The sequence below is a fragment of the Streptomyces sp. NPDC031474 genome (genome assembly GCF_055581185.1).
The window spans coordinates 227719-284911 of record NZ_JBVIJX010000011.1; the positions used below are offsets into that span (position 1 = coordinate 227719).

The 57193-nt window shown below is 71.1% G+C and carries 52 protein-coding genes (2 of these 52 running past the window's edge); 43 read left to right on the forward strand and 9 right to left on the reverse strand.

The features are described 5' to 3' along the window. Both ACZ5SK_RS24570 and thiD read left to right on the forward strand, forming a co-directional pair. On the forward strand, positions 1-713 hold the 3' portion of the coding sequence (locus ACZ5SK_RS24570) for a thiamine-phosphate kinase (protein WP_079659260.1). The gene continues 253 nt to the left of window position 1, outside the view; 713 of the gene's 966 nt are visible here — the last part of the coding sequence; the start codon falls outside the window, past its left edge; it ends in the stop codon at positions 711-713. Next, complete coding sequence (gene thiD / locus ACZ5SK_RS24575; RefSeq protein WP_334576946.1) at positions 710-1525, forward strand: bifunctional hydroxymethylpyrimidine kinase/phosphomethylpyrimidine kinase; 816 nt, start codon at positions 710-712, stop codon at positions 1523-1525. The genes ACZ5SK_RS24570 and thiD overlap by 4 nt, the downstream gene beginning before the upstream one ends. A gap of 184 nt (positions 1526-1709) precedes the next feature. Here the strand turns inward: thiD and rpmB are convergent, their stop codons facing one another. Further along, positions 1710-1895 (reverse strand): 50S ribosomal protein L28, encoded by a 186-nt coding sequence (gene rpmB, locus ACZ5SK_RS24580; RefSeq protein ID WP_003993230.1) that lies wholly within the window; start codon positions 1893-1895, stop codon positions 1710-1712. A gap of 257 nt (positions 1896-2152) precedes the next feature. On the opposite strand from rpmB, the gene ACZ5SK_RS24585 reads away from it, so the two are divergent. Continuing rightward, on the forward strand, positions 2153-3892 hold the full coding sequence (locus ACZ5SK_RS24585; RefSeq protein ID WP_468576601.1) for a DAK2 domain-containing protein: 1740 nt from the start codon (positions 2153-2155) through the stop codon (positions 3890-3892). A gap of 131 nt (positions 3893-4023) precedes the next feature. Here the strand turns inward: ACZ5SK_RS24585 and ACZ5SK_RS24590 are convergent, their stop codons facing one another. Beyond that, entirely contained in the window at positions 4024-6993 is a 2970-nt protein-coding gene (locus ACZ5SK_RS24590) for a tetratricopeptide repeat protein (RefSeq protein ID WP_334576942.1), read from the reverse strand. Beyond that, the gene (locus ACZ5SK_RS24595; RefSeq protein WP_334576940.1) at positions 6993-8849 is read right to left on the reverse strand and encodes an HSP90 family protein; all 1857 of its coding nucleotides are present in this window, start codon (positions 8847-8849) and stop codon (positions 6993-6995) included. The genes ACZ5SK_RS24590 and ACZ5SK_RS24595 overlap by 1 nt, the downstream gene beginning before the upstream one ends. Positions 8850-9015: 166 nt before the next feature. Here ACZ5SK_RS24595 and ACZ5SK_RS24600 point away from each other — a divergent pair, with 166 nt between their 5' ends. The 8 genes from ACZ5SK_RS24600 (at position 9016) to mutM (ending at position 17421) form a co-directional block, all read left to right on the forward strand. Further along, on the forward strand, positions 9016-12252 hold the full coding sequence (locus ACZ5SK_RS24600) for a helicase-related protein (RefSeq protein ID WP_468576602.1): 3237 nt from the start codon (positions 9016-9018) through the stop codon (positions 12250-12252). 122 nt (positions 12253-12374) lie between these two features. Then, positions 12375-12962, forward strand: a complete 588-nt coding sequence (rsmD, locus tag ACZ5SK_RS24605; protein ID WP_334576937.1) for a 16S rRNA (guanine(966)-N(2))-methyltransferase RsmD — start codon at positions 12375-12377, stop codon at positions 12960-12962. Positions 12963-12988: 26 nt separating this feature from the next. Next, on the forward strand, positions 12989-13468 hold the full coding sequence (gene coaD / locus ACZ5SK_RS24610; protein WP_334581156.1) for a pantetheine-phosphate adenylyltransferase: 480 nt from the start codon (positions 12989-12991) through the stop codon (positions 13466-13468). A gap of 58 nt (positions 13469-13526) precedes the next feature. Then, positions 13527-14645: a cell division initiation protein gene (locus ACZ5SK_RS24615; protein ID WP_457494180.1), complete on the forward strand. Its 1119-nt coding sequence runs from the start codon at positions 13527-13529 to the stop codon at positions 14643-14645. 169 nt (positions 14646-14814) lie between these two features. After that, complete coding sequence (locus ACZ5SK_RS24620) at positions 14815-15468, forward strand: YceD family protein (RefSeq protein ID WP_468576603.1); 654 nt, start codon at positions 14815-14817, stop codon at positions 15466-15468. Positions 15469-15470: 2 nt separating this feature from the next. Continuing rightward, positions 15471-15644, forward strand: coding sequence for a 50S ribosomal protein L32 (rpmF, locus tag ACZ5SK_RS24625; RefSeq protein WP_007493396.1), 174 nt, complete (start codon positions 15471-15473; stop codon positions 15642-15644). Positions 15645-15663: 19 nt separating this feature from the next. Next, positions 15664-16479, forward strand: a complete 816-nt coding sequence (rnc, locus tag ACZ5SK_RS24630; protein ID WP_443041223.1) for a ribonuclease III — start codon at positions 15664-15666, stop codon at positions 16477-16479. Positions 16480-16560: 81 nt separating this feature from the next. After that, positions 16561-17421, forward strand: coding sequence for a bifunctional DNA-formamidopyrimidine glycosylase/DNA-(apurinic or apyrimidinic site) lyase (mutM, locus tag ACZ5SK_RS24635; protein WP_334576930.1), 861 nt, complete (start codon positions 16561-16563; stop codon positions 17419-17421). On the opposite strand, the gene ACZ5SK_RS24640 is transcribed toward mutM, so the two are convergent. Together ACZ5SK_RS24640 and ACZ5SK_RS24645 are read right to left on the reverse strand one after the other, a co-directional pair. Beyond that, entirely contained in the window at positions 17394-17795 is a 402-nt protein-coding gene (locus ACZ5SK_RS24640; protein WP_334576928.1) for a winged helix-turn-helix transcriptional regulator, read from the reverse strand. The genes mutM and ACZ5SK_RS24640 overlap by 28 nt on opposite strands. Before the next feature lie 165 nt (positions 17796-17960). Beyond that, positions 17961-19133 (reverse strand): CAP domain-containing protein, encoded by a 1173-nt coding sequence (locus tag ACZ5SK_RS24645; RefSeq protein WP_334576926.1) that lies wholly within the window; start codon positions 19131-19133, stop codon positions 17961-17963. 197 nt (positions 19134-19330) lie between these two features. On the opposite strand from ACZ5SK_RS24645, the gene ACZ5SK_RS24650 reads away from it, so the two are divergent. The 4 genes from ACZ5SK_RS24650 (at position 19331) to ACZ5SK_RS24665 (ending at position 25612) form a co-directional block, all read left to right on the forward strand. After that, positions 19331-19612: an acylphosphatase gene (locus ACZ5SK_RS24650; RefSeq protein WP_079659247.1), complete on the forward strand. Its 282-nt coding sequence runs from the start codon at positions 19331-19333 to the stop codon at positions 19610-19612. 380 nt (positions 19613-19992) lie between these two features. Then, positions 19993-20196 (forward strand): hypothetical protein, encoded by a 204-nt coding sequence (locus tag ACZ5SK_RS24655; protein ID WP_079659246.1) that lies wholly within the window; start codon positions 19993-19995, stop codon positions 20194-20196. Positions 20197-20484: 288 nt separating this feature from the next. Next, on the forward strand, positions 20485-24039 hold the full coding sequence (smc, locus tag ACZ5SK_RS24660; RefSeq protein WP_334576922.1) for a chromosome segregation protein SMC: 3555 nt from the start codon (positions 20485-20487) through the stop codon (positions 24037-24039). Positions 24040-24196: 157 nt separating this feature from the next. Then, positions 24197-25612 carry a sugar porter family MFS transporter gene (locus ACZ5SK_RS24665; protein WP_334576920.1) on the forward strand — a complete coding sequence of 472 codons (1416 nt, stop codon included), beginning with the start codon at positions 24197-24199 and terminating at the stop codon, positions 25610-25612. A gap of 91 nt (positions 25613-25703) precedes the next feature. On the opposite strand, the gene ACZ5SK_RS24670 is transcribed toward ACZ5SK_RS24665, so the two are convergent. Then, positions 25704-26675: an LLM class flavin-dependent oxidoreductase gene (locus ACZ5SK_RS24670; RefSeq protein WP_361705104.1), complete on the reverse strand. Its 972-nt coding sequence runs from the start codon at positions 26673-26675 to the stop codon at positions 25704-25706. 133 nt (positions 26676-26808) lie between these two features. Between ACZ5SK_RS24670 and ftsY the strand changes: the two genes are divergently transcribed. Next, positions 26809-28014, forward strand: a complete 1206-nt coding sequence (gene ftsY, locus ACZ5SK_RS24675; RefSeq protein WP_334576916.1) for a signal recognition particle-docking protein FtsY — start codon at positions 26809-26811, stop codon at positions 28012-28014. A gap of 124 nt (positions 28015-28138) precedes the next feature. Here the strand turns inward: ftsY and ACZ5SK_RS24680 are convergent, their stop codons facing one another. After that, positions 28139-28795: a bifunctional DNA primase/polymerase gene (locus ACZ5SK_RS24680; protein WP_334576914.1), complete on the reverse strand. Its 657-nt coding sequence runs from the start codon at positions 28793-28795 to the stop codon at positions 28139-28141. Positions 28796-29243: 448 nt separating this feature from the next. Here ACZ5SK_RS24680 and nsdA point away from each other — a divergent pair, with 448 nt between their 5' ends. The 5 genes from nsdA to ffh all read left to right on the forward strand — a co-directional run bounded on the left by nsdA (position 29244) and on the right by ffh (position 36937). Then, positions 29244-30728 carry a transcriptional repressor NsdA gene (nsdA, locus tag ACZ5SK_RS24685; protein ID WP_334576912.1) on the forward strand — a complete coding sequence of 495 codons (1485 nt, stop codon included), beginning with the start codon at positions 29244-29246 and terminating at the stop codon, positions 30726-30728. 337 nt (positions 30729-31065) lie between these two features. Continuing rightward, positions 31066-32403 (forward strand): ammonium transporter, encoded by a 1338-nt coding sequence (locus ACZ5SK_RS24690; protein ID WP_334576910.1) that lies wholly within the window; start codon positions 31066-31068, stop codon positions 32401-32403. Continuing rightward, positions 32400-32738, forward strand: a complete 339-nt coding sequence (locus tag ACZ5SK_RS24695; protein WP_003997576.1) for a P-II family nitrogen regulator — start codon at positions 32400-32402, stop codon at positions 32736-32738. The genes ACZ5SK_RS24690 and ACZ5SK_RS24695 overlap by 4 nt, the downstream gene beginning before the upstream one ends. 26 nt (positions 32739-32764) lie before the next feature. Beyond that, complete coding sequence (locus tag ACZ5SK_RS24700) at positions 32765-35212, forward strand: [protein-PII] uridylyltransferase (RefSeq protein ID WP_468576604.1); 2448 nt, start codon at positions 32765-32767, stop codon at positions 35210-35212. 174 nt (positions 35213-35386) lie between these two features. Continuing rightward, positions 35387-36937: a signal recognition particle protein gene (gene ffh / locus ACZ5SK_RS24705; protein WP_334576907.1), complete on the forward strand. Its 1551-nt coding sequence runs from the start codon at positions 35387-35389 to the stop codon at positions 36935-36937. A gap of 148 nt (positions 36938-37085) precedes the next feature. On the opposite strand, the gene ACZ5SK_RS24710 is transcribed toward ffh, so the two are convergent. Then, positions 37086-37991 carry an SAM-dependent methyltransferase gene (locus ACZ5SK_RS24710; RefSeq protein WP_361705096.1) on the reverse strand — a complete coding sequence of 302 codons (906 nt, stop codon included), beginning with the start codon at positions 37989-37991 and terminating at the stop codon, positions 37086-37088. A 199-nt stretch (positions 37992-38190) separates the two neighbouring features. Between ACZ5SK_RS24710 and proS the strand changes: the two genes are divergently transcribed. The 18 genes from proS to ACZ5SK_RS24800 all read left to right on the forward strand — a co-directional run bounded on the left by proS (position 38191) and on the right by ACZ5SK_RS24800 (position 53081). Beyond that, positions 38191-39606 carry a proline--tRNA ligase gene (gene proS, locus ACZ5SK_RS24715; protein WP_334576905.1) on the forward strand — a complete coding sequence of 472 codons (1416 nt, stop codon included), beginning with the start codon at positions 38191-38193 and terminating at the stop codon, positions 39604-39606. A 261-nt stretch (positions 39607-39867) separates the two neighbouring features. Beyond that, positions 39868-40464 (forward strand): hypothetical protein, encoded by a 597-nt coding sequence (locus tag ACZ5SK_RS24720; protein WP_079659231.1) that lies wholly within the window; start codon positions 39868-39870, stop codon positions 40462-40464. A gap of 333 nt (positions 40465-40797) precedes the next feature. Beyond that, positions 40798-41220 carry a 30S ribosomal protein S16 gene (gene rpsP / locus ACZ5SK_RS24725; protein WP_079659230.1) on the forward strand — a complete coding sequence of 141 codons (423 nt, stop codon included), beginning with the start codon at positions 40798-40800 and terminating at the stop codon, positions 41218-41220. 5 nt (positions 41221-41225) lie between these two features. Next, positions 41226-41465 (forward strand): RNA-binding protein, encoded by a 240-nt coding sequence (locus ACZ5SK_RS24730; protein WP_003973401.1) that lies wholly within the window; start codon positions 41226-41228, stop codon positions 41463-41465. An 84-nt stretch (positions 41466-41549) separates the two neighbouring features. Next, a complete protein-coding gene (gene rimM / locus ACZ5SK_RS24735) occupies positions 41550-42110 on the forward strand; it encodes a ribosome maturation factor RimM (protein ID WP_361705091.1) in 561 nt (186 codons plus the stop codon). Beyond that, a complete protein-coding gene (gene trmD / locus ACZ5SK_RS24740) occupies positions 42110-42943 on the forward strand; it encodes a tRNA (guanosine(37)-N1)-methyltransferase TrmD (RefSeq protein ID WP_334576900.1) in 834 nt (277 codons plus the stop codon). Before rimM ends, trmD begins: the two co-directional genes overlap by 1 nt. A 137-nt stretch (positions 42944-43080) precedes the next feature. Beyond that, positions 43081-43431, forward strand: coding sequence for a 50S ribosomal protein L19 (rplS, locus tag ACZ5SK_RS24745; protein WP_030943163.1), 351 nt, complete (start codon positions 43081-43083; stop codon positions 43429-43431). Between the two features lie 45 nt (positions 43432-43476). Beyond that, complete coding sequence (lepB, locus tag ACZ5SK_RS24750; RefSeq protein ID WP_334576897.1) at positions 43477-44205, forward strand: signal peptidase I; 729 nt, start codon at positions 43477-43479, stop codon at positions 44203-44205. Then, complete coding sequence (gene lepB, locus ACZ5SK_RS24755; protein ID WP_334576895.1) at positions 44198-45295, forward strand: signal peptidase I; 1098 nt, start codon at positions 44198-44200, stop codon at positions 45293-45295. The genes lepB (ACZ5SK_RS24750) and lepB (ACZ5SK_RS24755) overlap by 8 nt, the downstream gene beginning before the upstream one ends. Further along, positions 45183-46163: a signal peptidase I gene (lepB, locus tag ACZ5SK_RS24760; RefSeq protein ID WP_334576893.1), complete on the forward strand. Its 981-nt coding sequence runs from the start codon at positions 45183-45185 to the stop codon at positions 46161-46163. Before lepB (ACZ5SK_RS24755) ends, lepB (ACZ5SK_RS24760) begins: the two co-directional genes overlap by 113 nt. Positions 46164-46293: 130 nt before the next feature. After that, a complete protein-coding gene (lepB, locus tag ACZ5SK_RS24765) occupies positions 46294-47076 on the forward strand; it encodes a signal peptidase I (protein WP_334576891.1) in 783 nt (260 codons plus the stop codon). Further along, the gene (locus ACZ5SK_RS24770; RefSeq protein WP_334576890.1) at positions 47066-47629 is read left to right on the forward strand and encodes an NUDIX hydrolase; all 564 of its coding nucleotides are present in this window, start codon (positions 47066-47068) and stop codon (positions 47627-47629) included. Before lepB (ACZ5SK_RS24765) ends, ACZ5SK_RS24770 begins: the two co-directional genes overlap by 11 nt. A gap of 56 nt (positions 47630-47685) precedes the next feature. Continuing rightward, a complete protein-coding gene (locus ACZ5SK_RS24775; protein WP_005311352.1) occupies positions 47686-47994 on the forward strand; it encodes a DUF2469 domain-containing protein in 309 nt (102 codons plus the stop codon). A 117-nt stretch (positions 47995-48111) separates the two neighbouring features. Next, on the forward strand, positions 48112-48489 hold the full coding sequence (locus ACZ5SK_RS24780; RefSeq protein WP_079659222.1) for a YraN family protein: 378 nt from the start codon (positions 48112-48114) through the stop codon (positions 48487-48489). 1 nt (position 48490) lies between these two features. Continuing rightward, positions 48491-50116: a YifB family Mg chelatase-like AAA ATPase gene (locus ACZ5SK_RS24785; protein ID WP_334576888.1), complete on the forward strand. Its 1626-nt coding sequence runs from the start codon at positions 48491-48493 to the stop codon at positions 50114-50116. Beyond that, positions 50113-51342 (forward strand): DNA-processing protein DprA, encoded by a 1230-nt coding sequence (gene dprA / locus ACZ5SK_RS24790; RefSeq protein WP_443041222.1) that lies wholly within the window; start codon positions 50113-50115, stop codon positions 51340-51342. The genes ACZ5SK_RS24785 and dprA overlap by 4 nt, the downstream gene beginning before the upstream one ends. A gap of 264 nt (positions 51343-51606) precedes the next feature. Next, positions 51607-52449 carry an RNA polymerase sigma factor WhiG gene (gene whiG, locus ACZ5SK_RS24795; protein WP_334576884.1) on the forward strand — a complete coding sequence of 281 codons (843 nt, stop codon included), beginning with the start codon at positions 51607-51609 and terminating at the stop codon, positions 52447-52449. Positions 52450-52523: 74 nt separating this feature from the next. Then, complete coding sequence (locus tag ACZ5SK_RS24800) at positions 52524-53081, forward strand: TetR/AcrR family transcriptional regulator (protein ID WP_079659219.1); 558 nt, start codon at positions 52524-52526, stop codon at positions 53079-53081. 1 nt (position 53082) lies between these two features. Here ACZ5SK_RS24800 and ACZ5SK_RS24805 read toward each other — a convergent pair whose 3' ends face one another. Then, the gene (locus ACZ5SK_RS24805) at positions 53083-53661 is read right to left on the reverse strand and encodes a M23 family metallopeptidase (RefSeq protein WP_334576882.1); all 579 of its coding nucleotides are present in this window, start codon (positions 53659-53661) and stop codon (positions 53083-53085) included. A gap of 280 nt (positions 53662-53941) precedes the next feature. Between ACZ5SK_RS24805 and rpsB the strand changes: the two genes are divergently transcribed. The 4 genes from rpsB to frr all read left to right on the forward strand — a co-directional run. Beyond that, positions 53942-54904, forward strand: coding sequence for a 30S ribosomal protein S2 (rpsB, locus tag ACZ5SK_RS24810; protein ID WP_468157257.1), 963 nt, complete (start codon positions 53942-53944; stop codon positions 54902-54904). Between the two features lie 156 nt (positions 54905-55060). Next, positions 55061-55897 (forward strand): translation elongation factor Ts, encoded by an 837-nt coding sequence (gene tsf, locus ACZ5SK_RS24815; protein ID WP_334576878.1) that lies wholly within the window; start codon positions 55061-55063, stop codon positions 55895-55897. A gap of 187 nt (positions 55898-56084) precedes the next feature. Beyond that, a complete protein-coding gene (gene pyrH, locus ACZ5SK_RS24820) occupies positions 56085-56843 on the forward strand; it encodes a UMP kinase (RefSeq protein ID WP_079659215.1) in 759 nt (252 codons plus the stop codon). A 207-nt stretch (positions 56844-57050) separates the two neighbouring features. Then, positions 57051-57193, forward strand: the beginning of a protein-coding gene (gene frr, locus ACZ5SK_RS24825; RefSeq protein WP_334576873.1) for a ribosome recycling factor. It continues 415 nt past the right edge of the window; the window shows 143 of its 558 coding nt (coding positions 1-143); the start codon lies at positions 57051-57053; the stop codon falls past the right edge of the window.

Sequence of the window (57193 nt, forward strand, 5' to 3'; positions counted from 1 at the left end):
CGGTGCCCACAGCTCTGCTGCTCGGTCTCGTCGTGCCCGCCGAGCTGCCGGTCACCTGGCCGTCCGAGCTGATGGACGGGTTGCGGGACGAGTGTCAGGTCGCCGGCGCCTCGGTGGTTGGCGGCGACGTCGTACGGGGCGACACGATCATGGTGTCGATCACCGCGCTCGGCGATCTGCGCAACCAGGAGCCGGTCACCCGGGGCGGCGCCCAGCCCGGCGACCTGGTCGCGGTGACCGGCTGGCTGGGCTGGTCCGCGGCCGGGTACGCGGTCCTCTCCCGCGGCTTCCGCTCGCCCCGCGCCTTCGTCGAGGCCCACCGCCGCCCCGAGCCGCCGTACCACGCGGGTCCGGCCGCCGCCTCGCTCGGCGCGACGGCGATGTGCGACGTCAGCGACGGGCTGATCGCCGACCTCGGGCACATCGCCGAGGCCAGCAAGGTCCGCATCGACATCCGCTCCGGCGCCATCGACGTCCCGACGCAGATGCACGACATCGGGCAGGCCGTGGGCGTCGACCCCATCCAGTGGGTGCTGACCGGCGGAGAGGACCACGCGATCGTGGCGACGTTCCCGCCGGACGTGAAGCTGCCCGCCCGCTGGAAGGTGATCGGCGAGGTCCTCAACCCGTCCGCGCTGCCCCAGGTGACGGTCGACGGGGCGCCCTGGACCAGCAAGGGCGGCTGGGACCACTTCGGGGACATGGAGTCGTGAGCGCTTCCGGCGCGCCTCCCCGGGTGCTGACCGTCGCCGGCTCCGACTCCGGCGGCGGGGCCGGGATCCAGGCCGACCTGAAGACGATGCTCGCGCTCGGCGTGCACGGCATGAGCGTGCTCACGGCCGTCACCGCACAGAACTCCCTCGGCGTGCAGGGGGCTTGGGAGCTGCCGGTGGCGGCCGTGCGGGCCCAGTACCGCAGCGTCGTCGACGACATCGGCGTCCAGGCCGTGAAGACGGGCATGCTCGCCTCCGCCGAACTCGTGGAGACTGTCGCCGAGTTGATCGCCGGCACGGACGCCCCCGTCGTCGTCGACCCGGTCGGCGTCTCCAAGCACGGCGACCCGCTGCTGGCGGCCTCCGCGCTGGACTCCGTACGGACGAAGCTGCTGCCGGCCGCGACCGTCGCCACCCCGAACCTCGACGAGGTGGCCCAACTCACGGGCGTACAGGCCGAGTCGGAGGAGCAGCTGCGGGACGCGGCGGCCGCCGTGCTCGCGTACGGGCCGCGCTGGGTGCTGGTCAAGGGCGGCCATCTCCCCGGTGACGCCGTGGACTTGCTGACGGACGGCGCCGAGGAGCACTGGCTGCGGGCGCCGCGCTACGACAACCGGCACACACACGGCACGGGCTGCACCCTCGCGTCCGCGATCGCGGCGCAGCTGGCCAAGGGCTGGTCCGTGCCGGAGGCGGTGACGGCGGCCAAGAGGTACGTCACCGGGGCGATCGCCGCCGGGTTCGCGCTCGGCGCGGGGATCGGCCCCGTGGACCACGGCTGGGCCCTCACATCGGATACACGCGAAGCCTGAGAGCGGCCCGACCCGGCGTGGTCAGGTGTTCGAACCGGTGGGCGTCGACGGCCTCGGGCATGACGGCGAGGGGGTACGTCGATCTTGGGCACGGCAACGGAGCGGACACAGCAAGAAGCCGGTCCACACGAGGTGGACCGGCTCGATGCAGCGAACCAGCAGTGGCCGCGCGCTTAGCTGTGCGTCAGCGCGAGACCTTGCCGGCCTTGATGCACGAGGTGCAAGCGTTCACGCGCTTCGGCGTCCCGCCGACCACGGTACGGACGCGCTGGATGTTCGGGTTCCAGCGACGGGACGTACGGCGGTGCGAGTGCGAGATGTTGTTGCCGAAGCCCGGCCCCTTGCCGCAGACGTCGCAGTTGGCAGCCACGGGTCACTCCAAAGACTTCAGATGCACTTACGGTTGATCCCGGCATGCCGGGATCAGGATCTAGGATCTGAGTGGCGCTGCCGGGGGGAAAGCCCGATGGGATCGGGCAACCGGAGCAGCATACAACGACTGCGCCAGTACAACGAAACTACCATGCCTGCTCAGGGCCTCGCCCCCCTGCCCCACCTCACCTGTTTCCGGTGGACACCGGTCCGGGGTCTACGCTGCGTCCAGTCCGGCAGCTCAAGGAGGCGCAGGTGGCGCAGGTGCCGCAGACATTCTTCGATGCTCTCGCGGTGCGCACCTGGTGCGGCCTCGCGCTCACCGCGTTGGGCCGGGCGCGCGAGGAGATCGACGCGATCAACGTCTACCCGGTCGCGGACGGGGACACCGGCACCAACCTGTACCTGACCGCCGAGTCGGCGGCGACCGCCGTCGAGGCCGTGTTCGCCGGTTACGAGGCCGGTTCCGCGCCCGCCGGGAGGCCCTCCCTCGCCGACGCCGCGCGCGCGATGGCGCACGGCGCGCTCATCGGGGCGCGCGGGAACTCGGGGACGATCCTCGCGCAGCTGCTGCGCGGCATGGCCCAGGTGCTCGCCGCCGAGGGTGAGGCCTCTCACACCGACGCGGACGGGCTGCGCCTGGCCCTTCGGCAGGCCGCCGACTCCGCCCGGCAGGCCGTGGCCCACCCCGTCGAGGGCACGGTCCTGTCGGTCGCCTCGGCCGCCGCCGACGCGGCCGGGGGAGCGGAGGGCGACTGCGGAACGGTCGCCCGGGCGGCCTACCAGGGGGCGTGCGCGGCTCTCGCCGCGACCCCGGGGCAGCTGGCGGTCCTGGAGCGCGCCGGGGTCGTGGACGCGGGCGGGCGGGGGCTGGTGGCGGTGCTCGCGGCGCTGGTGGAGACGTTCACGGGGGAGGCGCCGGGGCTCTCCGGCGGCCTGATCGGGTCGGCGGTCGGGTCCGCGGGCGGGTCGGCGGTCGGGGCGGTGTCGGTGGCGCACGCGCGTGTGGAGGCAGTCCGGGGGACTGTCCCGGCGCAGGACTGCGCCGATGGGCCGGACGACGGCGGGGGCGGCCCCGCCTTCGAGGTGATCTACCTCCTGGAGGCGCAGGACGCGGCCGTGGCGCGACTGCGGCAGCGGCTCGACGCCCTGGGCGACTCGCTCGTCGTGGTCGGCGGCGACGGCCTGTGGAACGTCCATGTGCATGTGGACGACGCGGGCGCCGCGGTCGAGGCGGGCGTCGAGGCCGGCCGGCCCTACCGGATCCGCATCACGCACTTCGGCGCCGACGACGCCCACACGCGCGGGGCTGAGCGTCCGCCCCGGGAACGGGTCCAGCGGGCGGTCGTCGCCGTCGTGCCCGGCGAGGGCCTGGCGGGGCTGTACGCCGAGGCCGGCGCGACCACGGTGCTCGCGCGCCCCGGGGAGCCGCCCGCCAGCGGTGAACTCGTCGAGGCCGTACGACGGGCCCACGCGCGCGAGGTGGTGCTCCTGCCCAACGACGCAGACCTGCGCCACACCGCCGCCGCGGCCGCCGAACAGGCCCGCACGGAGGGCATCCGGGTGGCCCTGATCCCGACCCGCTCCGCGGTCCAGGGGATCGCCGCGCTCGCCGTGCACGAGCCGGAGCGGCGCTTCGACGAGGACGTCGTCTCGATGACCTCGGCGGCCGGCGCCACCCGCCACGCCGAGGTCGTCGTCGCCGAGCGCCAGTCGTGGACCATGGCGGGCATCTGCCAGGCCGGCGACGTCCTCGGGCTCATCGACGGCGACGTGGCCGTCATCGGCTCGGACGTCATCGCCACCGCCGAGGCCGTCCTGAACCGCATGCTGGCGGCGGGCGGCGAACTCGTCACCCTCGTACTCGGCGACGAGGCCCCCGTCGGCCTCTCCGAGCGCCTGGAGACGCGGGTGCGGGAGGCGTATCTCGCCGTGGACACGGTGGTGTACCGGGGTGGACGGCAGGGGGCGTTGCTGTTGATCGGGGTGGAGTAGGGGAGCGGTAGGGGAGCGAGGGGGCAGCGCAAGAGAACGAGGGGGACAGCAAGAGAACGAGGGGATCGTTCAACGATCCCCTCGTTCTCTTGTTTCCTCGCTCCCGGCTTTCCCGCCCCTGTCGGGATCGTTCAACGATCCTTCTGTTCCTCCGCCACCTGCAGCAGCTGCTCCGCCTCGGCCCGCCGCGCGCGCACGGTCTCGTCCTCCCCCTGCTCGCCGCCGTCGGCGTCGGCAGAGGCGTCCGCGTAAGCCCTCAGCACCGCACGCGCGCGTGCCGCCGCCTCCGTGGGGCGGCCCAGGTCGCTCTCCAGCCAGCCCGCGGCCAGCTCGGCGCCCGTCCGGGCCTCCAGAGCACTGTCGCCCAGGGCGACGAACACCGCGACGGCCTCCGCCATCTGGGAGAGCGCCTCGTCCAGGGCGGCCCGGATCGAGTCGTCGTCGGCGTCCTCGGCGGCGGAACGGGCGAGCAGGTCGCCGAACTGTCGGTGAGTGTGACCGAGTTCACCGACCAGCCGCAGCCGCGCCTCCTCGTCGTCCGCCGCGTCGAACGCGTCCGCACACTCCTCCACGGCACGCGTCATCAGGTCGCGTGCCGCGTCCGTCCCGTCCTCGGTGCGCAACGCCAGCCACGCGCGGGCGCGCAGGGAGCGGACCAGCCCGTGGACGTTGCCGAGGTCGCGCCACAGCTCGCCCGCGCGCGCGTAGGCCTGGTCCGCCTCGGCGTGCAGGCCGGCCTGGCCGAGCGACTCGGCCGCCAGGTGGGCGAGAGTCGCGTGGTCGTGCTGCTCGGGCCAGTGCCGGGCGATCTCGGCGGCCTGGAGCCGGCGCTCCGCGGCGTCCCGGTGCTCCCCGAGCTCGCTCAGACAGTCACCGAGCCACCACTGCGTCTGGACGACCGCGCCGTCGCCGTGCGTCTCCGCGGTCAGGTCCGGCAGCGCCGACTCCAGTACCTCCGCGGCCTCGGCCCAGCGGCCCTGCCGCACCAGGAACCCGCCGAGCTGGTGGCGTGCCCACGCGCCGAACGTCGGGCCCACGCCCGCCTCGTCTGCCCAGTGCGCCGCCTCCAGGGCGTGCTCCGCGGCCTCGGCGGCCTGCCCCCGGTCCCCGACGACCTCGGCGAGCTGGAGGTGCAGCTGGGCCCGCCCGACCGCCTCCAGGAACGGCCCGCCGTGCTCCAGGGCCGCCCGCAGCGCCCGCTCCGCCTCCACCATGTCGCCCAACTGGTGGGCGAGACCCGCCAGCCGGGCCTCGTACTCCACGGCGAACCACGGCAGCCCCGCCTCGACGAACTCCGCCGCGGCCCGCGCCAACAGCTCCGCGCCCGCCTCCGGATCCCCGGAGTGCGTCGCGAGCTCCGCGAGCATCGCGTGCCCCTCGGCGACCCGGGCGGCCAGCCGTACGTCGTTCCCGGCCCGCCCGTCCACCAGCGCCAGCAACTCCCGTACGGCCGCCTCCGCCTCCGTCAGCACCGTCTGCGGCACCTGCCCGTCGGCCCCGTGGACGCGCCGCATCAGGATCCGGGCCCGCCCCATCAGCACGCCCGCCGCCTGCGGCACCTCCGTGCCACCGTCGGCGTACAGCGCGAGGACCAGGTCGTACGGCTCGGCGACCGCCGCGAGCGCCTCGTCGACCTCACCGGCCAGCGCACGGACGTACGCCGCACGCGCGCGTGCCGCCAGGGCCTCCCCGGGGTCGCCCGCCTGCGCGTAGAGCTCGGCGGCCTGCTCGAACGTTTCCGCGCCCTCGGGGCCCAGACCGATCGCCTCGTGGTCGGCGATCTCCGCGCGGTCGCGCGCCGCCAGCTCCACGCCCTCCGACTCCTGCGCCAGCCGCGCCACCCGCGCCCACGCCTCGACGGCGTGCGGCTGCAGGGTGTCCGACAGCTGCCGGGCCTCGACGATCAGGGCCGACAGGTCCGGTTCGTCGGGCTCCCGGACCGGGGCCGGCGCCATGGGCGGTGCGGCGGCCACGGCGGAGGCCGGGCGAGCCGCCCGCACCCCCAGGGGCAACCGCTCCACCAGGGGCCGCTGCGTCATCCGCGCGCGCGCCCGCTCGCTGACGTACCCCGTGCCGTTGCGCTCGTCGAACCGCGCGGCCAGCGCAAGGGCCTCGGCGCGCGCGTGCGCCGCGAGCTCGACGGCCGTCCACTCCCGCCCGGCCGTCCCCGGCACTCGCTGACCGCCGAGCCCGAGCTCGGTCAGGCGCTCCATGAGCAGGACCACGACGCTCAGAAACTCCAGCCTGCTGCGCGGCTGCCCCTCGTCAGTGAAGTACGCCGGCCGCTCCGCGAGCAGCTCCAGACCCCGCGCCTCGTTGCCGGTCAGCGCACAGAACTCGACGTGGTCGGCGTAGGCGCCCCGCATGCTCTCCATGGGCCGCACCAGCCGGAAGCCCCGCAGATGGTGCGCGCGGGCCTCCTCCACACGTCCCAGCCGCAGCAACGGCACCAGGGACGACGCGAGCACCGTGTGCGGCTCGTGCGCGCACGTGTACTCGCCCTCCAGGACCGGCGCCCACACCTCAAGCGCCTCCGCGTCCCGCCCCCGCTCCGCCTGCCACCAGCCCTGCCCGTGCAGCTCGCACGCGTGACAGTCGGCCATGGTGTCCCGGTCCGCGGCCATCCAGGCGGCGAACGCCCGCTCCGCGCGCGGGACGTCCCCGACATGCGCGGCCACACTGAACTCGGCGCTGCGCACCGCCCGCTCCGAGTGCCCGGCGAGCCGGTAGCGGTGCTCCATCTCGCCGAGCCACTTCTCCACCGACGCCAGCGGCACATGCGGTTGGTCGAGCATGCCGGCCGACATCCACTTGAAGACCCAGTGCAGCGAATGCGTCTCGTACTCGTCGAAGTCCTCGGGCCGCTCGTCCCACAGGCGCAGCAGCCGCGCGAACGGGACGAACATCTTCGCCTTCTCGGAGCTGTAATTGTAGACCTTCAGCTGATGCCCGAGCGCCTCGATCACCGCGAGCGGGATGTTCAGCTTCTCGGCCTCCAGCAACAGCTGCTCCGCGCGCGCGTTGCGGGCCGGCCCCTCCGGCTGCTCGCCGTTCTCCGCCATCGCCCGGCGTAGGGAGTCGAAGTCCGTGATCTCACTCATCAGTGGTCCCCCTGCCCCTGTGTCGACTCCCCCGGTGCGGACTCCCCGTGCGTGGCCCACTCCAGGAGACCGATGAACGCCCGATTCAGCAGCGCCGAGTCCGCGGGCCGCAGCGGGCGCTGCGCCATCAGCAGCGCCTGACCGTACAGCGACTCCGTGGCGGTGCCGATCAGTTCGGGATCGTTCAACGAACTGATCCGCCGGATCAGCGGGTTGTGATGGTTGAGCACCAGACGCGCGCGCGGGGTGCTCCCGCGCAGCGAGCCCAGGATGCCCGCCCACAGATCGTCGGCCTGCGCCTCGGCCTCCGCGCGCGCCTGTTCGTGCCGGGCCGCCCGGTCGTCGAGGTGCAGCGCGGGCACCGACAGCGGATGGAAGGCCCGCAGCGCGAGGTCGCAGCCCAGCGGGTCGAGCTTCGCCCGCGCGGCCGCCAGGAAGCCCGCCAGCGCCAGCTCGTCGGCCGGGTCGACGGCGTCCAGATGGGCGGTCACGGTGTCCGCGTCCAACTCGGCGACCACCGTCCCCGGCCGCACCGACGGCAGTGCCTCGACCAGCTCGCTGTCGTATGTGTAACCGCCGTTGATCACCCCGACGCCCTGGGCGGACGCGATCGCCGCGACCTGCCGGTACTCCTCCACGGTCCGCGTGAAGTGGACCACCGGGTGCCGCTGAGCGAACTCCTCCAGCGACAGCCGCCCGTCGGTCGTCTCGAAGGGCAGCCACGGCAGCATCGTGCGCAGCATCTCCCTGTCGTGCCGCGCCAGGGACTTCACGCCGAGGTGATGCACCTCGAGGAAGGCCGCGAGCCGCTCCGGATCACCGGCGGCCAGACCCGTCAGCCACGACCGGATCCTTTCCCCCAACGCCTCCCGTACCGCCGACAGCGTCTCGTCCTCGTACAGCGACTCCCGCGAGGCCGTCGGCCGCAGACTGTCGGTGTCCAGGACGCAGCGCACGAAGAACGCCCAGTCGGGCAGCAGCTGTTCTCCGCGCTCGGTCAGCAGCATGCCCTTGAGGTGCACCCGGTGCCCCGCCCGCTGCGCGGGACTGACCGCCGACGGCAGCACGTACGCCACCCCGCGGATCCCCGCCAGCGGCACGTCCAGCTCCACCGAGTCCAACGGCGTGAACCCGAACAGCTCGTGACAGTGCCGGGCCAGCGCCACCCGCCGGTCGGCGGGGGAGGCGTACGCCCGGTCCCAGGGCGCGGGCAGATCGGTGACCGCCTCCTCGCCGACGCGGACGTCGTACGGCAGCAGCGAACCGAAGTCCCGCGCCAGCGCCAGCACCCGCGGCTCGGCGAGCCACTCCCCGGCGCCGGCCCGCGCCACCAGATGCACGGTCGTGCCCGGCTCGGGCCGCTCCTCGTGGGGCAGCGTCCGCACGGTGTACGAGCCGTCGTCGCGCGCCGTCCACTCCACGGGCGGTGCGTCCGGCGTACGGGCGCTGCGGCTGACCACGCGGATCCGCTCGGCGACCACGAAACAGGCCAGCAGCCCGATGCCGAACTGGCCGAGGAAGTCCGAACGGACGTCCTGCAGCCCCTCGGCACGTTTGGAACTGCGCCCGATCGTGGCCAGCAGGGTGTGCACATCGGCCTCGGTGAGCCCGAGGCCGGAGTCCTCCACCCGAAGCCGGCCGTCCGCGGCGAACAGCCGCACCCGGGCCGGGGCGTCGGGCTCGTCGGTCCGCCGGGCGGTGATGGCGTCCACGGCGTTCTGCAGCAGTTCGCGCAGGTAGACCTTGGGACTGGAGTACAGGTGATGGGACAGCAGGTCCACCAGACCACGCAGGTCGACCTGGAACGTGTGAGGTGACGGAGATGCCTGGGATGACTGTGAGGTCTGGGAGTCCATCGCTGCAGCGCCGCGGGCTGGGGACGAGCACGGCGCGGGGTCGGGCGGTCCCGGTGGGGCGGTGACCGCGGATGATGGCCGGAGCGCGCCATCCTAGAGCCCGAACGAGCCGTCTGACCAGGGGTTTCAGGACACGTATACGGCAATGTCAGTGGCGTGGTGTGCAATGGATCTCGTGCCCGCACTGGAAGAACCACTGCAACAACCGCTCAAGTCAGTGCTCGGCCCCGCCACCGCGAAGGTGATGGCCGAGCACCTCGGCCTGCACACCGTCGGCGACCTCCTGCACCACTACCCCCGCAGATACGAGGAGCGCGGCCAGCTCACCCACCTCGCCGACCTCCCCATGGACGAGCACGTCACCGTGGTCGCCCAGGTCGCCGACGCCCGTCTGCACAGCTTCGCCTCCGCCAAGGCCCCCCGGGGCAAGGGCCAGCGCCTGGAGGTGACGATCACCGACGGCAGTGGCCGACTTCAGCTGGTCTTCTTCGGCAGCGGCGTCCACAAACCCCACAAAGAGCTCCTGCCCGGCACGCGCGCGATGTTCGCCGGCAAGGTCTCGGTCTTCAACCGCCGCCTCCAACTGGCCCACCCCGCCTACGAACTGCTGCGCGGCGACCCGGGCGAGGCCGACGAATCCGTCGAGACCTGGGCCGGCGCCCTCATCCCGCTCTACCCCGCCACCGCCAAACTGGAGTCGTGGAAGATCGGCAAGGCGGTCCAGACGGTGCTGCCCAGCGCCCGGGAAGCCGTCGACCCCCTGCCCGCCGGCCTTCGCGAGGGCCGTGGCCTGGTCACCCTCCCCGAGGCCCTCCTCAAGATCCACCGCCCGCACACCAAGGCCGACATCGACGACGCCCGCGCCCGCCTGAAGTGGGACGAGGCCTTCGTCCTCCAGGTCGCCCTCGCCCGCCGCCGCCACGCCGACGCCCAACTCCCGGCCGTCCCCCGCAGACCCGCCCCCGACGGCCTCCTCACCGCCTTCGACGCCAGCCTGCCCTTCACCCTCACGGACGGCCAGCAGAAAGTCTCCAAGGAGATCTTCGACGACCTGGCGACGGACCATCCGATGCACCGACTGCTCCAGGGAGAGGTCGGTTCGGGTAAGGCTCAGCCCCTCGACTCGCTGGTGCTCACTCCCGCCGGTTTCCGTCGGATGGGCGACCTGCGGGTGGGTGACGAAGTCGTCGTGCCGGACGGGGAGATCGCGTTGATCGACGGCGTCTTTCCGCAGGGAGAGCGCGATGTCTGGCGGCTGGTCCTCTCCGACCAAAGCTCCGTCGAGTGCGACGACGAACATCTCTGGATCGTTGGCACGCGTGGTGCGTGGCACCGTGGTGAGGCTCCCAAGGTCATGACGACTCGGGAGATCCGCCTGGACACCGTCAAGGCCGACGGATCTTCGAAGTGGTACGTGCCGGCAGCCACTCCGGTCGATCTCGGGGACGACTTCGGGCTGCCTCTCGATCCCTACCTGCTCGGCCTCCTGCTGGGAGACGGCTCATTCCGACACCACCTGTGCCTGTCCACGATCGACGCCGAAATCCGTGAGGCAGCGGCGACGGCCGTGGCCCCCGAATGCCAACTGGTTCCGGTGAAGGGATCCCGCTGCGACTACACGATCCAGCCGACCCGCCGTGATGAAGGCGTACGCAATCCGGTGATCCAGGCCTTGCGGGACATGAACCTCTGGGGCGTGACCTCGCAGGGCAAGTTCGTGCCCGAGGTGTTCAAGAACACCTCGATCAAAAGCCGTCTCGCGGTACTCCAAGGGCTCATGGACAGCGACGGCACCGTCCGTGCGGGTGGCCTCAGCGCCTCGTTCTGCTCGGCCTCGCCCAGGCTTGCGGAGGATGTCGCCTGGCTGGTCCGCTCGCTGGGAGGCCGGGCGCGGATCCTGCCGAAGGGGGCGGCGTTCAACGTCTCCGTGTCCCTGCCCGACCTGTACGCCCCGTTCAGGCTGACGCGCAAGGCCGAACAGGTGGGTCCCCGCCCGAAGTACGACACCTTCCGGCGCGGAATTCGCGCGGTCGAGTATGTGGGACGAAAGCCGGTCCAGTGCGTCAGCGTCGCCCACCCGAGCCACGCTTACGTCACCGACAACTTCACGGTCACCCACAACACGATGGTCGCCCTGCGCGCCATGCTCGCCGTCGTCGACGCCGGCGGACAGGCGGCCATGCTCGCGCCCACCGAGGTCCTCGCCCAGCAGCATCACCGGTCGATCGTCGAGATGATGGGCGAGCTCGCCGAGGGCGGCATGCTGGGCGCGGCCGAGAAGGCCACCAAGGTCACACTGCTCACCGGCTCCATGGGGACGGCCGTCCGGCGTCAGGCCCTGCTCGACCTGGTCACCGGCGAGGCCGGCATCGTGATCGGCACGCACGCGCTGATCGAGGACAAGGTCCAGTTCCACGACCTCGGGCTGGTCGTGGTCGACGAACAGCACCGCTTCGGCGTCGAACAGCGCGACGCCCTGCGCGGCAAGGGCAAGCAACCCCCGCACCTGCTCGTCATGACGGCCACGCCCATCCCGCGCACCGTCGCCATGACCGTCTTCGGCGACCTGGAGACCTCCGTCCTCGACCAGCTCCCGGCCGGCCGCTCGCCGATCGCCAGTCATGTCGTCCCGGCCGCGGACAAACCCCACTTCCTGGCGCGCGCGTGGGAGCGCGTGCGCGAGGAGGTGAGCAACGGCCATCAGGCGTACGTCGTCTGCCCCCGGATCGGCGACGAGGAGGACGACCCGAAGAAGGCCAAAAAGTCCGCGGAGGACGAGGCCGAGAAACGCCCGCCGCTCGCCGTCCTGGACATGGCCGACCAGCTCTCCCAAGGCCCCCTCCAGGGCCTCCGGGTCGAAGTCCTGCACGGCCGCATGCCCCCCGACGACAAGGACGCCGTGATGCGCCGCTTCGCCGCGGGCGACACCGACGTCCTGGTCGCCACGACCGTCATCGAGGTCGGCGTCAACGTCCCGAACGCCACCGCGATGGTGATCATGGACGCCGACCGCTTCGGCGTCTCCCAGCTGCACCAGCTGCGCGGCCGGGTGGGGCGTGGCTCGGCCCCCGGCCTCTGCCTGCTGGTGACGGAGATGCCGGAGGCGAGCCCGGCCCGTCAGCGCCTCAACGCGGTCGCCGGCACCCTCGACGGCTTCGAACTCTCCCGCATCGACCTGGAACAGCGCCGCGAGGGCGACGTCCTGGGCCAGGCCCAGTCGGGTGCTCGGACCAGCCTGCGCGTCCTGGCCGTCATCGAGGACGAGGAGATCATCGCGGAAGCGAGGGAGGAGGCCACGGAAGTCGTGGCGGCAGACCCCGAGCTGACCAGCCTGCCTGGGCTGCGGACGGCACTGGACGCCCTGGTGGACGAGGAGAGGGAGCAGTACCTGGAAAAGGGGTGAGCCGACCCGCCCAGGGGCGCGGGGCCCTATGGAATATGCGGCGATCGCCGCGCGAGGGCGAGCAACCACGACGGACCAGCTGCCAAACTGATTCCGTAACCGCCCCCGAACAAGGACCGAAGATGACCCGCGTGATCGCCGGCAAGGCCGGGGGCCGCCGCCTGACCGTGCCACCCGGCAACGGAACCCGCCCCACCTCCGACCGCGCACGCGAAGGTCTCCTCTCCACCTGGGAATCGCTCCTCGGCGGCCCCCTGGACGGCGAACGCGTCCTCGACCTCTACGCGGGCTCGGGCGCCGTAGGACTGGAGGCCCTGTCCCGGGGCGCCGCCCACACCCTCCTCGTCGAGGCAGACGCCAGGGCGGCCCGCACCATCCGCGAGAACGTCAGGAGTCTCGGCCTCCCCGGCGCCGAGGTGAGGTCGGGCAAAGCCGAACAGATCATCCGGACACCGGCACCGGCGGACCCGTACGACATCGTCTTCCTCGATCCGCCGTACGCCGTCACAGATCACGATCTCCGGGAGATTCTCCTCACACTCCGCTCGGGAGGCTGGCTCGCGCCGGAGACGATCGTCACCGTGGAGCGCAGCACCAGAGGCGGGGAGTTCCACTGGCCGGACGGCTTCGAAGCGCTCCGGGCCCGTCGCTACGGCGAGGGAACGTTTTGGTACGGTCGCGCCGCCTCTACGTGCGAAGACGCGCGATGACCGGACCGGAGAGCGAGGGACCACAAGTGCGCCGTGCCGTCTGTCCCGGGTCGTTCGACCCGATCACCAACGGACACCTCGACATCATTTCCCGCGCCTCCCGTCTGTATGACGAGGTCTATGTCGCGGTCATGATCAACAAGTCCAAGAAGGGCCTGTTCGAGATCGACGAGCGGATCGACCTGATCCGCCAGGTCACCGCCGAGTACGGCAACGTCCGCGTCGAGGCCTTCCACGGCCTCCTCGTCGACTTCTGCAAGCAGCGCGACATCCCGGCCATCGTCAAGGGCCTGCGCGCGGTCAGCGACTTCGACTACGAGCTGCAGATGGCCCAGATGAACAACGGCCTCTCGGGCGTCGAGACGCTGTTCGTGCCCACCAACCCCACCTACAGCTTCCTCTCCTCCTCCCTGGTCAAGGAGGTCGCCACCTGGGGCGGGGACGTCTCCCACCTCGTTCCCGCGATCGTCCTGGAGGCGCTCAACGAACGCCTGCGGAAGGACTGATGGGGCTACAGTCGTCCCGTCCGTCTCCAACACAGCTGTAGAGAGTGGCGAGCAACCGGTGGACGTGCAGAAGAAGCTCGACGAGATCGTCACGGCGGTCTCCAGTGCCCGGTCGATGCCGATGTCGGCCTCGTGCGTGGTCAACCGCGCGGACCTGCTCGCCCTGCTCGAAGAGGTGCGCGCGGCCCTGCCCGACTCGCTCGCCCAGGCCCAGGAGCTGATCGGCGGCCGGGACCAGATGGTCGAGCAGGCCCGCCAGGAGGCCGAGCGGATCATCTCCACCGCGCACGCCGAGCGCGGCTCCCTCATCTCCGACACCGAGATCGCCCGCCGCTCCCAGGCCGAGGCCGACCGCATCCTCGCCGAGGCCCGCAAGGAGGCCGAGGACGTCCGCGCGGAGGCCGACGACTACGTCGACTCCAAGCTCGCCAACTTCGAGGTCGTCCTCACCAAGACGCTCGGCTCCGTCGGCCGCGGCCGCGAGAAGCTCCTCGGCACCGGCCCGGGCGTCGACGAGAACGGCTACGAGGACGAGGACGCCCCCGAGCGCAGCCACGACCCGGAGACCCTGCGCCGCGACGCCGACACCTACGTCGACACCAAGCTGGGCGCCTTCGAGGCCGTTCTCGCCAAGACCCTGGAGGCGGTCGGCCGCGGCCGTCAGAAGCTGCACGGCCGCATCGCCACGGACGACCTCGGCGCACTCGCCGACGACAGCACGACGTTCCAGCACTCCTCCGACGCCGACTACCTCGCCGACCTGACCGCCCTCGCCGAGCAGGACGCGGCGGCGGCCGGCCAGCCCGCCCAGCAGCCGTACGAGCAGCCGCAGGAGGCCTATGCCTACCAGCAGCAGCCGGACCCGTACGCAGGCGCCTACGGCCGGCAGCAGGGCTACGGCCAGCAGGACGCGTACGGCTACCAGCAGGCCGACCCCTACTCCTCGAACTTCGAATACGGCCAGGGGGCAGGAGCCCCCCACCAGGGCTACGACACCCAGCAGGCGGCCTACGATCCCCACCAGGCCGCGCAACAGCCCCAGCAGCCCCAGCAGTCGCACCAGCCCCAGCAGCACCAGTCCCAGCAGGGGTACGCGCTCGACGAGACCAGCCTCTTCGACACCGGCATGATCAGCGCCGAACAACTGCGCGCCTACGAGCAGGAACGCGGCCTGTAGGACCTTCGGAACGGGGTCGCGCCCACCCGATTGGGCTGTGGGCGAAAGCTCCAGTATCCTGTCTCTTCGGTCGTGTGTGCGCTTCGCTGACTGCGTATACGCCCGCGATCACCGCTGCCCGGGAACACCGAAGGGCGGCGGCCCCGAGCTCAGCAGATCGAAAGCAGGAATGGCCCTGAACGCCCGCCTCGACCACCGCAAGCCTCTCGTGTTCGACCCGCACGAGCTGGGGCGGCGGCCCGGTGCGCTGCAGCGCCTGACCCGCGAGATCGACGCTCCCAAGGATCTCGGGATCCAGGGAGTGATCGGAGTGCCGGAAGGCGCCCCGGTGGAGCTCGAACTCCGGCTCGAGTCGGTCATGGAAGGTGTGCTCGTCACAGGCGCCGCCCGTGCACAGGCCGAGGGGGAGTGCGTAAGGTGTCTGGAGCCGCTGGAGCTGGAGCTCGAAGCGGACTTCCAGGAGATGTTCTCGTACCCTGACGCCGATGACCGGGGCCGCCCCAAGGCGGAGCCGGTCGACGACGCCGAGGAAGACGAGGACAGGCTCTTCATCGAGGACGGCCTGTTCGACCTCGAGCCCGTGCTGCGCGATGCGGTGGTGCTCGCACTGCCGATGCAGCCGGTGTGCCAGGACGACTGCCTGGGCCTGTGCTCCGAGTGCGGAGCGCGGCTCACGGACGACCCGGACCACCACCACGACGCCGTCGACGTTCGTTGGGCGGCACTGCAGGGACTCGCCGGTTCACTCGGAGACGGCGAGAAGGACGAGATGAGCGGCGGCGCGCTTCCTTCAGCGCACGCCGACGAGAAGCAGGAGAAGTAGCCGTGGCTGTTCCGAAGCGGAAGATGTCGCGCAGCAACACGCGCCACCGCCGGTCGCAGTGGAAGGCTGCGGTCCCCACCCTGGTTGCGTGCGAGCGCTGCCACGAGCCCAAGCTGCAGCACATCGCGTGCCCGTCTTGTGGCACCTACAACAAGCGCCAGGTCCTCGAGGTCTGAGCGGCTGGTGAGAGGCTCCATGTCTGACGCCAAGGCGGACACGACCGCCAAGAAAAAGGCGGAGAACACGGCCTCGTCCCACACGCTTCTGGAAGGGCGGCTCGGCTATCAGCTCGAGTCCGCCCTTCTGGTGCGTGCGCTGACCCACCGTTCCTTCGCGTACGAGAACGGCGGCCTGCCGACGAACGAGCGGCTGGAGTTCCTCGGGGACTCCGTGCTCGGCCTCGTCGTCACGGACACGCTGTACCGCACCCACCCCGACCTGCCCGAAGGCCAACTGGCCAAGCTGCGGGCCGCGGTGGTCAACTCGCGTGCGCTGGCGGAGGTCGGTCGTGGCCTCGACCTGGGCTCCTTCATCCGGCTCGGCCGGGGTGAAGAGGGCACGGGCGGCCGGGACAAGGCATCCATCCTCGCCGACACCCTCGAAGCGGTGATCGGCGCGGTCTATCTCGACCAGGGCCTCGACGCGGCCTCCGAACTGGTACACCGCCTGTTCGACCCGCTGATCGAGAAGTCCTCGAACCTCGGCGCCGGCCTGGACTGGAAGACCAGCCTCCAGGAGCTGACCGCGACCGAGGGGCTCGGCGTCCCCGAGTACCTGGTCACGGAGACCGGCCCCGATCACGAGAAGACCTTCACTGCTGCCGCCCGCGTCGGAGGCGTCTCGTACGGCACCGGCACCGGCCGCAGCAAGAAGGAGGCGGAGCAACAGGCCGCCGAGTCCGCCTGGCGCGCGATCCACGCCGCGGCGGACGAGCGTGCCAAGGCGGCGAAGGCGGCACAGGCCGTCGAGACCGTCGACGGCAGCCCGGACCCCGAGTCCGCCTCCGCCTGACGAACAACAGTTCAGTAGAACAGCAGTACGAGACGAGCGCCCGCCCCCGCTGGGAGGCGGGCGTTCCGTACGGGGGATCCCATGCCCGAGTTGCCCGAGGTCGAGGTCGTCCGGCGCGGTCTGGAGCGGTGGGTCGCCCATCGCACGGTCGCCGACGCCGAGGTGCTGCACCCGCGGGCCGTACGCCGTCACCCGGCCGGCGCCGACGACTTCGCGCACCGCCTCAAGGGCCACCGCATCGGCACCCCGAGCCGGCGCGGCAAGTACCTGTGGCTGCCGCTGGAGGACACCGACCAGGCGATCCTGGCCCACCTCGGCATGAGCGGCCAGCTCCTGGTCCAGCCGCACGAGGCCCCCGACGAGAAACACCTGCGCATCCGCGTGCGCTTCGCCGACGAGGTGAACACCGAACTGCGCTTCGTCGACCAGCGCACCTTCGGCGGCCTGTCGCTGCACGACACCACCCCCGACGGCCTGCCGGACGTCATCGCGCACATCGCCCGCGACCCCCTCGACCCGCTGTTCGACGACGAGGCCTTCCACCGGGCGCTGCGCCGCAGACGCACCACCATCAAGCGGGCCCTGCTCGACCAGTCGCTGATCAGCGGCGTCGGCAACATCTACGCGGACGAGGCGCTGTGGCGCGCCCGCCTCCACTACGAGCGTCCGACCGCGACCTTCACGCGCCCGCGCACACTCGAACTCCTGGGCCATGTCCGCGACGTGATGAACGCGGCCCTGGCCGTCGGCGGCACCAGCTTCGACAGCCTCTATGTCAACGTCAACGGCGAGTCGGGCTACTTCGACCGGTCCCTGGACGCGTACGGCCGGGAGGGCCTGCCCTGCAGGCGGTGCGCCACGCCGATGCGCCGGCGCCCGTGGATGAACCGGTCCAGCTACTTCTGCCCGAAGTGTCAGAGGGCGCCGCGCGTCCCGTCGTAGTGCTCGCGGGCCGTCAGGACGTCGCCCATCCGCCCTTCCAGCAGGTGGATGAGGGCGAGGAGGCGCTCGGCCACCTCGCGCCCGAGCGGGGTCAGCTCGTAGTCCACGCGCGGCGGGTTGGTGGGCTGGGCCTCGCGATGCACCAGGCCGTCGCGCTCCAGCGCGTGCAGCGTCTGGGACAGCATCTTCTCGCTCACGCCGTCGACCCGGCGGCGCAGCTCGTTGAAGCGCAGCGAACCCTCGTACAGCGCCCCGAGCGTGAGTCCGCCCCAGCGGCCCGTGACGTGCTCCAGCGTGCCACGCGAGGGGCAGGCCTTGGCGAAGACGTTGAACGGGAGGTCCTGGTCCTCCGCGCGCACGTGGGTGATGTTCATGCCCCAAGCGTACGGCACTGCGCATACCAAAAGGATGCGCTAACTTTTTGTTAGTGCAGGCGATCGGCTGCTGCACGCCTCAGCTGTCGACCGAGGGACCCCGCGTCTTCGTCGCCGGCCGGTCTCCGGCTGCTTGATCGTTTCTGCGGGGTCTGTCGCGCGTGCCTAGTACCCGAAGTCCTGCGTCCACCAGGGTCCGCCGGACCCGAAGTGGACGCCGACGCCCAGCGTCTTGAAGTCGCAGTTCAGGATGTTCGCGCGGTGGCCGGGGCTGTTCATCCAGGCCTCCATGACCGCGGCCGCGTCGGCCTGGCCCCGGGCTATGTTCTCCCCGCCGAGGTCGGATATGCCGGCCTTGGCCGCCCGGTCCCACGGGGTCGCCCCGTCCGGGTCGGTGTGGTCGAAGAACCCCCGCGCCGCCATGTCGTCGCTGAACTTCTCGGCCAGGTTCGACAGTGCGCTGTTCGCGGAGAGGGCGCTGCAGCCGACCTTGGACCGCTCCTCGTTGACGAGTTTCAGCACCTCGGCCGCCGCCTGCGTCTCGGCCGAGACCGTCACCGGCGACTCGGCCCTCTGCGGCGCCTTGGTGACCGTCTTCTTCGACTTGGAAGGAGTGCTCCGCGGCTCCGTCGAAGGCGTGGTCCCAGTGGCCTCCGGCTTCTCGGTGGCCGTCTTGGTCGGCGCCGCCGACGAAGTGGAGACGGAGGGGGTGGGAGAGGCGGGGGACGGCGAGGCGGACCGGCCGGCGTCGCGGCTGGTCGACGTGGAGCCGCGCTCGGGGTCGGCGGAGCCGGACGTGCCGCCCTGCTCGGAGGCGGAGTTGGTCGGCGAGCCGGCGGCCTGGACCTTGTCGCCGGAACCGCTGTCGCCGCCGATGCGGTAGCTGTCGAGACCGGGCACCACACCCGTGGCCACGGCGACGGTGCCGATGGCGACTGCCGCGGACACCCCGAGCAGACCCGACTTGACCGGGGTGACGACCCTCTTCTTCCGGCGTCGGCTCGCACTGCCCCGGCCCGGACCCGCGGGCCCGGACCCGCCGCCCGGCGTGAAGCCGTCGGTCGCGAACACCGCGGTGTCGGCGTGGCCGTACCCGTCGTGGCCGTAGCCGCCGTGGCCGTACCTGTCCTCGGTGGCGAACAGGTACTCCTGGCTCTTCGCGACGGAGTCGGCGTAGGCCTCCGGGTTCAGATACGGCGCGATCCCCGTCGTGGGGCGGTCGCCGGCGTACGAGTCCTGCGGGTTGTTACTGTCCGCGTGCGAGCCGTGCGTCTGTGTGACCCCCGTGGCGCGGCCCGTGGCGGCGCGGCCGGCGGCGGAGCGTCGGTGGCGTCCCATGTCCTTGCCTTCCTCGTCCGAGCGGTGTTCCCAACGGTCGGCCGCAGCCCGGGGCGACGCGCGCCTCCTGGGCCTTCCGGTCAACCTGACTCACCCGATCGAGTGAGTTTCAGATGAGAATCATTGGGTGGGGACGGTACCGCATGGGGCTGAGGGAGGAAGTGCCTCGTGTGACTTTGCCCGGTTAGGTTGCACCCATGAGCGAGGATGTACGGCTGGTCGCCTGGGTGCGCGGACGCGTCCAGGGCGTGGGATTCCGCTGGTTCACGCGGGCCAAGGCCCTGGAGATCGGCGGCCTGAGTGGTTTTGCTCTCAATTTGGCCGACGGACGGGTTCAAGTCGTCGCGGAGGGGACTCGTGAGGGGTGCGAGGGATTGCTGGGGTGGCTCCTGGGTGACGACACGCCCGGGCGCGTGGACGGTGTCACCGAGATCTGGGACACACCGCGCGGCGGCTACGACGGCTTCGCGATCCGCTGAGGAGTCCGCGCTGAGCGGGCCCGGGTAAGCGGAGGGACATGCCACTGGCACCTGCCCCCAGCAGAAAGGGCCAGGTGGTTGCCAAGAACTCCTTGCGGTGGGAGGCTCCGCACGTAAGGATGATCGCCACGCCTCGAGGTCCCCGCAGGAGCCGCAGCGCCGCCGTTTCGGCCGCGCGCCACCGGGATGCCCGCCAATACGGGGCGTGATCGTGTTGACCGTCAAACTTTTTGGTGAGACGCTAAAAGCACCCCGCGCACCTTAGCTGTTTGGCATGGATGAACGGCAGCACGAACAAGATCCTGCCAGGCACCGCGGGTGCGAATCCCTCACGACCCACACCGCTTCGGTCGGTCACTCAGTGTGGAGGACCATCCATCATGGCAAAGGCGCTTCTCGGTTACGTCGGCGGCTCCGACCCGCGACTCCTCGCCGAGATGCGACGGCTCCAGCAGCGTGTACAGGACCTGGAATCCGAGCTCGGACGGATCCAGGCCGAGAACGACGCGCTGACGGCTGCCGCTTCTCACGACTCGCTTCTGGAGAGCATCGACGCACGCCAGGCGGAGCCTGCGCTCACCTGATCGCTGCACCGCTGCACAACGGCACACGCAGTGGTCGGGCGGCTCATATCAACCGCGTCGGACCGCTAAGTTGTCAGAGTTTGCAAGGGACGCTTCGGCGTCCCTTCTTTCTTTGCGCTCCCGCCCCCGTCTTCCAGCCCTTGCTCCGTGCCCCGACTACTCCGTGCCGCGACGTTCGCTCCCCCGCGCACCCTTTCAGTCTCTTAACGTTTGGTGTGCCCTGCGCGTTCATGGGTGAAACCGCGGGTTCATGGAGTGAGACACCCCCGGAAGGTAGAGTCCAGCGCCGTGCACCTCAAGGCCCTGACCCTCCGGGGGTTCAAGTCGTTCGCCTCGGCGACCACGCTCCGGTTCGAACCGGGGATCACGTGTGTCGTCGGTCCGAACGGCTCGGGCAAGTCCAACGTCGTCGACGCCCTCAGCTGGGTCATGGGCGAACAGGGCGCCAAGTCGCTGCGCGGCGGCAAGATGGAGGACGTCATCTTCGCCGGCACCACCGGGCGCCCCCCGCTGGGCCGCGCCGAGGTGTCCCTGACCATCGACAACTCCGACGGCGCGCTGCCCATCGAGTACGCCGAGGTCACCATCACGCGGATCATGTTCCGCAACGGTGGCAGCGAATACCAGATCAACGGTGACACCTGCCGCCTCCTCGACATCCAGGACCTGCTGTCCGACTCCGGCATCGGCCGCGAGATGCACGTCATCGTCGGCCAGGGACAGCTCGACTCCGTCCTGCACGCCGACCCCATGGGCCGCCGCGCCTTCATCGAGGAGGCGGCGGGCGTCCTCAAGCACCGCAAGCGCAAGGAGAAGGCCCTCCGCAAGCTGGACGCGATGCAGGCCAACCTCGCGCGGGTGCAGGACCTGACCGACGAACTCCGGCGTCAGCTCAAGCCCCTGGGCCGCCAGGCGGCGGTGGCGAGAAGGGCCGCCGTCATCCAGGCGGACCTCAGGGACGCCCGGCTCCGCCTGCTGGCCGACGATCTCGTACGGCTGCGGGAGGCCCTGCGGACCGAGGTCGCCGACGAGGCCGCCCTCAAGGAGCGCAAGGAAGCCGCCGAGCAGGAGCTGAGGAAGGCCCTCCAGCGCGAAGCCCTCCTGGAGGACGAGGTCCGGCAGCTGACGCCGCGCCTCCAGCGCGCTCAGCAGACCTGGTACGAACTGTCCCAGCTCGCCGAACGCGTCCGCGGCACGGTCTCGCTCGCCGACGCGCGCGTGAAGAGCGCCACCTCCACGCCCCCGGAGGAGCGCCGCGGGCGTGACCCCGAGGACATGGAGCGGGAGGCCGCCCGCGTCCGCGAGCAGGAGGCCGAGCTGGAGGCCGCCCTGGAAGCGGCCCAGCACGCCCTGGACGACACCGTCGCCCACCGCGCCGACCTGGAGCGGGAGCTCGCCGCCGAGGAACGCCGCCTCAAGGACGTCGCCCGGGCCATCGCCGACCGCCGCGAGGGCCTGGCCCGGCTGAACGGCCAGGTCAACGCGGCCCGTTCACGCGCCGCCTCCGCCCAGGCCGAGATCGACCGCCTGGCCGCCGCCCGCGACGAGGCCCAGGAACGGGCCGTCACCGCGCAGGAGGAGTACGAGGCCCTGAAGGCGGAGGTCGACGGCCTCGACGCCGGCGATCAGGAACTGGGCGAACAGCACGAGACGGCCAGGCGGCGGCTCGCCGAGGCGGAGGCCGCCCTCACCGCCGCCCGCGAGGCGGCCACGACAGCCGAACGCCGGCGCGCCGCGACGCAGGCCCGCCACGAGACCCTGGCGCTGGGCCTGCGCCGCAAGGACGGCACGGGCGCGCTGCTCGGCGCCCGGGACCGCCTCGGCGGCCTGCTGGGCCCGGCGGCCGAACTGCTGACGGTGACCCCGGGATACGAGGTCCCGCTCGCCGCCGCCTTCGGGGCCGCGGCGGACGCCCTCGCCGTGACCACCCCGTCCGCCGCCGCCGAAGCGATTCGCCTCCTGCGCAAACAGGACGCCGGCCGGGCGCCGCTGCTGCTCAGCGGCGCCCCCGAGGCCGCGGCGCAGGAGTCACGGCCGGACGGCCCGCCGTACGCCGCCGATCTTGTCCGTGGCCCCTTGGAGCTGATGCCCGCCGTGCGGCGGCTGCTGCGGGGGATCGTCGTCGTCGGCACGCTGGAGGACGCCGAGGAACTCGTCTACGCGCGGCCCGACCTCACCGCCGTCACCGCCGAGGGCGACCTGCTCGGGGCGCACTTCGCGCACGGAGGGTCGGCCGGGGCGCCGTCGCTGCTGGAGGTGCAGGCGTCGGTCGACGAGGCCGCCGCCGAGCTCGAAGAGCTGGCCGTGCGGTGCGAGGAGTTGACCCGGGCGCAGCACACGGCCGGTCAGCGGCGCAAGGAATCCGCCGCGCTCGTCGAGGAGTTGGGGGAGCGGCGGCGGGCCGCCGACCGGGAGAAGTCGGCCGTGGCCCAGCAGCTCGGGCGGCTCGCGGGCCAGGCGAGGGGCGCCGCGGGCGAGGCCGAGCGGTCCACTGCCGCCGCGGCGCGGGCGCAGGAGGCGCTCGACAAGGCCGTGGAAGATGCCGAGGTGCTCGCCGAACGGCTGGCCGTCGCCGAGGAGATGCCGGTCGAGGAGGAGCCCGACACCTCCGTGCGGGACCGGCTCGCCGCCGACGGGGCCAACGCACGCCAGACCGAGATGGAGGCGCGGCTCCAGGTCCGTACGCACGAGGAGCGGGTCAAGGGGCTGGCCGGACGGGCCGACTCGCTGGACCGGGCCGCGCGGGCGGAACGCGAGGCACGCGCGCGTGCCGAGCAGCGGCGGGAGCGGCTGCGGCACGAGGCCGCCGTCGCGCAGGCCGTGGGCTCCGGCGCGCGGCAGCTGCTCGCGCACGTCGAGGTGTCCCTCGGGCGGGCCGAGGCGGAGCGGGTCGCCGCCGACGCGGCCAAGGCGCGGCGCGAGCAGGAACTGGCCGCCGCCCGCACCGCCGGGCGCGATCTCAAGGCCGAACTCGACAAGCTGACGGACTCGGTCCACCGGGGTGAGGTGCTCGGCGCGGAGAAGCGGATGCGGATCGAGCAGCTGGAGACCAAGGCGCTGGAGGAGCTGGGCGTGGAGAGCGCCGGGCTGGTCTCCGAGTACGGGCCGCATCAGCTCGTGCCCCCCTCGCCGCCCGCCGAGGGGGAGCAGCTCCCCGAGGACCCCGAGGACCCGCGCAACCAGCCGAGACCGTTCGTGCGGGCCGAGCAGGAGAAGCGGCTGAAGGCGGCCGAGCGGGCGTATCAGCAGCTCGGCAAGGTGAACCCGCTGGCCCTGGAGGAGTTCTCCGCGCTGGAGGAACGGCACAAGTTCCTCAGCGAGCAGCTGGAGGACCTCAAGAAGACCCGCGCCGACCTGCTTCAGGTGGTGAAGGAGGTCGACGAGCGCGTCGAGCAGGTCTTCACCGAGGCGTTCCGGGACACGGCGAGACAGTTCGAGGGGGTCTTCAGCCGGCTGTTCCCCGGTGGGGAAGGCCGGCTGATCCTGACCGATCCCGACAACATGCTCACCACGGGTGTGGACGTGGAGGCCCGGCCGCCGGGCAAGAAGGTCAAGCGGCTCAGCCTGCTCTCCGGCGGCGAGCGGTCGCTGACCGCCGTCGCGATGCTGGTGTCGATCTTCAAGGCCCGACCCAGCCCGTTCTACGTCATGGACGAGGTCGAGGCCGCCCTCGACGACACCAACCTGCAGCGGCTCATCCGCATCATGCAGGAGCTGCAGGAGTCCTCGCAGCTGATCGTGATCACGCACCAGAAGCGCACGATGGAGGTCGCCGACGCGCTGTACGGCGTGTCCATGCAGGGCGACGGAGTGTCGAAGGTGATCAGTCAGCGCCTCCGCTGACCCCATATGCGTTCAAGAAGTGAACGAATGTGACCCTCTCATGTCTGCGATCTCACAATTCCCCCCGTTTGATTTTGAGACTTGAAGGCATAGTCTCTGAAACGTCGAATTTACCTTCAGGTACCACCTATCTGGGGGTCCCACGAGGGAGTGGAACGTGAGCACAGCGCAGGCACAACAGTCAGGAGCCAAGGCGGCTCACCCCGATCATCTCGGGCACGTCATCTTCATCGCGGCGGCGGCCGCGATGGGCGGCTTCCTCTTCGGCTACGACAGCTCCGTCATCAACGGCGCCGTCGAGGCGATCAGGGACCGCTACGACGTCGGCTCCGCGGCCCTGGCGCAGGTCATCGCCATCGCCCTGATCGGCTGCGCCATCGGCGCCGCCTACGCCGGACGGATCGCCGACCGCATCGGCCGTATCCGGGTCATGCAGATCGCCGCCGTGCTGTTCACCGTCAGCGCCGTCGGCTCGGCCCTGCCCTTCGCGCTGTGGGACTTCGCCATGTGGCGCGTCGTCGGCGGCTTCGCCATCGGCATGGCCTCCGTCATCGGCCCCGCCTACATCGCCGAGGTCGCCCCGCCCGCCTACCGCGGCCGCCTCGGCTCCTTCCAGCAGGCCGCCATCGTCATCGGCATCGCCATCTCGCAGCTGGTCAACTGGGGCCTGCTGAACTCCGCCGGCGGCGACCAGCGCGGCAAGCTCATGGGCCTGGAGGCCTGGCAGGTCATGCTCGGCGTGATGGTCGTCCCGGCCGTCCTCTACGGCCTGCTCTCCTTCGCCATCCCCGAGTCCCCCCGCTTCCTGATCTCCGTCGGCAAGCACGACCGCGCCCGCGAGATCCTCGAAGAGGTCGAGGGCAACAGCTCCGACCTGGACGCCCGCGTCACCGAGATCGAGCACGCCATGAAGAGCGAGCACAAGTCCACCTTCAAGGACCTGCTCGGCGGCGGCTTCTTCTTCAAGCCGATCGTCTGGATCGGCATCGGCCTGTCGGTCTTCCAGCAGTTCGTCGGCATCAACGTCGCGTTCTACTACTCCTCGACGCTGTGGCAGTCGGTCGGCGTCGACCCGACGGACTCGTTCTTCTACTCCTTCACGACCTCGATCATCAACATCGTCGGCACCGTGATCGCGATGATCTTCGTGGACCGCGTCGGCCGCAAGCCGCTCGCCCTCATCGGCTCCGTCGGCATGGTCGTCGGCCTCGCGCTGGAGGCCTGGGCGTTCAGCTTCGACCTGGTCGACGGCAAGCTCCCGGCCACGCAGGGCTGGATCGCCCTGATCGCCGCCCATGTGTTCGTCCTCTTCTTCGCGCTGTCCTGGGGTGTCGTCGTCTGGGTCTTCCTCGGCGAGATGTTCCCCAACCGGATCCGCGCCGCCGCCCTGGGCGTGGCCGCCTCCGCACAGTGGATCGCCAACTGGGCCATCACGGCGAGCTTCCCGTCCCTGGCCGACTGGAACCTCTCCGTGACCTACGTGATCTACACGGTCTTCGCCGCGCTCTCCATCCCGTTCGTCCTCAAGTACGTCAAGGAGACGAAGGGCAAGGCGCTGGAGGAGATGGGCTGAGCCTCGTACAGGAGGCTCCCCTCAAGCTCGAGGAGCCGGGCCAAGTCCCCGCTGCCCGCTCCTCGACACCCGTAGGACGTACTGCCCCGGCTCACCCCCCGAGCCGGGGCAGTACGTTTTCGCAGAACAACCGCAGACTCCGCCACCCCTCCGCCACCGGCATCCCGCCCGCCAGCGGATGCAGGACCAGATTGTCGAGGTCCTGCGCCACACACGCGTCCGGCGTGAGAATCCGGTACACGCCCTCGTCCCGGAGTTCCTCGACCGTCATCGCCCCCGACTTCACCGCCGAGCGGATCTCGCCGGACTGCCAGGAGGCGTACGTCCGTGCCTCGTGCAGGAAGTGATCGCCGTACGCGGCCCACGCCCGGTCCGGATCCTCGGCGACGTGCAGCAACGGCGTCTCGGTGCCCGGCATCATCGTCCACCCCGACGTCCCGTACTCCACGAGCCGCTCCTTGTAGTACGCCTCCAGCTCCGGAAGGTGCGCGCTCGGGAAGAACGGCAGCCCGAGCCGGGCGGCCCGCCGGGCGGCGGCCTTCGACGAGCCGCCGACCAGCAGGAGGGGGTGCGGTTCGGACGCGGGGCGCGGGGTGACCCGTACCGTACGGCCGCGATACTCGAACTCCTCGCCGGTCCAGGCCTTCAGCACGGTCTCCAGCAGCTCGTCCTGAAGCCGGCCCCGCCGCTTCCAGTCCACCCCGGCCCGCGCGTACTCCTCGGGCCGGTAGCCGATCCCGGCGACCGTGACCAGCCGGCCGCCGCTCAGCAGATCGAGCACGGCGATGTCCTCAGCGAGCCGCAGCGGATCGTGCAGTGGGCCGATGACGGCGGAAACGGTCACCGCCAGCCGCCGGGTCGCACCGAGCACCGCGCCCGCGAAGGCGAACGGCGACGGCAGCCAGTTGTTCTCGACGCCGTGATGCTCCTCGGTCTGCAGGAGGGTCACCCCGTGCTCGTCGGCATACGCGGCCATCTCCAGCGCGGCCCGGTAACGCTCGCCGAGCTCGGCGGGGGTCGCACCGGGAGCGACGAGGTTGAAACGAACGACGGTGACGGGCATGAGGGCCCCCTTCGGCGGATGTGTGGGGGACCGTAGCTGACGCAGTGTCAGATGGCCATGGGTCGGCCGACTGACGCGCCGCCGGGCCGCCACCCGCCGCAGCGGAGAAAGGTCACGCCATACTGGAGGCGTTATGGAAACCGTCATCCTTGCTGTAGTCATCGCCGTGGTCGTGCTCGCGGTGCTCGGCGGGCTCGTCGTCGGCAGTCGACGGAAGAAGTCGCTGCCCCCGCCGCCCCCCACCGCGCCCGACCTCACCGCCCCTCCGGCCGAACCGCACGTCGGCGACGAGGCCGAGACGCCGCGCGACGAACCGCGCCGCACGATCGAGGAGGTGGATCTTCCCGACGGCGGCTCGACCGGCGTCGCCGTCGAGGAACCGCCTGCCCTCGAGGTCCCCGAGCTCGAGATCCCGGAGCCCACCGAGGGGCGGCTGATCCGCCTCCGCGCCCGCCTCTCCCGCTCGCAGAACGCCCTCGGCAAGGGGCTGCTCACGCTGCTCTCACGTGAGCACCTCGACGACGACACCTGGGAGGAGATCGAGGACACGCTGCTCACCGCCGACGTCGGCGTGACCCCCACCCAGGAGCTGGTCGAGCGGCTGCGCGAGCGCGTCAGGGTGCTCGGCACCCGCACCCCCGAGGAGCTGCGCGCCCTGCTGCGCGAGGAGCTGCTCAAGCTGGTCGGCACCGAGGTCGACCGCACCGTGAAGACCGAGCCCGAGGACCGCAAGCCCGGCATCGTGATGGTCGTCGGGGTCAACGGCACCGGCAAGACCACCACCACCGGCAAGCTCGCGCGCGTGCTCGTCGCCGACGGGCGGACCGTCGTCCTCGGCGCCGCCGACACCTTCCGCGCCGCCGCCGCCGACCAGCTCCAGACCTGGGGCGAGCGGGTCGGCGCCCACACCGTGCGTGGCCCCGAGGCCGGCGACCCCGCCTCCGTCGCGTTCGACGCGGTGAAGGAGGGCAAGGAGATGGGCGTCGACGTCGTCCTCATCGACACCGCCGGACGGCTGCACACCAAGACCGGGCTCATGGACGAGCTCGGCAAGGTCAAGCGGGTCGTCGAAAAGCACGCCCCGCTCGACGAGGTGCTGCTCGTCCTCGACGCCACCACCGGGCAGAACGGCCTCGTCCAGGCCCGGGTCTTCGCCGAGGTCGTCGACATCACCGGCATCGTCCTGACCAAGCTGGACGGTACGGCGAAGGGCGGCATCGTGGTCGCCGTCCAGCGCGAGCTCGGCGTCCCGGTCAAGCTCATCGGACTCGGCGAGGGCGCGGACGACCTGGCGCCGTTCGAGCCGGAGGCGTTCGTTGACGCCCTTATCGGAGACTGACCGACCCCCTACCGACCTTGGCACGACCGCGAGAAGCGCCCGCCCCAGCCGCACTGGGAGCGGGCGCTTCGGCGTGTACGACCGTTCGGCCGGTGCGTGTGGTGCTGTGGTGCGCGGTGTGCGGCTACGCGCGTGACCGATGGGCGACGTACGCCAGCGTCCCCAGCAGCAGGCGGGCCTCCGGGGGCCGGGTCGCCGCGTCCAGGGCGGGTGGGCGCAGCCAGCGGACCGGGCCGAGGCCGCCGCGGTCGGAGGGCGGGGCCGTGATGTGCGTACCGGGGCCGAGCCCGCGCAGGTCGAGGGCGGCCGGGTCGTCCCAGCCCATGCGGTAGAGGAGGTCGGTCAGCTCGGCGGCGGCGCCGGGGGCGACGAAGAACTGGGTGCGGCCCTCGGGGGTGGCGGTGACCGGGCCCAGCGGGAGGCCCATGCGCTCCAGGCGGACCAGGGCGCGGCGGCCGGCGGGCTCCGCGACGTCGATCACGTCGAACGCATGCCCGACGGGCAGCATGACCGCGGCCCCGGGGAACTCCCCCCAGGTCCTGCTCACGTCGTCGAGGGTGGCTCCGGCGGGGACCCGGGGGGCGAACTCCAGGGGATGCGCGCCGGGCTCGCCGCATGCGGGGCGCCCGCACGAGCAGGCGCCCGCCGAGGCCCGTGCGCCCGGCACCGCGTCCCAGCCCCACAGCCCCGTGAACTCGGCGACGGCGGTGCACTCGGACGAGCGACCGCGCCTGCGCGCGCCGGAGCGGATCTCGCGAATGCCGCCGATCGTGAAGCCCATGCCCCCTCCAACGGGTCCGACGCGCCAGTGGTTACGTAATGAACGCATGTAGTAACTGTGCGTGCTCACGCTGCCCCGTGGCCGCCCTGTGCGGGCAGCGCCCTGAAGCGCTCCGGGTGGTGTGCTCGACCGTGTGCGCCCCTGAGTGCTTCGCTCCGCTCATTCCAGGCCGTTCCGTGTCAAGTGAATCGCGTACAGGCCGCCGGGAGTTCATCCGAAGGGGTGGCGAATGGTGGCGATTCCGGGATCGCCATGGCTGGGGGCGTGATCGTGGGATTACTTTGAGTGTGCAGGTCCTGGAGGCACATGCGCTCGTGGGTATGCCGGAGGCAAGTCGGCTCTCCGTTCGAAGGGTGACAAGTACCGGACGGCAGGCCGTATTTACCGGCATTCTGATAAGGCTTGGCGCACTCAGTGACAAGTGGTCTCAGGGAGTGGGGGCGTTCCAGTGGGCGGCAACGGCGGAAGCGGAAACAACGCTGCGAGCGCGGACAAGCGCCCGAACGAGCTGCTCACGTCGTGGTTCGTGCGCAGCGGCTGGTCGAAGGGTGAACTGGCCCGTCAAGTCAACCGTCGGGCACGCCAGTTGGGCGCCAACCACATCTCCACGGACACCTCGCGCGTGCGCCGCTGGCTGGACGGCGAGAACCCCCGCGAGCCCATCCCCAGGATCCTGTCCGAGCTGTTCTCGGAGCGGTTCGGCTGTGTCGTCTCCGTCGAGGACCTCGGGCTGCGCTCGGCGCGCCAGGCGCCCTCGGCGACCGGCGTCGACCTGCCGTGGACGGCCCCGCAGACGGTGGCCCAGCTCAGCGAGTTCTCGCGCAGCGACCTGATGCTCGCGCGGCGCGGCTTCCTCGGGACCTCGCTGGCCCTGTGCGCGGGACCGTCCCTCATCGAGCCCATGCAGCGCTGGCTCGTCCCCTCGCCGCCCGCCCCGTCGGCGGAACCCGACTCGGTCCCCACCAGCCGGGCCCGCGGCCGGCTCTCCCGGCCCGAGCTGGACCTGCTGGAGTCCACCACCGTGATGTTCCGCCAGTGGGACGCGCAGTGCGGCGGCGGTCTGCGCCGCAAGGCGGTCGTCGGACAGCTGCACGAGGTGACGGACCTCCTCCAGGAGCCCCAGCCCGGGGCCACCGCGAGAAGGCTCTTCAAGGTCGCCGCCGAGCTGGCGGAGCTCGCCGGCTGGATGAGTTACGACGTCGGGCTCCAGCCGACCGCGCAGAAGTACTTCGTCCTCGCCCTGCACGCCGCCAAGGAGGCCGGTGACCGGCCCCTCGGCAGTTACGTGCTGTCCAGCATGAGCCGCCAGATGATCCACCTCGGCCGGCCCGAGGACGCGCTGGAGCTGATCCACCTCGCGCAGTACGGCAGCCGGGACTGCGCGAGCCCGCGCACCCAGTCCATGCTGTATGCGATGGAGGCCCGCGCCTACGCCAACATGGGGCAGCCCGGGCGGTGCAAGCGGGCGGTGCGGATGGCCGAGGACACCTTCGCCGAGGCGGACGAGTGGGACGAGCCCGACCCCGACTGGATCCAGTTCTTCTCCGAGGCCGAGCTGTACGGCGAGAACAGCCACTCCTTCCGTGACCTGGCCTATGTGGCCGGCCGCAGCCCCACCTACGCCTCGCTGGCCGAGCCCCTGATGAGCAAGGCCGTGCAGAAGTTCGCCGGGGACACCGACCACCAGCGGTCCTACGTGCTGAACCTGATCGGCATGGCCACGGTCCATCTGCTGCAGCGTGAGCCCGAGCAGAGCGCCACCCTGGCCACCCAGGCCATGAAGGAGGCCAAGAAGGTGCGCTCCGAGCGCGTCAACACTCGTATTCGAAAGACCGTCGACGGCGCGGTGCGCGAGTTCGGGGATCTCACCGAGGTCGTGGACCTGACCGAGCGGCTCACCATCGAGCTGCCGGAGACGGCCGAAGCGGTCTGAACCAGCTGATCCACCGAGTAAAACCCGAGAACCCCGGCCGCGGCCGGCCCTCCCGAACTGCCCGACTCGGCTCCCCCATGCCTGGTCATCGGAAGGCCGACCGCGGCCGGTTCTCTGCCTTCTCCGAAGGTTGCGCCACGATAACGATCGATTCCGACAGAATCCGGCAGTTCATCGACGCGTAACACGCACGGCGTCTTCGTCACGGCGGCGAAACAACCAGGGGCTTCCACCGAAACCGCGCTGCGTCAATCTCATGGCGCATAACCGGCCCACCCCTCACGAACCCGCTCTGGCTTCGCCCGCACGGGGCCGTACCTACGACGAGGAGACGCCGATGGCAGCAGCCATCACGCTTGCCGCGGAGGCACCCAAGCTGTCCTCCGCGAACACAGGCTTCATGCTCATCTGTTCCGCCCTGGTGCTGATCATGACCCCGGGCCTCGCCTTCTTCTACGGAGGCATGGTCCGCGTCAAGAGCACACTGAACATGCTGATGATGAGCTTCATCAGCATCGGGATCGTCACCATCCTGTGGGTGTTGTACGGCTTCTCCCTTGCCTTCGGTACGCACAACGGCCTCATCGGCTGGAACTCCGACTGGTTCGGCCTCAGCAACATCGGGCTGACGGAGCTCTGGGACGGCTACACCATCCCGATCTTCGTCTTCATGATCTTCCAGATGATGTTCGCCGTCATCACCCCGGCCCTGATAAGCGGTGCCATCGCGGACCGCGTCAAGTTCTCGGCCTGGGCGCTCTTCGTCGCCCTGTGGCTCACGGTCGTCTACGTCCCGGTGGCCCACTGGGTCTGGGGTGCCGACGGCTGGGCCTTCAAGCTCGGTGTGATCGACTTCGCCGGTGGTACCGCGGTCCACATCAACGCCGGTGCCGGTGCCCTCGGCGTCATCCTGGTCATCGGCAAGCGCGTCGGCTTCAAGAAGGACCCGATGCGCCCGCACAGCCTCCCGCTGGTCATGCTCGGCGCAGGGCTCCTGTGGTTCGGCTGGTTCGGCTTCAACGCCGGCTCGTGGCTCGGCAACGACGACGGCGTCGGCGCGCTGATGTTCGTCAACACGCAGGTCGCCACCGCCGCCGCCATGCTGGCCTGGCTCGCCTACGAGAAGATCCGCCACGGCGCGTTCACCACGCTGGGCGCCGCCTCCGGTGCGGTCGCCGGTCTGGTCGCGATCACCCCGTCCGGTGGTGCGGTCAGCCCGCTGGGCGCGATCGCCGTCGGCGCCATCGCCGGTGTCGCCTGCGCCGCGGCCGTGGGCCTGAAGTACAAGTTCGGCTACGACGACTCCCTGGACGTCGTCGGCGTCCACATGGTCGGCGGCATCATCGGCTCCCTGCTCATCGGCTTCTTCGCCACCGGCAAGGGCCAGTCCACCGCGACGGGCGTCTTCTACGGCGACCACTCCTTCACCCAGCTGTGGAAGCAGTTCGCCGGTGTCGGCGCGGTCCTCGCCTACTCCCTGATCGCCTCCGCGGTCCTCGCCTTCCTCCTCGACAAGACCATCGGCATGCGGGTCACCGAGGACGAGGAGGTCGCCGGTATCGACCAGGCCGAGCACGCCGAGACCGCATACGACTTCAGCGGTGCCGGCGGCGGTGCCGCCCGGACCGCCGTCCCGGCCGGCGTCGGCGCCGACAGCAAGAAGGTGGACGCATGAAGCTCATCACCGCCGTCGTGAAGCCCCACCGGCTCGACGAGATCAAGGAAGCCCTGCAGGCCTTCGGCGTGCACGGCCTGACGGTCACCGAGGCCAGCGGCTACGGTCGTCAGCGGGGACACACCGAGGTCTACCGTGGTGCCGAGTACACCGTCGACCTGGTTCCCAAGATCCGCATCGAGGTGCTGGCCGAGGACGACGACGCCGAGCAGCTGATCGACGTCATCGTCAAGGCAGCCCGCACCGGCAAGATCGGTGACGGCAAGGTCTGGTCCCTCCCGGTCGAGACGGCCGTACGGGTCCGCACCGGTGAGCGCGGCCCGGACGCGCTCTGACGGCAGAACAGAACAGGAGTCGCTGGGTGACGAGCACGGACGTGCGAAAAGAAGCAGAGGACTCGGGACCCAGCGGCTATGCGGCGGCCCGGCTGCGCCTCCTCACCGAGGAGGCGCGGTCCGGGCCGCCGCGCCGTGCCGCCCTCGCGGAACTGACCGACGACTGGCTGAGCGGACTCTTCACGGCGGGCACCGAGGAGCTGAAGGGCGTCTCCCTGGTCGCCGTCGGTGGCTACGGCCGCGGCGAGCTCTCCCCACGCAGCGACCTCGACCTCCTGCTGCTGCACGACGGCGAGGACCCCAAGGCGGTCGCCGCCCTCGCCGACCGCCTCTGGTACCCGGTCTGGGACCTGGGCCTCGCCCTCGACCACTCGGTGCGCACCCCGGCCGAGGCCCGCAAGACCGCCGGCGAGGACCTGAAGGTCCACCTCGGTCTCCTGGACGCCCGCCATCTCGCCGGCGACCTCGGCCTGACCGCCGGACTGCGTACGGCCGTCCTCGCCGACTGGCGCAACCAGGCGCCCAAACGGCTTCCCGAGCTCCAGGAGCTGTGCGCCGAGCGCGCCGAACGCCAGGGCGAGCTGCAGTACCTGCTGGAACCGGACATCAAGGAGGCCCGCGGCGGCCTGCGGGACGCCACCGCGCTGCGTGCCGTGGCGGCCTCCTGGCTGGCGGACGCGCCCCGCGAGGGCCTCGACGACGCCCGCCGCAGGCTCCTCGACGTCCGCGACGCCCTGCACCTGACGACCGGGCGGGCGACCGACCGGCTTGCGCTCCAGGAGCAGGACCAGGTCGCGGCCGAGCTCGGCCTGCTCGACGCCGACACGCTGCTGCGCCAGGTGTACGAGGCGGCTCGGGTCATCTCGTATGCGAGCGATGTCACCTGGCGTGAAGTGGGGCGCGTACTGCGGTCGCGCGCCGTGCGGCCTCGGCTGCGCGCCATGCTGGGCGGTGGAAAGCCCGTACCCGAGCGTTCCCCGCTCGCCGAAGGGATCGTGGAGCAGGACGGCGAGGTGGTGCTCGCCCGCGCCGCACGCCCCGAACGCGACCCCGTCCTCCCCCTGCGTGCGGCGGCCGCCGCCGCGCAGGCCGGACTCCCGCTCTCCCTGCACGCCGTACGGCGCCTCGCGGCCACCGTGCGCCCCCTGCCCACGCCCTGGCCCGCCGAGGCACGCGAACAACTGGTCACCCTGCTCGGCTCGGGCCGGCCCACCATCGACGTCTGGGAGGCGCTGGAGGCCGAGGGCCTGATCACGCGTCTGCTGCCGGACTGGGAGCGGGTGCGCTGCCGGCCGCAGCGCAACGCCGTGCACATCTGGACCGTCGACCGGCATCTCATCGAGACCGCCGTGCGCGCCTCCGAGTTCACCCGCCGCGTCAGCCGCCCGGACCTGCTGCTGGTCTCCGCGCTGCTGCACGACATCGGCAAGGGCTGGCCCGGTGACCACTCGGTGGCGGGCGAGATCATCGCCAAGGACGTCGCCGCCCGCATCGGCTTCGACCGCGCCGACGTCGCCGTCCTCTCCACGCTCGTACGGCACCACCTGCTGCTGATCGAGACGGCCACCCGGCGCGACCTCGAGGACCCGGCCACGGTCCGCTCGGTCGCGGACGCGGTCGGCTCGCAGAGCACCCTGGAACTCCTGCACGCGCTCACCGAGGCGGACGCGCTGGCCACCGGGCCCGCCGCCTGGTCCTCCTGGCGGGGTTCGCTCGTGGCGGACCTGGTCAAGCGGGTCGCAGCGGTCCTCGCCGGCGACACGCCCGACGAGCCCGACGACAGCGCGCCCACCGCCGAACAGGAGCGGCTGGCCATCGAGGCGATCGCCACGGGCAGCCCGGTGCTCTCCCTGCGCGCCCAGACCGAGGCGCCCACGGAGGAACAGCCGGACGGCGATCCCGAACCGCTCGGCGTGGAGCTGCTCATCGCCGTACCGGACCAGGCGGGCGTGCTGCCCGCGGTGGCCGGCGTGCTGGCCATGCACCGGCTGACCGTCCGCACGGCCGAGCTGCGCGCCCTGGACCTGCCGGACGGCGTCGAAGGCTCCGTCCTGCTGCTGAACTGGCGGGTCGCCGCGGAGTACGGCTCGCTGCCCCAGGCGGCCCGGCTGCGCGCCGACCTCGTACGCGCCCTGGACGGCTCGCTGGACATCGCCGGACGGCTCGCCGAGCGGGACGCCGCCTACCCCCGGCGCCGCGGCTGGGCGGCGCCCGCCGCGCGCGTGACAGTCGCTTCGGCGGCCTCCCGCCACGCCACGGTGATCGAAGTACGCGCCCAGGACGCGCCCGGCCTGCTGTTCCGGATCGGGGCGGCGCTGGAGGACGCTGCGGTGCGGGTGCGCAGCATGCACGTCTCCACGCTGGGCGCGAACGCCGTCGACGCCTTCTACGTGACGCAAGCGCAGGGCGCGCCCCTGGCGGGGGACGAGGCGGTGGCCGTGGCACGCAAGCTCGAGGAGAGCTTGCGGGAGTGACGTTCCGCTCACCCGTGGCGTGGACGCCTGCTACGTCACTGGTGCTGATTGCTCCCCGCTTCGCGGGGCTGGTGTCCCCGTCCGTTGAATGCAACGGGCGGGGACGATTCCTTGGCTGGGCCAGATACCCTGGAGGGCAGCCCACCGCCCCCGACTCCGAGGACCGACGTCGCCGTGTTCGATACCCTCTCCGACCGCCTCAGCGCGACTTTCAAGAATCTCCGCGGCAAGGGCAGGCTGTCCGAGGCGGACATCGACGCCACGGCGCGCGAGATCCGCATCGCCCTCCTCGAAGCCGACGTGGCCCTGCCGGTCGTCCGCACGTTCATCAAGAACGTCAAGGAGCGTGCCCTCGGCTCCGACGTCTCCAAGGCGCTGAACCCCGCCCAGCAGGTCCTGAAGATCGTCAACGAGGAACTCGTCACGATCCTCGGCGGCGAGACGCGGCGCCTGCGCTTCGCCAAGCAGCCGCCGACCGTGATCATGCTCGCGGGTCTGCAGGGCGCCGGTAAGACCACCCTCGCGGGCAAGCTCGGCCGCTGGCTGAAGGAGCAGGGCCACTCGCCGCTCCTGGTCGCCGCCGACCTCCAGCGCCCCAACGCCGTCAACCAGCTCAGCGTCGTCGCCGAGCGCGCCGGGGTGGCCGTATACGCCCCGCAGCCCGGCAACGGCGTCGGCGACCCGGTCCAGGTCGCCAAGGACTCCATCGAGTTCGCGAAGTCCAAGGTCCACGACATCGTGATCGTGGACACCGCCGGCCGCCTCGGCATCGACGCCGAGCTGATGCAGCAGGCCGCGGACATCCGCGACGCCGTCTCGCCCGACGAGATCCTCTTCGTCGTCGACGCGATGATCGGTCAGGACGCCGTGAACACGGCCGAGGCCTTCCGCGACGGCGTCGGCTTCGACGGTGTCGTGCTGTCGAAGCTCGACGGTGACGCCCGCGGTGGCGCCGCCCTGTCGATCGCCTCCGTGACCGGCAAGCCGATCATGTTCGCCTCGAACGGCGAGAAGCTCGACGACTTCGACGCCTTCCACCCCGACCGGATGGCCTCCCGCATCCTCGACATGGGTGACCTGCTCACCCTGATCGAGCAGGCGGAGAAGACGTTCAGTCAGGAAGAGGCCGAGAAGATGGCCTCCAAGCTGGCGTCCAAGAAGGGCCAGGACTTCACCCTGGACGACTTCCTGGCCCAGATGGAGCAGGTCAGGAAGATGGGCAGCATCTCCAAGCTGCTCGGCATGCTGCCCGGCATGGGGCAGATCAAGGACCAGATCAACAACCTCGACGAGCGGGACGTCGACCGCACGGCCGCGATCATCAAGTCGATGACCCCGGGCGAGCGCCAGGACCCGACGATCATCAACGGCTCGCGCCGCGCCCGTATCGCCAAGGGTTCCGGTGTCGAGGTCAGCGCGGTGAAGGGCCTGGTCGAGCGGTTCTTCGAAGCCCGCAAGATGATGTCCCGGATGGCCCAGGGCGGCGGCATGCCGGGCATGCCGGGGATGCCGGGCATGGGCGGCGGCCCCGGCCGGCAGAAGAAGCAGCCCAAGCAGGCCAAGGGCAAGCAGCGCTCCGGCAACCCGATGAAGCGCAAGCAGCAGGAGCTGGAGGCGGCCCAGCGTCGCGAGGCCCAGGCCCAGGGCGGCAACGCGCTCGGGCTGCCGCAGCAGGGCGCCCAGGACTTCGAGCTGCCGGACGAGTTCAAGAAGTTCATGGGCTGAGCGCCCGAGTACGTCGTCGAGGGTTCGGCGAGGGCGCCCTTCTCCGGAAGGGCGCCCTCGGTCTTTCTGCCTTTCTGCGCATACCGCTCACCGTCACGGCCGAGCCGGTGGTCCGGCACCGCGGCTTTCCGGCCAATCTGCTGATGCCTCAGGGTGTGCGCGCGATCAGGTACCGGAAGACGTTCGGCATCCACACCGTGCCGTCCGGCCGCCGATAGGGGTGCAGCGCCTCCGCCAGTTCCTTGTCGACCTGGGCCTGGTCCGTCGCCGTGACCGCCGCGTCGAACAGGCCCGTGGACAGCAGACCCTTGAGGGCGCTCTCCACATCGGCGTACCCGAAGGGGCAGGCCACCCGCCCCGAACCGTCCGGCTTCAGCCCGGCCCGCTGGGCGACCTCCTCCAGGTCGTCGCGCAGCGCCGGGCGCAGCCGGACCGTGCCGCCGCGCAGCGGATCGGCCAGCTTCGCCGCGACCCGCAACACCGCGGACGTGGCGCAGCGTTCCGGCGGACCCCAGCCGACCAGCACCACGGGCGCCCCGCGCGCGGCGAGCGGCGTCGAGGCCGCGAGCAGTCCGGCGAGGCCGTCCGCGTCGCCCGCGAGGCATCCGATCGGCTCGAAGGCGGTCACCAGCGTGTACCCGGCCGTCTCCACGCCGGCCGCGTCCTCGGGCGACCGGTCGGTGAGCCGGATGCGGTCATGGTTCCTGCCGTCCCGGCCGCCTTCGGTGTCTTCACGCGCGCGTGTGGAGCGCTCCGGCTCCCCCGGCAGAAGCCGCTCGCGGGCGAGGGTCAGCCGTTCGGGGGAGGAGGTCTCGACCCCTGTGAGCGCGGCCGCCCCTCTCGAGGCCGCCATCAGCAGGGCGAGCCCGGAGCCGCAGCCGAGAGCGAGAAGCCGGGTGCCGACCCCTACGTCGAGCCGTTCGTAGACGGCCTCGTAGAGCGGGACCAGCATCCGCTCCTGGATCTCCGACCAGTCACGCGCGCGTGCGCCCAGGTCCGCGCGGGACGTCGGCCCCGCGTGAGGCAGTGGCTGCCGCACGAGCACAGGTGTCATGGATAAGCGCCCCAATCCGCCGAGAGTTGCCGCAGTAACCGATCAGGTGGCCCCCGTGCAGTGCGCTCGCACTTCCCCCGTATGCCAGGTAACTCCCCGTTCGCGACGGCGTCCAGGGGTCTCGGGCCCCCGCTTGCGGCCCGGCTGGGCCTGTGGCGAGAATTCACATTCCGGCAATCTGGACCCGTACCATCGCGCCATGGCAAAGGCACCCGTTCTCACCCCACGGGCGGACGACTTCCCCCGCTGGTACCAGGATCTGATCACCAAGGCGGAACTGGCCGACAACGGCCCAGTGCGCGGCACCATGGTGATCCGACCGTACGGGTACGGGCTGTGGGAGCGGATGCAGGCGGAGATGGACGCCCGCATCAAGGAGACCGGCACCGAGAACGCGTACTTCCCGCTGCTGATCCCGCAGTCGTACCTGACGCGGGAAGCGGACCATGTCGAGGGTTTCGCGCCCGAACTGGCCGTGGTCACGCACGGCGGCGGCAAGGAGCTGGAGGAGCCGGCGGTCGTCCGCCCCACCTCCGAGACCATCGTCAACGAGTACTTCTCCAAGTGGGTGCAGAGCTACCGCGACCTGCCCCTGCTGATCAACCAGTGGGCCAACGTGGTCCGTTGGGAGCTGCGGCCCCGTCTCTTCCTGCGGACGTCCGAGTTCCTGTGGCAGGAGGGGCACACGGCCCACGCCACCTACGAGGAGGCCCGCGACTTCGCCGCGCACATCCACCGCGACGTCTACGGCGACTTCCTGGAGAACGTCCTCGCGATCGACGCGGTCGCCGGCCGCAAGACGGTCAAGGAGCGCTTCGCGGGCGCCATCAACACGCTCACCCTCGAGAGCATGATGGGCGACGGCAAGGCCCTGCAGATGGTCACCAGCCATGAGCTGGGCCAGAACTTCGCCAAGGCCTTCAACACCCGCTACCTGTCGAAGGACGGCGCCCAGGAGCTGGTCTGGCAGACCTCGTGGGGCTCCACGACCCGCATGATCGGCGCCCTGGTGATGACTCACGGCGACGACGACGGGCTGCGGGTGCCGCCGCGGCTGGCGCACGTCCAGGTCGTCGTCCTGGCGATCAAGGGCGACGAGGGGGTTCTGGCCAAGGTCCGCGAGCTGGGCGACCGGCTGAAGGCGGCGGGCGTCCGCGTCCGGGTCGACGACCGCACCGACGTGCCCTTCGGGCGGCGCGCGGTCGACTGGGAGCTCAAGGGCGTGCCGGTCCGCATCGAGATCGGTCCCCGTGACCTGGAGAACGGCACGGCGATGCTGGCCCGCCGGATCCCGGGAGGCAAGGAGCCGGTGGCGATCGACAAGCTGGTGGGCCTGCTGCCGGGCATCCTCGAAGAGGACCAGGCGCTGCTGCTGAAGCAGTCCCGCGAGCGCCGTGAGTCCCGGACGACGGACGTGTCGACGATTGGCGAGGCGGCGCAGGCGGCCGTCGCCGGCGGCTGGGCCCGCATCCCGTGGGCGGCCCTCGGCGAGGAGGGCGAGGCCGCACTGGCCGAGCAGTCCCTGACCGTACGGTGTCTGGTCGCCGAGGACGGGTCGGTGCCGGACGACGGGGACGCTCCCGGTAACGTCGCGATCGTCGCGCGCGCTTACTGAAGCAGCGCCCTTCGCCCGAGAGGGCGACCGAAACGCCTCTTGCGCCCCTGCGGAACATCCGTACCCCGGCGCGCGGACATGGTCTACGCGCCGGGTCGTACGGAGGACTACGCACCAGCTTGGTATGAGCTGTGAGGCTTCTCCGCAGATCAACGCACCCGCCCTCGTCCGGACGCATCAGTGGCAACTGACGGGTACGTGCAAATTATTTGAGATGCCCCGGAATAGGAACACAGGGGCACCCCCGCTCGTTGTCATTACGTGAGCACGACACAGACACCACCAGTTCTCGCCGCAGAGCTGGCAGAGGCGTGGGCCGACATTCAGCGGTACCACCCCGAACTGCCGGATCTTGCCGCGCCAGAGTCCCTGATCGGGGAGTCGTCGTCCGCCTGCGGTCACGAGCTCTCCTTCGAGCGACTGCTCCATGAGGCAGTCCATGGCATCGCCGCCGCCCGCGGTGTCCGCGACACCTCCCGCGCCGGCCGCTACCACAACCGCAGATTCCTCGCGATCGCCGAGGAGATGGGCCTGGACCACCCCGAGGAACCCCACCCCAGCAGCGGTTTCTCCCTGGTCACGCTCAACCCCGAGGCCAAGCGCCGCTACCGGCCCACGATCGAGCGCCTCCAGCGGGCCCTCAAGGCCCATCTGGCCGCCACCTCCTCCGACACCACCCGTACCTTCCGTGGCCCCGCCGCCCGGCACGGCTCCTCCGGCGGAGGCGTCCGCGTCAAGGCCGTCTGCGACTGCGGGCGCAACGTCCGGGTCGTGCCGTCGGTCCTGGCCCAGGCGCCCATCGTGTGCGGGGGTTGCGGCAAGCCGTTCCGGATTCCGGAGATCGCCGGCGCCGCGTAACAGCAAACGGCCCAGCACCGGCATCTCGTGGCTGCCGGTCGACGGCGAGGCGCGGGGTGGTCGCACACCGCGGGCACCCCGCAGCGCCGGGCCGCGCACCCGACGTGCGCTCACCGCGTCCGACGCCGGGTGCCGCCGAAGCACGCCCGGGAGCGGCCGACCCCTCGGCCCGAGGCGACCCGCCGGGTATGGCACAATGGCTAGCTGTACTCGACAGTCGCACAGGACCCCTCTCTCCTCCGGCTGACGCGTCCATCGGGCACTCGGGTACCGCAACCCCACGCGGCAATCTCGCCGTGCCCAATCACGTCAAAACCAGGAGAACCCACTCCCGTGGCAGTCAAGATCAAGCTGAAGCGTCTGGGCAAGATCCGTTCGCCTCACTACCGCATCGTCGTCGCCGACAGCCGTACCCGTCGTGACGGCCGTGCGATCGAGGAGATCGGCAAGTACCAGCCGACGTACCACCCGTCGATCATCGAGGTCGACGCCGACCGTGTCGCGTACTGGCTGGGTGTCGGCGCGCAGCCGACCGAGCCGGTTCTCGCCATCCTGAAGAAGACCGGCGACTGGCAGAAGTTCAAGGGCGAGCCCGCCCCGGCGCCGCTGCTCGTCGCCGAGCCGAAGAAGGCTCGCCCGTCGTTCGAGGCCCTCGGTGGCGACGACTCGGGCAAGGGTGAGGCCATCACCCAGAAGAAGAAGGCTGAGAAGAAGGACGAGGCCGCGGCCGAGTCCTCTGAGCCGACCGAGGCCTGAGCAGCATGCTCGAAGAGGCGCTTGAGCACCTCGTGAAGGGCATCGTCGACAACCCCGACGATGTGCAGGTCGCCTCGCGCAACCTGCGCCGCGGGCGCGTGCTCGAGGTCCGGGTCCACCCGGACGACCTCGGCAAGGTCATCGGCCGCAACGGCCGCACCGCACGCGCTCTGCGCACCGTCGTGGGCGCCATCGGCGGCCGGGGCGTCCGCGTCGACCTCGTCGACGTGGACCACGTCCGCTGACGCGTTTCGCAGCACCGGCTCGGGCCGGGGAGGGCCACTGGGCCGTCCCCGGCCCGTAGTCGTGATGACAGGAGATTCTGAGAAGTGCAGCTCGTAGTCGCACGGATCGGCCGCGCCCACGGCATCAAGGGCGAGGTCACCGTCGAGGTACGCACCGACGAGCCGGAGCTGCGGCTCGCACCCGGCGCCGTCCTGTCCACGGACCCGGCCTCGACCGGCCCGCTGACCATCGAGACCGGCCGCGTCCACAGCGGCCGTCTCCTCCTGCGCTTCGAGGGCGTGCGTGACCGTAACGCCGCCGAAGCCCTGCGCAACACCCTCCTGATCGCCGAGGTCGACCCGGCCGAGCTGCCCGAGGAGGAGGACGAGTTCTACGACCACCAGCTGATGGACCTGGACGTCGTCACCAAGGACGGCGTCGAGGTCGGCCGGATCACCGAGATCTCGCACCTGCCCTCCCAGGACCTCTTCATCGTCGAGCGGCCCGACGGCAGCGAGGTGATGATCCCGTTCGTCGAGTCGATCGTCACCGAGATCGACCTCGAGGAGCAGCGGGCGATCATCGACCCGCCGCCCGGGCTCATCGACGACCGCGCGGAGATCGCGTCCGCACGGGACGAGGCCGAGGGCGAGGACGCGTCGTAATGCGCCTCGACGTCGTCACGATCTTCCCCGAGTACCTCGACCCGCTGAACGTCTCCCTCGTCGGCAAGGCACGCGTGCGTGGGCAGCTCGACGTCCAGGTGCACGACCTGCGGGAGTGGACGTACGACCGGCACAACACGGTCGACGACACGCCCTACGGCGGCGGACCCGGCATGGTCATGAAGACCGAGCCCTGGGGCGACGCCCTCGACTCCGTCCTCGCCGACGGCTACGAGCGAGGCTCGCGCGCACCCGCGATCGTCGTGCCGACGCCCAGCGGCCGCCCCTTCACCCAGGAACTGGCCGTCGAGCTCTCCGAGCGCCCCTGGCTGATCTTCACGCCGGCCCGCTACGAGGGCATCGACCGGCGGGTCATCGACGAGTACGCCGCCCGGGTCCCCGTCTACGAGGTCTCCATCGGCGACTACGTCCTGGCCGGCGGCGAGGCCGCCGTCCTGGTCGTCACCGAGGCCGTGGCACGCCTGCTGCCCGGGGTGCTCGGCAACGCCGAGTCCCACCGCGACGACTCCTTCGCCCCCGGCGCCATGGCCAACCTCCTGGAAGGCCCCGTCTACACCAAGCCGCCCGCCTGGCGCGGCCGGGACATCCCCGACGTGCTGCTCAGCGGCCACCACGGGAAGATCGCCCGCTGGCGGCGCGACGAGGCGCTGCGCCGTACGACGGCCAACCGGCCCGACCTGATCGAGCGCTGCGACCCGAAGACCTTCGACAAGAAGGACCGCGAGATGCTCTCCATCCTGGGCTGGGCGCCCGACCCGGAGGGCGAGGCGTACGGTCGATTTTGGCGCAGGACCGAGGGCGTGGAAGAATAGGTCGCTGTTGTGCGCCGTCCGGTGTGCGCCCCTGCCACAGGGGGACACGACGCCCGCCTCGACGGGCACACGGCACTCAATCCTCGAACATCTAGTTCCGTTGATGACCTGTGGCATCAGCGAAGAAAGCAGACGAAATGTCTCACTTGCTCGACACCGTCGACGCCGCGTCGCTGCGCAGCGACGTCCCGGCCTTCCGCCCGGGTGACACCGTCAACGTCCACGTGCGCGTCATCGAGGGCAACCGCTCCCGTGTGCAGCAGTTCAAGGGCGTTGTGATCCGCCGCCAGGGCGCCGGTGTCCGCGAGACCTTCACGGTCCGCAAGGTCTCCTTCTCCGTCGGCGTCGAGCGCACCTTCCCGGTGCACACCCCGATCGTCGAGAAGATCGAGCTCGTCACCCGCGGTGACGTGCGTCGCGCCAAGCTCTACTACCTCCGTGAGCTGCGCGGCAAGGCCGCGAAGATCAAGGAGAAGCGCGACAACTGAGCGCACCGAGGGGTTCAAAGCGGGGCCGGATAACATCTGGCCCCGATGGACACCGAAGCTCAGCCGACGACGGAGCGCGACCGCTCCTCCAGCCCTTCCGTTTCCGCGGACGCCTCCCAGGAGGCCCCGGACACCGAGGGAGTGGAGGGACGGTCGCGTTTCGCGTTGGCGGCACGCGTCATCCAGTGGCTGCCGGGCGGCCGGATCAGTCTCTCCCTGTTGATCTGCCTGGTGTTTTTGCTGCTCCTCAACACTTTCGTGGCGCAGCCATTCCAGATTCCCAGCGGATCCATGGAAAACGGATTGAGGATCGGCGACCGGGTTCTCGTAAATAAGTTGGCGTACCGTTTCGGTGCCGAGCCGCAGCGCGGCGACGTCATCGTGTTCGACGGCACCGGGTACTTCGGGAACTCCGACTACATCAAGCGCGTCGTGGGTGTAGGGGGAGACCACGTGGTCTGCTGCGACAAGGAGGGGAGGATCCAGGTGAACGGCCGGTCGGTCGACGAGTCGACGTTCCTGTATCCCGGGGACAGCCCGTCCACTGTGGACTTCGACGTGGCCGTGCCCAAGAACACCCTGTTCGTCCTCGGCGACCATCGCAGCCACTCCAGCGACTCCCGGGACCATCTGGGCTCACCGGGCGGCGGCATGATCCCCGTCGACGACGTGATCGGCCGCGCCGACTGGATCGTCTGGCCGTATGCGCACCTGACCCGCCTGTCCCGCCCGAGCGGCTACGCGCGCGTGCCCGGTGGGGGCGCCCATGGGTAACCGCGGCAGACCGCGCGGCGTCCCCGCCTCCGCCGCGGACCAGCTCCTGCCCACCGGCATCCGGCGCGCCTCCAGCCCGGCCGGCGGCCGCACGCGCGCGGAGCGACGCAAGCTGCAGCGCAAGGTCAAGCGCAAGCGCAGGCGCTCCGCCGTCCGTGAGATACCGCTGCTGGTCGGGGTCGCCGTCCTGATAGCGCTGGTCCTGAAGACGTTCCTGGTGCAGGCCTTCGTGATCCCGTCCGGGTCCATGGAGCAGACGATCCGGATCGGCGACCGCGTCCTGGTCGACAAGTTCACCCCGTGGTTCGGCTCCAAGCCCGAGCGCGGGGACGTCGTCGTGTTCAAGGACCCCGGCGGCTGGCTCAACGACGAGCAGACGACGACCAAGAAGAAGGACCCCGTCGTCGTCAAGCAGATCAAGGAAGGGCTCACCTTCATCGGTCTGCTGCCGTCCGACAACGAGAAGGACCTCATCAAGCGCGTCGTCGGGGTGGGCGGCGACCGCGTCGTGTGCTGTGACGCGCAGAAGCGGGTGACCGTCAACGGGGTTCCCCTGGAGGAGGGGGCCTATCTGTATCCCGGCAACGAGCCCTCCAGCACGCCGTTCGACATCACCGTCCCGCAGGGGCGGCTGTGGGTGATGGGCGACCACCGGGCCAACTCCGCGGACTCCCGCTCCCACCAGAACACCGACTACGGGGGCACCGTCTCCGAGGACGAGGTGGTGGGCCGGGCCATGGTCATCGCCTGGCCCCTGGGCCACTGGGTCCGTCTCAAAGAACCGCAAACTTTCTCATCCGTGACCGGCTCGGCCGCCACGGCGACCGCCGCCGCCCAGCCGTCGCATAGGGTTGCTTCCGGCGATCCGAACGGATCGATTCGACAACTCCCGAGCCCTGCGGAACTCCCGCTCGTTATGGGAGTAGTGGGCCTGCGTCGTATGTGGGGCAGGCAGCGGCACAGAGTGAGGAGTTGGCGTGGGGGATGTGGCGGTTGGCGCACGGTCCGGGCACGACGGCGAGGATCACCGCGGACGGTCCGTGGAAGCCGCCGACCCGGCCTCGGACAGCGCCGTGAACGCAGAGAATGACCCGGTGGCGGGCGGTGAGGGCCCGCCGGCGGACGAGCCGCCCCGGACCGGTGGCGAGGGGTCGGGCGACTCTGCTCCGAAGGCGAAGAAGCCGCGCTCCTTCTGGAAGGAGCTGCCGATCCTGATCGGCATCGCGCTGGTCCTGGCCCTGCTGATCAAGACGTTCCTGGTGCAGGCGTTCTCCATCCCGTCGGCGTCGATGGAGAACACCCTCAAGATCGGTGACCGGGTCCTCGTCGACAAACTGACCCCGTGGTTCGGCTCCGAGCCGGAGCGCGGCGAGGTCGTCGTCTTCCACGACCCCGACGACTGGCTGGCGGGCGAGAACACCGCCAATCCGAACGCCTTCCAGACCTTCCTCAGCTGGATCGGCCTGATGCCGTCCGCGGAGGAGAAGGACCTGATCAAGCGGGTCATCGGCGTCGGCGGCGACACCGTCGCGTGCAAGGGCACGGGCCCGCTCACGGTCAACGGCAAGGCGCTGAACGAGCCGTACGTGTACCCCGGCAACACCCCGTGCAGCCAGGACGACCAGGGCGGCCAGTTCTCAGTGAAGGTCCCCAAGGGCTTCGTCTGGGTCATGGGCGACCACCGCCAGAACTCGCGCGACTCGCGCTACAACCAGTCGGACGTGAACCACGGCATGGTGCCCGTCGACCAGGTCGTCGGACGCGCCATCGTCAAGGCCTGGCCGCTGAGCCACTGGGGCACGCTGCCCGTGCCGGACACTTTCGACCAGACCGGTCTGAGCGACCAGTCCGCGGCGTCCACGGCACTGACGGTCGCCCCGCAGGGCCTTGCCCTCGCCGGGGCCGTGCCGGTGGTCCTGTGGCGCCGTCGGCGCACGCAGGAGTCCGCGACCCGCTGATCTTCCGGCTTCCGTTCGGCAAACCCTTTCCCAAGCGTGTGACCACGGCCGGGGAAGACGGGGGGAGACCGGGGAGGAGCCGGAAAGAAGGGCTGACCCGATTCGGTACCGCCGGGTAGGGTGCGGACCCATGGGTGGCGAGAGCACGACGCGTACGGCCCCGCACAGTGGCGGTGGCACCAGCAGTGGCCCGGTGGGCAGCCGGACCGGACAGCGACTGTCCGGACTGGCCGTCGCACTGGGCCTCGCGCTGTTCCTCGGCGGATTCGGCTGGGGAGCCCTGATCTACCGGCCGTACACCGTGCCCACCAGTTCGATGAGTCCGACGATCGCCGCCGGCGACCGCGTGCTGGCCGAGCGGGTCGACGGCGGCGAGGTGCGTCGCGGGGACGTCGTCGTCTTCAGCGACAAGACGTGGGTGACCAACGCGCTCGTCGTCAAGCGGGTGGTCGCCGTCGGCGGCGACACGGTCTCCTGCTGCACCGACGGCAAGCTCACCGTCAACGGCAAGCAGATCGAAGAACCGTATCTGCCCCCGGGCAGCCTGGCCGAGATCAAGAACTTCCCGACCGTGAAGGTCCCCGACGGCAGGCTCTTCCTGCTCGGCGACGAGCGGCAGGGCTCCCTGGACTCCACCGCCCACCTCACGGACGCCGCCCAGGGCACGGTCGCGCGCAGTGCCGTCAAGGCCCGCGTCGACTCCGTCGTCTGGCCCATGAACGGCATGCTGAAGCGTCCCACGGGCTTCGAGACGCTCGGCGCCCTCTCCCAGCCGGGCCCGCTGCGGACGATCACCTGGCTGATTCTCGCCGGCGCCGTGCTGGTCCTCGGCGGCGGTGCGTACGGCCCGATCGCCAAGCGGACCTCGGGCCGCCGCGCCCGCCCCCAGCCGGAGCCGGCCGGTGCCCGCTGAGACGACGGACGGCTCGGCCGGCACGGACGGTTCGGCCGGCACGGGCGTCGACTCCTACGAGGGCGGACTGCGCAAGGTCGCCCGGGTCGTCCTGCTCGACCCGCAGGACCGCATCCTGCTGCTGCACGGCCACGAACCGGACGACCCGGCAGACGACTGGTGGTTCACGCCCGGCGGGGGCGTGGAGGGCGACGAGACCCGTGAACAGGCTGCTCTGCGGGAACTCGCGGAGGAGACCGGCATCACCGAGGTCGAGCTCGGCCCGGTGCTGTGGCGACGGAAGTGTTCCTTCCCGTTCGCGGGCCGCCGCTGGGACCAGGACGAGTGGTACTACCTGGCCCGGACGGCCGAAACGCACAGCTCGGCGCCCCGGCCCACGGCCCTGACCGAGCTGGAGCGGCGCAGCGTCGCCGGAGCGCGTTGGTGGACGTGTCAGGAACTGACCCGGGCACATGAGACGGTGTATCCGACCAGACTCGTCGAGCTGCTGCGCACGCTGCTCGACGACGGTCCCCCGGCCGGACCCGTAACCCTGGACACGGAAATCGTCTAGAGGCGCACGGGACTGGCGCACAATGGGGAGATCGCACGGCTGAAGGGGAACATGCCATGAGCGCCGAGGACCTCGAGAAGTACGAGACCGAGATGGAGCTGAAGCTCTACCGGGAGTACCGCGACGTCGTCGGTCTGTTCAAATACGTGATTGAGACCGAGCGGCGCTTCTACCTCACCAACGACTACGAGATGCAGGTGCACTCGGTCCAGGGCGAGGTGTTCTTCGAGGTGTCGATGGCGGACGCCTGGGTGTGGGACATGTACCGGCCGGCCCGGTTCGTGAAGCAGGTACGGGTGCTCACGTTCAAGGACGTGAACATCGAGGAGCTGAACAAGAGCGATCTGGAGCTTCCCGGGAGCTGAGGCCCGCGGGCGGACGCCCGTGTGGGTGACCGGGTTATCCACAGTCACCGAGTTCTCCACCAAGATCCTTTCTGTGGCGGCGGATGCGTGACCGTGGGTGCCGGAGGTGGTGCCCACATGAGCACGAACACGGATCTGGCCCGAGGCGCACTCGGCAGGTACGGCGAGGAACTGGCCGCCCGGCGGCTGACCGAGGCCGGGATGACGGTCCTGGAGCGCAACTGGCGCTGCGGCAGGACCGGTGAGATCGACATCGTCGCCAGGGACGGCGACGTCCTGGTCGTCTGCGAGGTGAAGACGCGCAGGGGCGGCGCTTTCCAGCACCCGATGGCGGCGGTGACCCCGGAGAAGGCCGAGCGGCTGCGCGGCCTCGCCGAGCGGTGGATCCAGACACACGGGGGAGCCCCGCCCGGCGGCGTTCGCATCGACCTGATCGGCGTCGTCCTGCCCCGCCGCGGCGCGGCCGTCGTCGAGCACGCGCGGGGGGTGGCCTGAGATGGGGTTCGCGCGTACGTGCTCGGTGGCGCTGGTGGGCGTCGAGGGCGTCGTCGTCGAGGTCCAGGCCGACCTCGAACCGGGAGTGGCGGCTTTCACGCTGGTGGGGCTGCCGGACAAGAGCCTGAGCGAGAGCCGGGACCGGGTCCGGGCGGCCGTGGTGAACTCGGGCGGCGAGTGGCCGCAGAAGAAGCTCACCGTAGGACTCAGCCCGGCCTCGGTGCCCAAGGGCGGCAGCGGCTTCGATCTCGCCATCGCCAGCGCCGTGCTCGGCGCGGCCGAACGGATCGACCCACGGGTGCTCGCCGACATCGTGATGATCGGGGAGCTCGGCCTGGACGGGCGGGTGCGCCCGGTCCGGGGCATCCTCCCCGCCGTGCTTGCCGCGGCCGACGCCGGATACGAACAGGTGGTCGTGCCGGAGTGCGCCGCCGCCGAGGCGTCGCTGGTCCCGGGCGTCTCCGTGCTCGGGGTGCGCAGCCTGCGGCAGCTGATCGCCGTCCTCGCGGACGAGCCCGTGCCCGAGGAGGAACCGGACGAGGCGGGCCGCCCGGACCCGCTCCTGGCCGGGCTCAGGATGCCCGGCGCCGGCGCGGCCACCGGGATGCACAGCATGGGCGCCGCTCAGCAGGACCACGGGCACGACCTCGCGGACGTGGTCGGGCAGCGCTCGGCGCGGACCGCGGTCGAGGTGGCCGCGGCGGGCGGACACCACCTGTTCCTCGAGGGACCGCCCGGCGCGGGCAAGACCATGCTCGCGGAGCGCCTGCCGGCCGTGCTGCCCCGGCTGAGCCGGGAGGAGTCGCTGGAGGTCACGGCGGTGCACTCGGTGGCCGGCCTGCTGCCCCCGGGCAAGCCCCTCATCGACGTGCCCCCGTACTGCGCCCCGCACCACTCGGCCACGATGCAGTCGCTGGTCGGGGGCGGGGCGGGGTTCGCCCGCCCCGGTGCCGTCTCGCTGGCCCACCGAGGGGTGCTCTTCCTCGACGAGACCCCCGAGTTCGGCAGCCAGGCACTCGACGCCCTGCGGCAGCCGCTGGAGGCGGGGCACGTGGTGATCGCGCGCAGTGCGGGAGTGGTGCGCTTCCCGGCGCGGTTCCTGATGGTGCTGGCGGCCAATCCGTGCCCCTGCGGCCGGTTCTCGCAGCGCGACACCGTGTGCGACTGTCCGCCCTCGGTGATCCGCCGCTATCAGGCCCGGCTCTCCGGGCCCCTGCTCGACCGGGTCGACCTGCGCGTCGAGGTCGACCCGGTCGGCCGGGCCGAGCTGGCGCACCGCGGTCCCGGAGGCGAGTCCACAGCCACCGTCGCCGACCGGGTCCGGGCGGCCCGGGAGCGTGCCGCGGCCCGGCTGGCAGGCACCGGGTGGCGGACCAACAGCGAGATCCCCGGCCGTGAGCTGCGCAACCGCTGGCATGCCGCGATCGGCGCCATGGACGAGGCGGAACGGAACCTGGAGCGTGGGGTGCTGACCGCACGCGGGCTCGATCGGGTGCTGCGCGTCGCCTGGACCGTCGCCGACCTGGTCGGCCACGACCGGCCCGACGCCATGGACGTGGCCCTCGCCCTGCAACTGCGCACGGGGGTGCCGCGCGGGGTGCCGATGGCCCTCGGGGCGCTGACATGACCGGCCCTGGCAGGAACGGCACTGACGTGAACGGCCCTGAAGGCCCTGGCGTCAACGGCCCTGGCGTCAGCGGCGGTGGCGACCCGGGCGACGAGCGGCTCGCCCGCGTTTTCCTCGGGCGGGTCGTCGAGCCCGGCGACGAGGTGGGCGGGCAGTGGGTGCGGGAGCGGGGCGTACGGGAGGTGGTGCGCCGGTTGCGGGGCGACGGGGAGCCGTTGCCCGGGGTGACCGCGAAACGCTGGGCCGGGTTGCTGGCGCGGGCCGGGCGGGCCGAGCCGGAGCGGGACCTGGCCGTGGCGCGGGAGGCCGGGGTGCGGTTCGTGTGCCCGGGGGACGCCGAGTGGCCCGGCACCCTGGACGAACTCGGGGATGCCCGGCCGCTGGGGCTCTGGGTGCGAGGGCGGCCCAGTCTGCGCATGTGGGCGCTGCGGTCGGTCGCCGTCGTGGGCGCCCGCGCCTGCACCCAGTACGGCGCCCACATGGCCGCCGGTCTGGCCTGCGGGCTCGCCGAACGAGGGTGGGTGGTCGTGTCCGGCGGGGCCTACGGCATCGACGGGGCCGCCCACCGGGGCGCCCTCGGCGCGGGCGGCGCCACCGTCGCCGTACTCGCCTGCGGGGTCGACCGGCCCTACCCGCGCGGGCACACCGAGCTGATCAACCGGATCGGGGAACAGGGGCTGGTGGTCGGCGAGCTGCCGCCCGGCGACCATCCCACGCCGAGCAGATTCATCCTGCGCAACCGGGTGATCGCCGCCCTCACCCGGGGCACGGTCGTCGTCGAGGCCGCGTACCGCAGTGGCTCGCTGGTCACCGCGCGGGCGGCGCAGCGGCTGGGCCGGCACACGATGGGGGTGCCGGGGCCGGCCACGAGCAGTCTGTCGGCCGGGGTGCACGAGCTGCTGCGCGGGGAGGCCGTGCTGGTCACCGACGCCGCCGAGGTCGTCGAGCTGGTCGGTGACATGGGTGAGCTGGCCCCGGACCGGCGCGGCCCGGTGCTGCCGCTCGACCTGCTGGAGCCGGGCGCCCGGCGTGTCCTGGCCGCGCTCCCCGCCCGCAGAACCGCCGGGGTCGACGAGGTCGCCCGCGAGGCCCGCACCACACCCGACGACGCGCTCGCGAGACTGTACGAACTCAGAGCACTCGGTTACGTCGAACGACACGGCGACGGCTGGAAGTTGACACGCCAGGCGATGGTCTCCGTTCGAGTAGGTCGACGCTCGTGTTGACCCGGGAGATTCGGCCGTCCGGGGGAACGCCGAAAGCCTTGGGAATTGCGGCAGTTGACCCATCCCGGTGATCACCCGCCGCGAGCGCGGCGACGCTGGAGTGGGCCCAGCGGAACGTATCTGCGTACTGGTCCGACCACGCCCTTCGCGCACCGCGACACTACAGTCACGCTACGCTCACGAGGATTCCGGCACAGACCGGTACCTCTGCACCACGCGGTACCCACCTCACGCACTTCACGGCAGAACGGCACAAGGCGACGAATGCCCCAGCACACCTCCGGGCCCGACCGGGCGGCGATCCCCCCAGCCGCCCGCGACGGTGGCAGCGTGCGGCCGCCCGCTCCCTCGACGCTCGACGAGCTGTGGCGGTCGTACAAGGACACGGGGGACGAGCGGCTGCGGGAGCAGCTGATCCTGCACTACTCGCCGCTGGTGAAGTACGTGGCGGGACGGGTGAGCGTCGGTCTGCCGCCGAACGTGGAGCAGGCCGACTTCGTGTCCTCCGGGGTCTTCGGGCTGATTGACGCGATCGAGAAGTTCGACATCGACCGGGAGATCAAGTTCGAGACGTACGCGATCACCCGGATCCGGGGCGCGATGATCGACGAGCTGCGGGCCCTGGACTGGATCCCGCGGTCGGTGCGCCAGAAGGCGCGCAACGTCGAACGGGCCTACGCCACGCTGGAGGCGCGGCTGCGGCGGACTCCGTCGGAGTGCGAGGTGGCCGCCGAGCTGGGCATCGCGGTGGACGAGCTGCACGCCGTGTTCAGTCAGCTGTCGCTGGCCAACGTGGTGGCGCTGGAGGAGTTGCTGCACGTCGGGGGCGAGGGCGGCGACCGGCTGAGCCTGATGGACACCCTCGAGGACACCGCCGCCGACAACCCCGTGGAGGTGGCCGAGGACCGGGAGCTCAGGCGATTCCTGGCGCGGGCGATCAACACGCTGCCCGACCGGGAGAAGACCGTCGTCACCCTGTACTACTACGAGGGGCTGACGCTCGCCGAGATCGGGAACGTGCTGGGCGTGACCGAGAGCAGGGTCAGCCAGATCCACACCAAGTCCGTGCTCCAGCTGCGTGCGAAACTGGCGGGCTTCGGTCGCTGACCGGCCCGAGTCACTCCCGTCGGGGGTGGCGCGTCCGTAGAGTGGTTGACGTGCCAAGGATTCGAGCGGCCTCCGTGGCCGAGCACCGGTCGATGCAGCGTGCCGCCCTGCTGGACGCGGCACGCTCCCTGTTGTCCGAAGGCGGGACGGAGGCGCTGACCTTCCCGGCCCTCGCCGAGCGCACCGGCCTCGCGCGCTCGTCCGTGTACGAGTACTTCCGGTCGCGGGCCGCCGTCGTCGAGGAGCTGTGCGAGGTCGACTTCCCGGTGTGGGCGGCGGAGGTCGAGACGGCCATGGCCGCGGCCGACGGGGCGGAGGCCAAGGTCGAGGCGTATGTGCGACAGCAGCTCGCGCTGGTGGGGGACCGCCGGCACCGGGCCGTCGTGGCGATCTCGGCGAGCGAACTGGACGCCGGGGCCCGGGAGAAGATCCGCGCGGCGCACGGCGGGCTCGTATCGATGATCGGGGAGGCCCTGGCGGAGCTGGGGCACACGGAGCCCCGGCTCGCGGCCATGCTGTTGCAGGGCGTCGTGGACGCGGCGGTACGGCGGATCGAGCTGGGAGCCGCCGAGGATCCCTCGGCGATCACGGACGCGGCGGTCTCCATGGTCCTGAGGGGTGTGCTGGGCTGAGCTACGGCAGGGGGACGCCGAGCACCGGCAGCAGCCGCGACGGGCCCCGGCGCAGCAGCCACGGGGGCAGCAGCGACAGTGGGTCCAGGTACGCCTCGCCCCGCAGCAGCCCCCAGTGCACACACGTCACCGTGCAGTGCGACCCCACCGGTTCCACCGTGCCGATCACCTGGCCCGGCGCCACCTCGTCACCCTTGTGCACCGACGCCCGTACCGGCTCATAGGTCGTCCGCAGCGGCGGCTCACCCGTGCCCGTCAGCTCCACCGCGACGACCCCGCGGCCCGCCACCCGCCCCGCGAAGGACACGCGGCCCGGGGCCACCGTCCGGACCGGGGCGCCCGGCGGGGCCGCCAGGTCGACGCCCCGGTGACCGCGCGCGTACGGCGTGGCCGGGGGCTCCCAGCCGCGTACCAGCGCCGGGCGCGTGCCGACCGGCCAGGACCGGCCGATCGCCGGGACCGGATCCGGCGGGAGCGCGGGGGCTCCCGGCGGGGCCTGGGGGTCCGCCCACGCCACGGACGCCAGCATCGTGATCAACAGGAGCAGCACCAGGCCGCCGAGGCATCGCTTCGCGTACATGGGAAAACCGTTCCGCATCCCCCGGGCCGTGGCGCGGGCCTGTGGACTACTCGCCGGTTGTGGACAGCGGCGTCACCCGGCGCCTCCCGGGTCCCGTACACTTCTTCTGGCGATCCGGGTCACCGGGTCGACTTCGCACGCCCCGGTATCGGGCGCCGGCCACGGTCGGTCTCCCGGTATCCGCGCCCCTCGGTCCTTCGTGGCTCGGCGCACCGCGGGCGTCAGGCGCGGGAGCCATCCGGCATCCGCGGCACAACCGAGAAAAACAAGGAGAACGGCCATGGCCGTCGTCACGATGCGGGAGCTGCTGGAGAGCGGCGTCCACTTCGGTCACCAGACCCGTCGCTGGAACCCGAAGATGAAGCGCTTCATCTTCACCGAGCGCAACGGCATCTACATCATCGACCTGCTCCAGTCGCTGTCGTACATCGACCGCGCCTACGAGTTCGTCAAGGAGACCGTCGCCCACGGCGGCACGGTCATGTTCGTCGGCACGAAGAAGCAGGCGCAGGAGGCCATCGCCGAGCAGGCCACCCGCGTCGGCATGCCCTACGTCAACCAGCGCTGGCTGGGCGGCATGCTCACCAACTTCTCCACCGTCTACAAGCGTCTGCAGCGCCTCAAGGAGCTCGAGCAGATCGACTTCGAGGACGTCGCCGCTTCGGGTCTGACCAAGAAGGAGCTCCTGGTCCTCTCGCGTGAGAAGGCCAAGCTCGAGAAGACCCTCGGTGGTATCCGCGAGATGTCCAAGGTGCCCAGCGCCGTCTGGATCGTGGACACCAAGAAGGAGCACATCGCGGTCGGCGAGGCCCGGAAGCTCAACATCCCGGTCGTCGCCATCCTCGACACCAACTGCGACCCCGACGAGGTCGACTACAAGATCCCGGGCAACGACGACGCGATCCGCTCCGTCACCCTGCTCACCCGCGTGATCGCCGACGCGGTCGCCGAGGGCCTCATCTCCCGCTCCCGTGTCGCCACCGGTGACAAGGGCGAGAAGGCCGCGGGCGAGCCGCTGGCCGAGTGGGAGCGCGACCTGCTCGAGGGCGAGAAGAAGGCCGACACCGAGGCCGCCGAGAAGCCGGCCGAGGCCGCTGCCGAGGCTCCGGCCGCTGAGGCCGAGGCCCCCGCTGCCGAGGCGCCCGCTGCCGAGGCCCCCGCCGCTGAGGCGCCCGCTGCCGAGGCTCCCGCCGCTGAGGCCGCCCCCGCCGAGGCTCCGGCCGCCGAGGGCGAGCAGGCCTGATTCAGGCCGTAGGCCGTGCGGTCGCCGTCGCGCCCGTACGGTCGTAGGGACGAAGTGACGGCGGGGGGCGTCCAGTACGCCGCCCGCCGTTCACCCACAGCCCCCAGATCTTCGTAGATCTTCGAGACTTCGAACTCCGAGAGAGATTCACAGATCATGGCGAACTACACCGCCGCCGACGTCAAGAAGCTCCGTGAGCTCACCGGCGCCGGCATGATGGACTGCAAGAAGGCGCTGGACGAGGCCGAGGGCAACGTCGAGAAGGCCGTCGAGGCGCTCCGCATCAAGGGCCAGAAGGGCGTCGCCAAGCGCGAGGGCCGCTCCGCCGAGAACGGCGCCGTGGTCTCCGTCATCGCCGACGACAACTCCTCCGGTGTCCTCGTCGAGCTGAAGTGCGAGACGGACTTCGTCGCCAAGGGCGAGAAGTTCCAGGCCGTCGCGGGCCAGATCGCGCAGCACGTCGCCGCGACCTCCCCGGCCGACCTCGACGCCCTGCTCGCCTCCGAGATCGAGGCCGGCAAGACCGTCCAGGCGTTCGTGGACGAGGCCAACGCCAACCTCGGCGAGAAGATCGTCCTGGACCGCTTCGCGCTGTTCGCCGACGGCTTCGTGACCGCCTACATGCACCGCACGATGCCCGACCTGCCCCCGCAGATCGGTGTCCTCGTCGAGCTGGACAAGCCGAACGCCGACGTCGCCAAGGGCATCGCCCAGCACATCGCCGCCTTCGCGCCGAAGTACCTCTCCAAGGAGGACGTGCCGGCCGACGTCGTCGAGTCCGAGCGCCGCGTCGCCGAGGAGACCACCCGCGCCGAGGGCAAGCCCGAGGCCGCCCTGCCGAAGATCGTCGAGGGTCGCCTCAACGGCTTCTTCAAGGACGCCACGCTGCTCGGCCAGCCGTACGCGCTCGACAACAAGAAGTCCGTCCAGAAGATCCTGGACGAGGCCGGTGTCACCCTGAAGCGCTTCACGCGCATCAAGGTCGGCATCTGAGTCCGTGCCGCGATCGGCGCGTCGGCCCGATAGGGTCGGGTGCAGTCGTCCGGTACGCCGTCACGCGGGCGCGTGACGGACGACAGCAGATCTGACGAGGAGGCCATTGCCGCGCATGGGATGCGAACGACACCCCGCCGGCAATGGCCTCCTCGTATGTGCGACCCGTCAAAGAAGCGAGAACGTCATGACCACCAAGGCCCAGAAGAGCGACGACGGCAAAGTGAGCGGCCGGTTTCTGCTGAAGCTGTCCGGAGAGGCCTTCGCCGGTGGCGGCGGCCTGGGTGTGGACCCCGACGTGGTGCACAAGATCGCCCGCGAGATCGCAGCCGTCGTCCGGGACGGCGCCGAGATCGCGGTCGTCATCGGTGGCGGCAACTTCTTCCGCGGCGCCGAACTGCAGGTACGCGGCATGGACCGCGCACGCTCCGACTACATGGGCATGCTCGGCACGGTCATGAACTGCCTCGCCCTCCAGGACTTCCTGGAGAAGGAGGGCATCGACAGCAGGGTGCAGACCGCCATCACCATGGGCCAGGTCGCCGAGCCGTACATCCCGCTGCGCGCCGTGCGCCACCTGGAGAAGGGCCGCGTGGTCATCTTCGGCGCCGGTATGGGCATGCCGTACTTCTCCACCGACACCACCGCCGCCCAGCGCGCCCTGGAGATCGACGCCGAGGCGCTGCTGATGGGCAAGAACGGCGTGGACGGCGTCTACGACTCCGACCCGAAGACCAACCCGGCGGCCGTCAAGTTCGACGCCCTCGGCTACGGGGACGTCATCACCCGCGACCTGAAGGTCGCCGACGCCACCGCGGTCACGCTGTGCCGCGACAACAAGCTCCCGATCCTCGTCTTCGAGCTTCTGGCCGAGGGCAATATCGCTCGCGCCGTCAAGGGTGAGAAGATCGGCACGCTGGTGGGTGAGCAGGGCAGCCGGGCCTGACCGAAAACCCCCGGTCCACGACCGGTAGGACTCTTCGGTCCCTCTCCGGTCCGCACGACAACACCTGACCGGGGGACGGACCCGGGTCGGGGGATGGACAATGTTCTGCCGGTCGGGAACCGTGCAGGAAGAAGACGCGACGCAGCCGGCCGCCGCCACCGACAGGGAACCGCAGCCGGGCCTACTCAAGACACGCAGGAGCAAGTGGTGATCGAAGAGACCCTCCTCGAGGCCGAGGAGAAGATGGAGAAGGCCGTCGTGGTCGCCAAGGAGGACTTCGCCGCGATCCGCACCGGCCGTGCGCACCCGGCGATGTTCAACAAGATCGTGGCCGACTACTACGGCGCGCC

Excerpts from the sequence above, each read along its gene's own strand:
- ACZ5SK_RS24590 (WP_334576942.1), bottom strand. The coding sequence starts at position 6,993 with ATGAGTGAGATCACGGACTTCGACTCCCTACGCCGGGCGATGGCGGAG.
- ACZ5SK_RS24595 (WP_334576940.1), bottom strand. The coding sequence starts at position 8,849 with ATGGACTCCCAGACCTCACAGTCATCCCAGGCATCTCCGTCACCTCAC.
- ACZ5SK_RS24600 (WP_468576602.1), top strand. The coding sequence starts at position 9,016 with ATGGATCTCGTGCCCGCACTGGAAGAACCACTGCAACAACCGCTCAAG.
- rsmD (WP_334576937.1), top strand. The coding sequence starts at position 12,375 with ATGACCCGCGTGATCGCCGGCAAGGCCGGGGGCCGCCGCCTGACCGTG.
- ACZ5SK_RS24620 (WP_468576603.1), top strand. The coding sequence starts at position 14,815 with ATGGCCCTGAACGCCCGCCTCGACCACCGCAAGCCTCTCGTGTTCGAC.
- rnc (WP_443041223.1), top strand. The coding sequence starts at position 15,664 with ATGTCTGACGCCAAGGCGGACACGACCGCCAAGAAAAAGGCGGAGAAC.
- mutM (WP_334576930.1), top strand. The coding sequence starts at position 16,561 with ATGCCCGAGTTGCCCGAGGTCGAGGTCGTCCGGCGCGGTCTGGAGCGG.
- ACZ5SK_RS24640 (WP_334576928.1), bottom strand. The coding sequence starts at position 17,795 with ATGAACATCACCCACGTGCGCGCGGAGGACCAGGACCTCCCGTTCAAC.
- ACZ5SK_RS24645 (WP_334576926.1), bottom strand. The coding sequence starts at position 19,133 with ATGGGACGCCACCGACGCTCCGCCGCCGGCCGCGCCGCCACGGGCCGC.
- ACZ5SK_RS24650 (WP_079659247.1), top strand. The coding sequence starts at position 19,331 with ATGAGCGAGGATGTACGGCTGGTCGCCTGGGTGCGCGGACGCGTCCAG.
- ACZ5SK_RS24655 (WP_079659246.1), top strand. The coding sequence starts at position 19,993 with ATGGCAAAGGCGCTTCTCGGTTACGTCGGCGGCTCCGACCCGCGACTC.
- ACZ5SK_RS24670 (WP_361705104.1), bottom strand. The coding sequence starts at position 26,675 with ATGCCCGTCACCGTCGTTCGTTTCAACCTCGTCGCTCCCGGTGCGACC.
- ftsY (WP_334576916.1), top strand. The coding sequence starts at position 26,809 with ATGGAAACCGTCATCCTTGCTGTAGTCATCGCCGTGGTCGTGCTCGCG.
- ACZ5SK_RS24680 (WP_334576914.1), bottom strand. The coding sequence starts at position 28,795 with ATGGGCTTCACGATCGGCGGCATTCGCGAGATCCGCTCCGGCGCGCGC.
- ACZ5SK_RS24690 (WP_334576910.1), top strand. The coding sequence starts at position 31,066 with ATGGCAGCAGCCATCACGCTTGCCGCGGAGGCACCCAAGCTGTCCTCC.
- ACZ5SK_RS24695 (WP_003997576.1), top strand. The coding sequence starts at position 32,400 with ATGAAGCTCATCACCGCCGTCGTGAAGCCCCACCGGCTCGACGAGATC.
- ACZ5SK_RS24710 (WP_361705096.1), bottom strand. The coding sequence starts at position 37,991 with ATGACACCTGTGCTCGTGCGGCAGCCACTGCCTCACGCGGGGCCGACG.
- proS (WP_334576905.1), top strand. The coding sequence starts at position 38,191 with ATGGCAAAGGCACCCGTTCTCACCCCACGGGCGGACGACTTCCCCCGC.
- ACZ5SK_RS24730 (WP_003973401.1), top strand. The coding sequence starts at position 41,226 with ATGCTCGAAGAGGCGCTTGAGCACCTCGTGAAGGGCATCGTCGACAAC.
- trmD (WP_334576900.1), top strand. The coding sequence starts at position 42,110 with ATGCGCCTCGACGTCGTCACGATCTTCCCCGAGTACCTCGACCCGCTG.
- rplS (WP_030943163.1), top strand. The coding sequence starts at position 43,081 with ATGTCTCACTTGCTCGACACCGTCGACGCCGCGTCGCTGCGCAGCGAC.
- lepB (WP_334576897.1), top strand. The coding sequence starts at position 43,477 with ATGGACACCGAAGCTCAGCCGACGACGGAGCGCGACCGCTCCTCCAGC.
- lepB (WP_334576895.1), top strand. The coding sequence starts at position 44,198 with ATGGGTAACCGCGGCAGACCGCGCGGCGTCCCCGCCTCCGCCGCGGAC.
- lepB (WP_334576891.1), top strand. The coding sequence starts at position 46,294 with ATGGGTGGCGAGAGCACGACGCGTACGGCCCCGCACAGTGGCGGTGGC.
- ACZ5SK_RS24775 (WP_005311352.1), top strand. The coding sequence starts at position 47,686 with ATGAGCGCCGAGGACCTCGAGAAGTACGAGACCGAGATGGAGCTGAAG.
- ACZ5SK_RS24780 (WP_079659222.1), top strand. The coding sequence starts at position 48,112 with ATGAGCACGAACACGGATCTGGCCCGAGGCGCACTCGGCAGGTACGGC.
- ACZ5SK_RS24785 (WP_334576888.1), top strand. The coding sequence starts at position 48,491 with ATGGGGTTCGCGCGTACGTGCTCGGTGGCGCTGGTGGGCGTCGAGGGC.
- dprA (WP_443041222.1), top strand. The coding sequence starts at position 50,113 with ATGACCGGCCCTGGCAGGAACGGCACTGACGTGAACGGCCCTGAAGGC.
- whiG (WP_334576884.1), top strand. The coding sequence starts at position 51,607 with ATGCCCCAGCACACCTCCGGGCCCGACCGGGCGGCGATCCCCCCAGCC.
- ACZ5SK_RS24805 (WP_334576882.1), bottom strand. The coding sequence starts at position 53,661 with ATGTACGCGAAGCGATGCCTCGGCGGCCTGGTGCTGCTCCTGTTGATC.
- rpsB (WP_468157257.1), top strand. The coding sequence starts at position 53,942 with ATGGCCGTCGTCACGATGCGGGAGCTGCTGGAGAGCGGCGTCCACTTC.
- tsf (WP_334576878.1), top strand. The coding sequence starts at position 55,061 with ATGGCGAACTACACCGCCGCCGACGTCAAGAAGCTCCGTGAGCTCACC.
- pyrH (WP_079659215.1), top strand. The coding sequence starts at position 56,085 with ATGACCACCAAGGCCCAGAAGAGCGACGACGGCAAAGTGAGCGGCCGG.